The organism is Humibacter antri (assembly GCF_054777235.1).
This window is the reverse complement of sequence record NZ_BAAHAW010000048.1, coordinates 1-56,916: the sequence shown is the minus strand read 5'-3', so window position 1 is coordinate 56,916 and position 56,916 is coordinate 1. Positions and strand designations below refer to the sequence as shown.

Sequence of the window (56,916 nt, the reverse complement as noted above, 5' to 3'; positions counted from 1 at the left end):
CCTCCGACCACGGTTCGCACTTCAAGACACGCAACGCCGAGTACAAGCGTTCCTGCCACGAGGCATCCATTCGCGTGCCGTTCGTGCTGCACGGCGGCCCGTTCACCGCGGGAGGTCGGCACAGCGAACTCGTCAGCACGGTCGACCTGCCCGCGACGCTCTTCGAGATGGCGGGGGTCGACACATCGCAGCTGCATGGCCGCTCGCTACTCCCGTTGGTGGACCGCAGGGAGGGCGCCGAGCCGTGGCGGGACAGCGTGCTGATTCAGGTCAGCGAATCCCAGCTGGGCCGTGCCCTCCGCACGGCACGCTGGAAGTACTCCGTGGTCGTTCCAGGCGACGATGGCATGCACTCCGCTTCCTCGTCCTGGTATGAAGAGGACGCGCTGTACGACCTCGATGCCGACCCCTACGAACTGCACAACCTGATCCATGAGGCGGCGTTCGACGGGGTCGCCGCCGAACTCCGCGCGAAGCTGATCGAGCAGATCAGAACGCTGGAAGGAACCGAGACCGAGATCCGTCTGGTCGTGAGGGTTCAGGGCACGCGCACGCCTGACACCACCGCCCGCACACACCCGATCGAGGCGACCCGTTTCGGGCATCAACCCCGGCGGGCGGCGGGCGGCGCCGGCTAGAACTCCACCGCGTCGCGGGAGATCGGGCACGTCATGCAGTGCCCGCCGCCGCGGCCGCGACCGAGTTCCGCTCCGACGATCGTGATGACCTCGACGCCCGCCTTGCGCAGCAACGTGTTCACGTGAGTGTTGCGGTCGTATGTGAACACGACTCCCGGTTCCACGGCCACCGCGTTGTTGCCGCTGTCCCACTGCTGGCGCTCGCCGGCGTACCAGCCGCCTCCGGGCTCGACGGTGCGCAGCTTGGCGAGGCCGAGCGAGTCGGCCACCACGTCGACGAAGGAGTCCTTCTCCTCGGTGACCTCCACCGAACCATCGTCGGCCGGCCGCAGCGAGAAGGGCTGGATGCCATCGACGATGTCGGGGTAGTAAGTCGCCAAGTCACGGTCGGCGAAGGTGAAAACCGTGTCGAGGTGCATCGCCGCGCGAAGCTTCGGCATGCCGGCGACGACGACACGGGATGCGGCATCCGCCTCGAACAGCTCCGCGGCCAGCTGCGTGATGGCTTGCCGGGACGTGCGCTCGCTCATGCCGACGAGCACCGCGCCATTGCCGATCGGCATCACGTCGCCACCCTCGAGCGTGGCCTGGCCCCAGTTGCGCTCGGGATCACCCCACCACACCGTGCTGCCCGTGAAGTCCGGGTGGAAGTCGTAGATCGCCTTCATCAGTAGCGTCTCGTCGTGCCGGGCCGGCCAGTACAACGGGTTCATCGTGAGGCCGCCGTAGATCCAGCATGTGGTGTCGCGCGTGTACAGCGTGTTCGGCAGCGGAGGCATGAGGTACTCGTTCACGCCGGTGGACTCCCTGGCCAACGAGATGTACGACGGCCGGAAGTCGTCGGGCAGGTCGCGAGTGGAGAGCCCGCCGATGAGGTACTCGGCGAGAGTCGCGTCATCCAGCGAGTCCAGGAACGCCCTCGTGTCGGCCACGAGTCCCAGGCCCACCTCGTTCGCCGTGATCTTGCGGTCGAGCAGCCAGGACTTCGCGCCCGGCACCGCGAGGGTCTGCACGAGCAGGTCGTGCAACTCGACCACCTCGACCCCGCGGGACTCGAGTTTCAGCACGAAGTCGTGGTGGTCGCGCTTGGCGTTGTGCACCCACAGCACATCGTCGAACAGCAGGTCGTCGTTGTTGCTCGGCGTGAGGCGTTCATGCGCGAGCCCGGGCCGACACACCAGCACCTTGTTGAGCTTTCCCACCTCGGAGTGCACGCCATAGGACTGATTGGGCATCAGGAGCTCCTTGCTCTCGTTCTCTTCTGTTGAGTCGGTAAGTCCAGGCATCCGCTCATCCGGTGTGCGAGCGGATGCCCGACATCAGTGGTCGTAGTAGTCGACGGGTGCCGGCGGGGCGACCTGCACGACGCCGGTCGCGAGCAGCACGATGCCCACGATCGCGAACACGACCAGCACGATGAACACCACCCATCCCGGCTTGGTGAACACGGGGACCGTGTCGCCGGGGAGGGCCTTGGCGCGTTGCTCCCGCCTCGCGAAGTAGTACAGCAGCGACGCCGGGGCGAGAAGGATGCCCGCGAGGAACATGAACACCACGCCCGCTGCCCACACGAGGAAGAGCGTGTACACCGTGGAGATGATCGCGATCACCAGCTCGCGGACTCGGCGGCCCTTCTCGGCCACCTGGTATCCGTCGCGTTGGATCGCGATCTTCACGGCGTATCCGCTCGCCAGTGCATAAGGGGCCAGGGACAGCGCCGCCGTGAGGTCGAGCGTGAAGTCGAGCGCGTTGTGCAGGAACTGTACGACGAACAGGATCAGGGTCACCAGGATCGACGTCCACAGCACGGCGTTCGCCGGTGCGCCGTGCTTGTTGAGCCGGCCGAAGTACTTCGGCATGTCCTTGTCGGTGGCCGCCGCGAACACCACGTCGGCGGCCAGCAGCTGCCACGCCAGGTACGCGCCGAGCACCGAGATGATGAGGCCGATCCGGATGACGGCACCGCCCCAGGGGCCGACCGCGGCTTCGAGCACGCTGCCGACCGACGGCTGCGGCAGCTTCGCGATCTCCGCTTTCGGCAGGATGCCGTACGACAGGATCGACACGCTGGCGAACAGCGCCAGCACCGACAGGAATCCGATCACCGTCGCCCTCCCCACATCGGAACGCTTCTTCGCGTGCCGGGAGTAGACGCTGGCGCCCTCGATGCCGAGGAAGACGAAAACGGTCACGAGCATGGTTCCCTGCACCTGGCTGAACAGGGTGTCGCCGCCGGGGAGGTTGTATCCGCCCGTCATGTTCGCGATGAAGACATCCGGCTTGAAGAAGAAGATCACCAGCACCAGGAACAACGCGAGCGGCACCAGCTTCGCGATCGTCACGATGGCGTTGATCGCCGCGGCCTCCTTCACCCCCTGGCGGATCAGCAGGAAGAACGCCCACACGGCGGCCGCCGAGATGATGAACGCCACCCAGGTGTCGCCCTCGCCCAGCACGGGCTTCAGATCGGGGAATAGCTGGCTGATCGTGGTCATGATCAGAATCCAGTAGAAGGCGTTGCCTGCGCAGGCGGAGCCCCAGTATCCGACCGCGGAAAGGAACCCCGGGTACACGCCGAACCCCTCGCGGGCGTACACGTAGACGCCGTTGTCGAGCTTGGGTTTGCGGTTGGCGAGGGCCTGGAACACCAGCGCGAGGGTGAGCATCCCGAGCCCGGCGATGCCCCACGCGATGAGAGCCCCGACGACGCCCGTCTGCGTCGCGAAGCGGGCAGGCAGCTGGAACACGCCGGCGCCCACCATCGACCCGATCACCATGGCGGTGAGCGCCGGAAGGCTGAGCTTGCTGGCCTTGGCCTCTTCTGATGCTGATTCCGTTGCAGTGCCGGATGTCGTCACGTGCGATCCTCGCGATCATCGAATGTGCGCAACCGCATGCTCGCACCGCGCGAGGTGAACCCGTCAGGCCCATACCGGGTGAGATCGTGACGGATGCCTGACCATCGCGCCGCGTGCACCCGCCGGGTCGGCTACACGAGGCTCTTGCGCATGACCCAGCGATCCCGGCCGCCGCTGTGCGCTGTGGTCTTCGTCGCGCGATCGAATCCGGCACGCTCGAACAGCGTCGTGGTGCCGACGTAGCCGGAGATGATGTCGACCCGTCCCTCGCCAGGGGCACCCGACACCTCGATCGGGTATCCCTCGACGACGCGCGCTCCGTGCTCGCGCGCGTGCCGGACAGCGCCGTCCAGAAGCGTGTTCATCAGACCCTGGCCGCGATACGCGGGCTTGACCACGAAGCAGACGGCGGACCAGGCATCCTCGTCGTCGACGAACGGAATGGTGCGCGAGTTCATCAGCCTGCGATAGGTGGAGCGGGGCGCGATGGAGCACCATCCCGCCGGCGCGCCGTCGACGTAGGCCAGCACGCCTGGGCCGGGATCGCGTTCGCATTCCGCCTTCATATAGGCGCCGCGGTCGGCAACGCTCGTGTCGCGGTACGACATGCACCAGCACCCCCGACCGCCGGGTTTCTTCACGCCGATGACGTCGTAGAAGCCGTCCCAGTGCTCGAAGGCCGGGAGCACCTCGATGTCGGCGCCCTCCAGCGGGATGCGTTTGGCCATGCGGTCAGGGTAGTTCCTGTGCCCAGGGGTGTTTGAACTGCAGAAGCGGCTTCAACGCGATGGTCTTGGAGCCACTTCTGCAGTCCGGACTGGGTTCCTATGCAAGTGAGTCGATCTCGGCGAGGCTTTCCGCGTCCGCGAGCGTCTCGGCGTCGCCGAAGACGTCGCCGAGGAACGCAAGACGCCGTTCCGCTGCCAGCTGTCCTCCGCCCTCGTGTCCGTTGAACGCGTACACGTCGATCGCCTTCTGCCCTGCATAACGGTTGTATGCGGCGAACACCGTCGAGGCGGGGGCGACGTCGTCCATGAGTGCGACGGAGAACCGGGCGGGCGAGGTGGATCGGGCCGCGAAGTTCATGCCGTCGAAGTAGCTCAGTGTCGTGAATGCCCTGTCGATCAGTTCCGGTCGTGATCGCCCGAACGCGGTGAGCTCGAGATAGGGTCCGGCGGATGCGACGTCGGCTGCGCGCCTGACGTGGCTGAGGAAGGGGAGATCCGCGAGCACGGCGATCGGAGTGTCGTCGAGAGCCGCCGTGGCCAGCGCCAACGCGGCACCCTGGCTCCCGCCAGCGACCACGACCCGGGTGGCGTCGATCTCCGGATGCTCGGTCGCGGCGTGCACGGCACGAATCGCGTCGACGATGAGCCTGCGGTAGTAGAAGGTCTCCGGGCTCAGCACGCCCTTGGTGAGGAACCCCGATGCCTGCATCGCCTGGGTCCCGTCGCCGTCGGCGGTGTCGCTGCCCGCCTGACCGCGATTGTCGACGATGAGGTTCGCATATCCCGCGGCGCTGTAGAGCAAGTTCTGCAACGTGACGGGTGTTCCCCGCCCGGTTCCGTAGCCCATGTATTGCACGACGCACGGCAACTGGCCGACTCGGTGGCGGGGGAGGTGCAGCCACGCCTTGACCGGCTGTCCGTCGAACCCGGGGAACGTCACGTCGTACGTGTCGATCGTCTCCAACGGAGAGGTGACCGGATTGAATCTCACGGCTGCGCCTGCACACCCGTGCTCGGCGAGCGTGCGTCGCCAGAAGTCGTCGAAGTCGGGCTGGGCGGTGATGGCCGGCAGGTAGTGCCGGAGTTGGTCGATGGGCAGATCGAGCACGGGCATAAGCTCTCCGTCTCTGGTCGCGGTTTCGCGACGGTTGTGGCGCGGTGCCGACAGCACGTCGACACTTGTGCCGTCAACCGGCACGCTGAGCGAGTCGGTCGTTCGACGTCATCGTTGATGAGCATCGTAACGACTATCGATGAACGATAGTATCGATCCGACCGAGGAGGATGCATATGGTGACGGCGCGCGCCGAGGCGGACGAACGACCAGGGCGAGTCGGATCCGCTCGTCCTTTGAGGGATTTCGGGGCCTTGAGCGACTTCGAGGGCAGGGTCGCTGTGGTGATCGGTGGCGCCTCGGGTATGGGGCGAGCCACAGCCGAGCTGTTTGCGGCACGTGGTGCGAAGGTGAGTCTGTCGGATCTCGATGCGGAACGCGGAGTTGGAGCGGCGGCAGAGATCGTGGCCAGGGGATCCGAGGCGATCTTCACGCCGGCGGACATCCGCGTTCCCGCCGACCTGGAGCAACTTGCCGTCCGCACGATAGATGCGTTCGGCCGGATCGACGCGGTGTTCCTCAGCGCCGGGCGGGTCGAGTCCGACCTCGCTCAGATGCTCGAGCTGTATCTGCAGGGCCCGGCCAACTGCGTGGCGGCGCTTACGCCGCAACTGGCGCGCTCCGATGCCGCGAGCATCACCTTCACCGGCTCCACGTCGGGTCTGCGCGCGCACCCTGGGGCTCCCTGGTACGCCACGGCGAAGGCAGGTCTTGTCGGAATGACTCGCACATTGGCGGTGGACCTGCGATCCCAGGGCATCCGCGTGAACGCGGTCTGCCCGAGCGGCGTCGACACGCCGATGCTGCGTGCCACGATGCGCGGCACGCGGGAAGAGATCGACGCGAAGCTCGCCGAGCAGGCGGCCCGGAAGCCGTTCGGGCGATGGGTGACCGTCGAGGATGTGGCGAATGCGGCAGTCTTCCTCGCGTCATCTCAGGCATCCATGATCACGGGCGTCTCGCTGCCGGTCGACGGCGGCGAGAGTCTCTGAGCGGCGCAGATGCACGTTCGACGATGGCACGTCGGCGCCTTTCGCGACATGGATGGCCTTGAGCGCCACATGTTCCAGCCGGCACCCGCTTGACGCGGAGATCGGTTCGTGTAATTCTTTCGACTATCGATAGTCGCTTTGACCACGACGATCGATTCGAGCAACGAGGCTAAGGTCTCATTTCTCGCCCTCACCCCCAAGACATCAGAGTGGAGTCGGAATGAAAGGCAAGGGGATCTGGCGGCGCGTTGGCGCCGTTGCGGTGATCGCCGGCGCAGCGTCCTTGGTGCTGGCAGGTTGTTCAGGAACCGGTTCGTCCGGCTCGGGGAACGGCTCGTCGACGAAGACGGCCGCGCATCTGCGGATCATCGTCAACGTCACGCCCAACCTCACCGTCGCGTACTGGACGAAGCTGTTCGACAAGTACGAGAAGGCGAACCCGGGTGTGACGGTGGCGCTCGAGCGCACGGGCACCATCTCGGCCGGTGACAAGCTGAACCAGGATCTCGCGGCGGGCGACCCGCCCGACATCGTGCAGCAGGTGACGCCCTCGGCCGCCACGGCGAAGCTCTTCACGGACCTGTCGAAGCAGTCGTGGACCAAGAACACCCCTCTCGTCGACAACTACAAGATCGATGGCAAGACGTACCTCGTCGGCGCCGGGCAGCAGGTGCAGTCGCTCGTCTTCTACAACAAGGCGGCGTTCAAGAAGGCCGGTCTCGACGCCACGAAGATCAAGACGGTGGCGCAGTTCACCGACGCGATGGGCAAGCTGAAGGATGCCGGCTACCAGCCGCTGCAGACTGCCGGCCAGTGGGTCACCGGCGGGCAGTTCACCATGTTCAACGACTCGATGACAATGACGAAGACGCCGGACTGGATCAAGCAGCGCCGGGCGGGTGACGTCACCTTCGCGGGCGACAAGGACTTCGTGAACTCTCTCAAGGACTACTCGTCGTGGATCGACAAGGGCTATCTGCAGAAGAGCGATTTGGGGCTCGCCTACGCCGACGGTCAGACCAACTTCCTCCAGGGCAAATCGGCCATGTACATCATGGGATCGTTCTTCGTGCCCGCCGCCGACCAGGCGAAGGAGAGCGACAACATCGGCGTCTTCTCCATGCCCACGGCAGGCAAGTACCCGACGAAGCAGTACAGCAACATCGCTGACCCGTACGTCGTGGTGAAGCAGTCGAAGAATCAGCAAGCGGCGATCAACCTCGTGAAGTGGCTGACCACCGACAAGGCGGCCGTCTCGAGCGAGCTCGCCGCGGACGGCAACTTCCGCAAGGGCTACACCTACACGATGTCCAGCCTTGGCGAGGGTGTGCAGAAGATCATCGATGTCTCGCCCGGTGGATTCGTCGAGGCTGCCGACGAGCAGCCGCTTCCGGGATACTCGACGGAACTCGGCAGCCAGATCCAGTCGCTGTTCTCTGGATCGACCCCGCAGCAGGTGGCGGAGAACTTGGACAAGTGGTGGGACTCGCAGGCGCAGTGATGCCCGACGCACGCTCTCCCCGGACGCAGTCCGGGGAGAGCGCTGCGGCGCGCAAACGCAACAGAAGGCTCAAGGACACGGCGATCTCTCTGGGCATGGCCGGACCGGCCGTGCTCCTCTACTCCGTGCTCATGGTGGTGCCGGTCATCGTCGCGATCTACCTGAGCTTCACCGACTGGGATGGCTTCTCCGAAGCGAACTTCCTCGGCATCCAGAACTACACCCGGCTCTTCCAGGATCCGAACACCACGCATTCGATGTGGGTCACGATGCTCATCGTGATCTTCGGATCGGCCTTCGAGATCGGACTCGGTCTCGCCTACGCACTGGCGCTGCGCCAGAAGTCGCGCACCAACTCCGTGTTCCGGGCCTTGACCTATTATCCGCACGTGATCAGCGCGCTGATCCTCGGGTTCCTGTGGAACGCGATCCTCGGCACCAAGGGTGCACTCAACACGCTGCTCGCGCCGTTCGGAATCGGTCCGGTGGGATTCCTCTTCGAGCAGGATCTCGCCCTCGTCTCGCTCATCGCCGTCATCGTCTGGGCCGGATTCGGATTCAACGTCGTGCTCTTCGTCGCGGCACTGCAGACCGTCCCCCTCGAACTCATCGAGGCGGCGGAGATCGACGGAGCCAGCCGCTGGAAGATCAACAGGCACATCGTCATCCCCATGATCGCGCCAGTAGTCACTGTCGCACTGATACTCAACCTGATAGGTCTTCTGCGTGCCTATGACATCGTCGTGAGCCTCACCGGCGGCGGACCGGCGGGCGCCACTTCGACCTACGCGTACGTGATCCTCGCTCAGTCCTTCAGCAGCACGAAGATCGGCTACGCCAATGCTCAGGCGGTGTTCTTGATGGTGGTTTCCGCCGCGCTCGCGCTTCTGGTGACCGCGCTGCGCAATCGCAGCGACAGAGCTGCAGGAGGTGACGCATGACCGCAGAGACTCTCACCGCCGAGGCGATGGTAGACGAGGCGATGACGGCGAAGCGAGGGCGTCAGCCGCAACGCCGTGGGCGCCAACGCCGGCGCCCTCACGCGGTGCGCATCATCATGCTCGCGATGCTGGTACCACTCATGGGCGGCCCGGCATACATCCTGTTGGTCAACGCGTTCAAGACGCAGCAGGACATCCAGACGCAGCCGTTCGGCATCCCCTTCGACAGGCTCACGTTGCAGCCGCTGATCGCGGCCATCACGAGCCCCGAGTACAACGTGGTCGCCGCGTACGGATTCACCGCTTCGATCGTGATCGTGGTGGACATCATCTGCATCGCCCTCGCCGGGCCGGCCGCGTACGTCATCGCGCGCAGCGCCAACCGCAAGACGCGGCTCCTGCTCCTGTACTTCCTGGCGGGCACGTTCATCCCCGGCGCGGCCTTGGTCATCCCGGCCATCTATGTGCTGCGAACGCTCGGATTGGTCAACAGCTTCGCCGGGCTAGTGCTGTACGACTCCGCGACCACGCTTCCCGTGAGCATCTTCCTGATGGTCGGTTACATCTCGACCGTGCCGAAGGATATCGACCAGGCGGCGTCGATCGACGGTGCCGGGCGGCTCCGCACGTTCTGGACGATCATCTTCCCGCTGCTGAGACCGGCGGTCGTGACCATCCTCATTCTCAACTCGATCGGCCTGTGGAACGACTTCGTGAGTCCCCAGATCCTGCTCGGGCCGTCGTCGAACCAGTACACCGTGACGACGGCGATCTACACCGGTATCAGTCAGTACACGACCGACCTCACGAAGGTGTTCCCGAACCTGCTGCTCGCGGTCGCACCGGTCATCGTCTTCTTCATCTACATGCAGCGGCACATCATCGGCGGCCTCACGGTCGGGGCGACGAAGGGATGACCGTACCCGAGTGGGCCGCGTTGCAGGTGAGTCTGCGTGAGCGGCTCGAAGACGCGTGGCGGGAGTTCGCCGCGAAGTACGTGGATGATGATGGGCGGCTTCGCCCAGCGGGCCGGCCGATCGGGAGGGACGGCGCCGACGACTTTCTCGAGTCCGTCTTCAACTGGCCGACGCTGTACACGATCGGCGGCAACTCCGAGCTGCTGGCCTGCACGTTGCGCGTGTGGCGCGGCGTGAGCGCTCAGCTCGAGGGGGTCGGCATGTTTCGCGACGGCTTCGAACTGGGCTACGACTGGTTCCACATCGGCGAGGGTCTCGAGCTCTTCTACGGGCTCTGCCTCGCCGATCCGGGAAACGAGGAGCTGAAGGATGCCGTCACCCGGTTCGCTGCGCTGTACCTGCCCGACTCGCCCGCAGGGAACTACGATGTCGGGCTGAACATCATCCGCGCTCCGCACAACGGCGCGGGAGGTCCCAGACCGGGTATCGAGGATGTCATGCCGCGGTTCGGTGCCGAGCGCACCGAATTGCGCACCTACGGCCTCCCGGTGCGCGGCCTGCCGGGCATCGAGACGTGGGAGGACCTCGAGAAGTCCGGCAACGCCGAACGCATGGCCGAGGCCATGCAGCACCGTTTCGGCTCGGGCGACGTGGCCGTGAACCTCAACGCGGTCTCGCTTGTGACGCTGGCGTGGCTGCTCACCGGTGAAGAGCGGTGGCGTGATTGGGTTGCGGGTTACGTCGGCGGATGGATTGGGCGCGCGTTCGAGAACGACGGGCTTCTCCCCGACAACGTCGGTGCCGACGGGATAGTCGGCGGTGCCGACGTCGAGGGCGGGGGCCCGGTCGGGTCGTGGTTCGGCGGCCTGTACGGGTGGACCTGGCCGCACGGCATCCACAGCCTGCTGCCGGCCGCGCTCAACGCCGCTGCGGGTCTGCTCACCGTGACCCGCGACGAGGCCGGGCTCGAACTGGTACGCGGGATCCTGAACGCCGTCAGTGCGAAGGCGGAGCACGCAGTGCCCGCAACGCGCACGATGACCTTGAAGCGGCGCTGGAGCACGCACTTCGCCGACGAGTTCGAGCACGAGCTCGAACTCTGGCCCACGCGGCTGGCGCCAGACGGATGGTTCGATTATCAGCCTCCGCAGGTCGCCTTCCCGGTGTGGCTGTGGTGGCTCTCGAGACAGGGCTCGGACCGTGCCTTCCTCGACCGCCTGCGCGAGGACGGGGGCTGGGACTGGAAGCGCGTGCGCCCGTTCCGTGAGAAGGAGGAGGCGGGGCACGAGGACGCCTGGCTCGCCGCCCTCGACGACGGCGACATCGAGTCGTTCGCGGCCTCGCTACTCGCAGTGGCGCATCGGCAGGTGGATGAGCGGCTGGAGGCGCTGCGCGCCGATGATCTCGCCTCCGGCTTCGATCAGGATCGCTGGCAGCACGTGAACCCGGTGGTCACCGAGGCGTTGGTGATGACCGTGCTCGGCGCTCCCCAGGCGCTCTACAACGGCGGACTGCAGCACGCGTTCGTGCGGTACCTGGACCCCGTCTCCGAACGCCCAGGGCTTCCGCCGACGGTCGCAGCGCTCGTGGAGGCCATCGACCCCGAACGGTCGGCGGTGCAACTCGTCAACCTCGGCCAGGCGGCGGTGGAGCTCGTCGTGCAGGCCGGCGGGTTCGGCGAACACGTCATCGAACACGTCGCCGCATGCCTGCTCGACGGTGACGCCGGCCCCGACGTGGAACTCGTTGCGGACGGATCGCGGGTCATGGTGGCGATCCCAGCCGGTGCGCGCCTGCGCTTGACGCTCATGTTGCGGCTGCACGCGGCGCAGGCATCCCTTCGCAGGGCGTAGGCCCGCCCTCGTCTCGACAGGACCGCTGCACAAGACTGCTGCACAGTCACGACGGATACGCTGTCACTCCGGCCCGACGCCGGGTTCGGCTGCGCAGGAGAGCGAGGAATCCCCCATGTCCGTCGTCAAGATCAACGCCATCCATGTTCCGGAGGGTCACGGCGCCGACCTCGAGGCACGTTTCGCCGGCCGCAAACACGCGGTGGACCGCCAGCCCGGCTTCGAGAGTTTTCAGCTGCTGCGTCCCGTCAAAGGCGACGACCGCTACTTCGTGGTCACCACGTGGGACACGGAGGAGTCGTTCCGGGTGTGGCGCGACGGTCAGGCAGGCACGCACGGCGGCCCGAACCCCGTCGCCACAGGGGCCGACCTCCTCGAGTTCGAGACCGTCGAACTCTGACAGCACGGCTGAAGGGCCGCAGCCCTTCAGCATGACAGCTACGGGCTCCGCAGAGAGGAGTGGCGCTCGAACGCGTCGGCCGCGGCGTCCGCCTTATCGGGGCGTAGGAGGCCGAGGAGCATCGCATGTTCGTCGGCGATCTTGGCCCAGTCGCCTTGGAACAGCGGGTCGCCGACCGCACGGGACGATCGCAGCGCCGGCTCGATAACGTCCCAGCACTTGACGATCAGCGGGTTGCCACTCGCAGCGCATACGTGCCGGTGGAACGCGAAGTCGAGCACGCGGAAGGCCGCGACATCTTCGATAGCTGCCGCCTCGCGCATGCGCTCGACGATCTCCTCGAGCTCGGTGCGCATGTCGTCGGACAGCTCGCCGGCAGCGAGCCTGGCCGACGTGCGCTCGAGCATGGTGCGGGCGGCGACGGCATGCTCTAGATCGTGTTCCTCTGCGACGGTCACGAAGTGACCGCGACGCGGAATATGCGTGAGCACGCCCTCGTAGGCGAGGCGTTTGACAGCGTCGCGCACCGGAGCCTGGCTGATGCCGAGCCGCTGGGAGAGCTCCAGCTCGACGACGCGGTCGCCGGGTTTCAGCGCTTGTTCCATGACGAGCCGTCGGACCAGGTCGTACACCTGGTCCGATAGGAGATCGCGGCCGAAGTTGTTGCGCTCCGCCTCCAGGCTTCGGCGCAGTGCATCGCGCGAGCCCGTCCCGGAGTTCATGGCGGCGGCATCTGGTGCGCCGGAGAAGGCGTTGGTCTCGGACTGAGAAGCCGAAGTGTTCGACACGGGCATGAGTCTATCTATCGATAATCCAGTAGTTCGCGGTTGACCGGCATCCATTGCCGCGCTAGTTTCATCGATTATACCTTATCGATAGGAGCAAGGATGCTGTCTATTCGTCGTCACCGATTTCGGCGCAGTCCACTGGGATCGCGTCCGCTGCGGCGGCTCGCGACGCTCGGGATCGCTGCGGCCGCCGCTACGGTCCTCGCCCTGCCGGCCGCTGCTGCCGCAACACCGGCGACCGGCACCACGTACTACGTCTCCACGCACGGGAACGACGCCAAGAACGGCCGCACGCCGAACCACGCGTTCGCGAGCATTCAGCGCTGTGCAGACGTGATGGTCGCCGGCGACACCTGTGAGATCGCAGGTGGCACGTATCACGAGACCGTCACACCGAAGGCATCGGGCACAGCAGGCGCCCCGATCACGTATCGTGCGGCACCCGGCGCGACGGTGACCGTGTCCGGCGCGGATCCGGTGACCCACTGGCGGCACGTCAAGCCGACGGACGTGAGTGCGCTGGCGACGTCCGATCCCTACGTCGTCGGCTCCGCCTTCAGCGACGCGGTGAACGCGGGCGAGGTGTACAAGGTGCCGATCGACCTGGGCGACGACGTCAGCCCGGTGCAGGTCTTCACCGACGGATCGATGGACGTCGAGGCGCAGTGGCCGTATCCGGGCACTGACCCGATCCATCCGCTCACGATCGAGCGCGCGCAGGCGGGCAGCAGCGGGGCGACCATCGTCGATCCGGCGCTGACACAGCCGGCCGGCTACTGGAACGGCGCCCGGGTGCTCACCAGCTACTGGTATGCGACTGAGACCGGAACGGTCGTCGATTCGGTGACCGGTTCCCTGACGCTGAACGTGGCACCGGCGTGCGTGCACACCATCGCCCCCGGCCAGACGCGCTACACGCTCGCCGGCCAGATCGCGGAACTGTCGCACAACGGCGAGTGGTACTACGACACGACGGCGAAGCAGCTGTACCTGGTGAGCCAGCGGCCGCCATCGACCCAGCTCATCGAGGCGAAGCGGCGCCAGCTCGGCTTCGATCTCACCGGGGCCAGCGACACGACGGTGCAGGGCATCCACCTGTTCGGCACCTCGATCGCCACGGGTGCCAGCAGCACCGGCGTCGTCCTCGACGGCATCGTCGGACAGTACCTGTCGCAGTACACCGACATCACGCAGGGCGCCACGAACTGCGGCGTGACGGTCAACAGGGGCATCCTCGACAGCGGAATCGTGATCAAGGGCACGGGCAACATCGTGCGCAACAGCACGCTCTCCTTCAGTGCCGGCAATGGCATCGCGCTGCTCGGCAGCGGCAACACGGCGACCGGGAACGTGATCACCGACGTCGACTACGCGGGGACCTACGCGGCGGGCATCGCCGTGCAGGGATCGGGCGAGACCGTGATGCACAACACCATCGCACGGGTGGGTCGCAGCGGTATCAACCTGCAGTGGATCCAACCGACAGGCGGCATCGAGGCGCCCGATCACATCGCGTACAACGACATCTCGGGATATGGCAATCTCAACCTCGACACCGCCGCGATCTACGCGTGCTGTGGGTCGTCGATGCAGGGGACGTCCATCGATCACAACCTGTTGCACGATGCCACTCCCGCCATCGGCACCACCGAGAAGTTCGCGATGGCCGGCGTCTACGCCGACAACGGGCAGAGCGACCTGAACATCGTGGACAACGTGGGTTGGAACAACCCGACGCAGACTGTGATGCTGAACGGGCTCGGCAGCGGGTCGCGCGACAACCTCGTCGCCAACAACACCGGCGGGGTCTACATGATGTACGTGAAGGGTGCGAACCAGTCGACCGGAACCGTGGTGGAGAACAACATCGGCCCGATGGTCGGCACGACGGATGCCACGAACGGCGGCATGATACTGAGGAACAACGTGGGATCGGACGTGGACCCGCTGTTCACCGATCCGGCGCACAACGACTACACGCTGCAGGCGGCCTCGCCCGCCCGGAACGCGGCCATCCCGCTGCCGGGCGTCAACGACGGCTCGACCGATCCGATTCCCAGCCTCGGCGCCTACCAGTACGGCGCTCCACGTTGGACCGCCGGCGCCGGGCGAGACTCCGTGCGATGAGGATCGACGCGCACGTCCACGTGTGGGCTGAAGGGCCCACGGCGCACGACGTGCGCGCAGGAGCGGGGGTGCTCGACCGTCAGGACACGGTCGAGCGCCTCCGGCCTCTCACGGCGACGGCCGGCGTCGACGGGGTCGTTGCCGTGCAGACGATCGGCAGCGAGGCGGAGACCGAGCGGTTGCTCGCGCTCGCCGACGCCGATCCGTTGATTGCCGGCGTGGTGGGGTGGGTCGATCTCGAAGCAGCGGATGTAGCGGCCCGGCTCGACCGCCTGCTTGCGGGAGCGGGAGGTGGATGGCTGGTGGGCATCCGCACGATGCTGTCGGCCGGGGATGACGTCGTGCCGGGGCCGCGCCTGGTCGACGGGATGCGTGCGCTCGCCAACCGAGGGCTCGCTCTCGACCTGCTGCTGAACCCGAGCGGACTGCCGGCTGCGCTCGCCGTCGCGGCCGCGGCGCCGCAGCTGCGTATCGTGGTGGATCACCTTGCCAAGCCGCGCATCGAGACGGACGCGCTGCACGACTGGGCGAGCGGAATGCGGACACTGTCCGAATGCGGGAACGTCGCGGTCAAGCTGTCCGGGCTCCTGACCCAGCTGAGCCACGGGGAGGGGAGCGACGCATTGCTGCCCTGTGTCGGAGTCGCGCTGGATGCATTCGGTGCCCGGCGGGCGATGATCGGCTCGGACTGGCCGCTCTGCGAGCCCGTCGGCGGATACCAGCGGGCGATCGGCTCGATGGAACGCCTCGCCGCCGAATGCACCCGCGACGTCGACCCGCTGCGCGCAGGCACGGCCGTGGAGTGGTATCGGCTCGCGGCTCCTGCGGGAAGGGCCTCATGACCGCGGGGATGATGCGGACGGGTGCGGTGGCCGCGCCGCCCATGCGCGAACAGTTCGGCTTCGATCCGACCCACGGGATGGGTCTGAAGGCGCTGCTGGCCGTGCGAGCGCCCGAGCACGAGCCCCTCGACCTCGACACATTCTGGGCGGGTGTCGCAGGGGAGGCAGCCGACCTCGCCCTCGACCTCCGGCTGGGTCGATGGCGCGCGCTCGAGAGCGGTGCAGACGTGCAGGTGGCCGATGTCGGCTACCGCAGCCTCGACGGCATCCGGATCGGAGGCTGGCTGACACGGCCGCGCGGCACGGTCACTCGCGGCGTGGTCGTCGGGCACGGCTACGGCGGTCGCGACGCTGCCGACCTCGCCGACATCCCGAAGGATGCCGTCGCCTTGTTTCCCGTCGCCCGAGGACTTCCGGCCAGAAGCGAGGTGGACGGCGTCGGGGGCGAGACCGGAATGCACCACGTGCTGTGGGGCATCCGGTCCCCGCGCGGGTACAGCCATGTGGGATCCGCCGTGGACATGTGGCTCGCCGCGCGAGTGCTGCGCGAGCTCTTCCCGCTCATCGGCCGGGTCGATTATCTCGGATCGAGCTTCGGCGGAGGCATCGGCGCGCTCGCCCTGGGGTTCGGCGACTGCTTCGACGCCGGCGTGCTCGAGGTGCCGAGCTTCGGCCACCACGCCTGGCGTGTCGCGGTGCCCAGCACCGGCTCGGCGCAAATCGTCGGCCGGTACGTGCTCGAGCATCCGGAGGCGATGCGCACCCTCGGCTACGTGGATGCCGCCTCGGCGGCCCGCCGCGTTCGCGTGCCCGTGCTCGTGCTGACCGCGCTCGCCGACCCCTCCGTTCCCCCTCCCGGGCAGTTCGCGGTCGCCAACGCCCTCGGTGGTCCGACCCGGGTGCACGTGCCCGCGCACGGCCACTGCGCAGGCGGCGACGGATGCGACGACCCGCTGCGCAGCGCGACCATCGGTGCATTCCTCCAGAGCCTTCCGGTTCGCCCGCAACACACGCCTGCCGGGCCGGCGGACCAGACCTCGCTGACCGCCGCGGAGGGTGCGAACCATGCGTGAACAGACCCTCGAGACCGATCTCACCGTGATCGGAGGCGGCCTCGCCGGAGTGTGCGCGGCCGTCGCTGCAGCACGCCTTGGCAAACGGGTCGCCCTCGTCACCAACCGTCCTGTGCTCGGCGGCAATTCCTCGAGCGAGATCCGGGTGTGGGTCTGCGGCGCGACTGCTCACGGCATGCAGCGCTTCGCGCGAGAGACCGGCATCATGGGTGAGCTGTATCTGGAGAACCAGTACCGCAATCCCGACGGCAACCCCGTGCACTGGGACGAGGTCGTGCTCGACGCGGTGCGGGCCGAGCCGAACATCCTGCTGTTCCTGAACACCGACGTGCACCTGGCGCACGCCATGGGTCCGGATGCTGACCGAACGATCGATCACGTGCGCGGCTGGACCATGGGCTCCGAGCTGTGGACCACGTTCCGCAGCGCGTACTACGTCGACGCGACCGGCGATGGTCTGATCGGCGCTCTCGTCGGCGCACGCTACCGGATCGGGCGTGAGGGGAGGGACGAGTTCGGAGAGAGCTGGGCCCCGCCGCTCGCGGACGGGCAGTTCCTGGGGTCGACCGTCCTCTTCTACACGAGGGATGCCGGGCATCCCGTCGAGTTCGTGGCTCCGGCGTCGGCCAAGGACATCGCCACCACGCCGATCCCCACGACGCGGATCATTCGAAGTGGCGACCGAGGCGCCTACTACTGGTGGATCGAATGGGGTGGCGAGCTCGACATCGTCGCCGATAATGAGCGCATCCGCGACGAGCTCCGCTCGGTCATCTTCGGCATCTGGGAGTACATCAAGAACTCCGGAGAGTTCGACGCGGCGAACCTCGATCTGGAGTGGGTCGGCGCACTGCCGGGCAAGCGGGAATACCGGCGATTCGTGGGCGACTACACGCTCACGCAGAACGATGTCCTCGAGCAGACCGAGTTCGCGGATGCCGTCGCCTTCGGCGGCTGGTCGATCGACCTCCACCCCGTCGAGGGGATGTACGCCACAGCGGCCGGTGCCCACCAGCGATTCTCGCGCGGTGTATACGGTATCCCGCTGCGCAGCTACTACTCGGCGAACGTGAGCAATCTGTTCTTGGCCGGACGGGACATCTCCGCCACTCACATCGCGTTCGGGTCGTCGAGCGTGATGGCTACGTGTGCTGTGGGCGGGGAGGCGGCAGGCACTGCTGCATCGCTCGCGATCGATCTCGAGATGACCCCGCGTGAGCTGGCGGCAGAAGGCGCCGAGCGACTGCGGCAACTGCTGCTGGCGCAGGATGCCTCGGTGATGGGAGTGCGCAACGACGATCCGCTGGACCTGGCCCGTTGCGCCCAAGTGAGCGCATCGAGCCGGCTCCGGTCGCTTGACCCCGGGGGCCCGGGCTCGGACGGCCACGGCCAGCCGGACCGGTTCGAGCAAGCCAGGCTCGAGGACGGCAGGTTCGGGATTGCCGGTGAACTGTTCCCGCTGGAGCACGACCTGGGCATCCTCATTCCGGTCGATCCGGAACTGAGTGGACTCCGCGTGCTGCTGGCCGCCGGACGTGACACGACGCTTCACGCCTCGCTGTACACCACCGGTATGCGGCAGAACGCCGTCCCGGTGGATCGTGTCGGCACCATCTCGGTGATGGTGAGGGCATCGACGACTGCGAGCTGGGTCGACCTCCCCCTCGAATGGAGGCCAGGTGAGGCCGAGAACGTCGTCGTCGTGATGCGCGAGAACCCCGACATCCATGTCGTGCTCACGGATCGACCGGCTCCCGGGGTGCTGCTTCTCTCACATCGCCCCGAGAACGATGGCGATGCGAACGTCGCCTTCGACGAGGCGGACGTGCTCGTGCAGTGGCCGGCGCACATCCTGCGTGGTCGCGGGCTCCGACTGGAGGCGAACCCGCCGACCGACGCGTTCTCGGCGAACAAGGCGGCGGGCGGATACCACCGACCTTATGGGGGTCCGCAGATGTGGATCTCCCGGCCCATCAGTGCCGGTCGGCCGGAGTGGCTCGAGGTGCGGTTCGAGGAGCCGACGACGGTGCGCGAGGTGCGGTTGGTGTTCGACGATGACGTGGATGTCGAACTCAACACGCTGCACCACCACCGCACGCCGCATCGCGTATTCCCCACACTCGTGCGCGACTACCGGCTGGAACTGTTCGTCGCCGGTGAGTGGCGTCTCGCCGAGGAGGTCACTGCCAATCGTCGACGGCACCGCGTCCACACTCTTCCGGTGCATCCGGAGACGGAGGCGCTGCGCGTGCTGGTGACGGCCACGAACGGCGATCCATCCGCGCGGATCGTGAGTCTACGGATCTACTGACGGTCGTCGCGATCGCGAGCCGACCGGCAACCCCCGTGCGCTCATGGTCGTGCTCGCCAGTGGTGTTTGAACTGCAGAAGCGGCTCCAAAGCGACTGTCTTGGAGCCGCTTCTGCAGTCCAAACTCCTTTCGACGTAGCTAGGAGTTCAGCACCGACTCGATGAGCCCGGGGAACCGTTCGTCGAGCTCTGCCCTGCGCAGCAGGATGTCGTGCTGCCGCCCGTTCACGATCGTACGGGTGAGCCCGGCCTCACGCAGGGTCTTGAAGTGGTGCGACAGCGTGGACTTCTGCACATCGAAGTCCCACAACTGGACGGTCTTCGGTCGGGGTTCTCCATCGGCGAGACGCCGAACGACCTCCAGGCGGATCGGGTCGGCGAGAGCTCGAAGCACGTCGACGAGTTGCACTTCGGCCAGATCGGGAACGGGGTAGGCGACGGGGTCGGATGGATCGGCTGCGACGGGATCGGACGGATCGGCCGCGCCGGGGTCTTCGCTCACGACTCCTCCGGAAAATAGTTTGACGAACATCGAACTAACGATTACCTTGACCGTATGACCGTTATCGAACAATCGTACCGCGGTTCCACGATCAAGCTCCTTCTGCTCGCCCTCGGCCTGTTCGCGGTGGGCACGAACGCGTTCGTGATCGCTGGACTGCTGCCGCGCATCGCGCGAGACCTCGACGCGAGCCAGGCATCCGTCAGCTACACGATCACGCTCTACGCACTGGTTGTCGCAGTGGCGTCACCGGCCGTTTCGATCGGGTTGTCTCGCGTGCCGCGGTGGGCGTTGATGGCATCCGGTGCCCTTCTCTTCGCGGTCGGCACAGTCATCGCGGCCCTGAGCACCTCGCTGGCCGAGTTCGGTGTCGGCCGCGTGATCGCGGCGCTCGGGGGCGCTGCACTCGTGCCGACCGCGACGGCCGTTGCGGCGACGATCGTGCCCGTGGACCGACGCGGCCGCGCGCTGGCCATCGTCGGTGCCGGCTTCATCGTCTCCGTCGCCGTCGGATCGCCGCTCGGCACCGAGCTCGGCACGCTCTACGGCTGGCGCATGCCCATGTGGTGCCTCGTGGTCATCGGCGTGCTGGTCGCCGTGGCGATCGTGCCGATGTTCCGCGGCGTGCCGCACTCCGCAGCGGTGTCGCTTCGGCAGAGGCTGCGCCCGCTGGCGGATGCCCGTGTGCTCGCCACACTCGGAACCGCCCTCTTCGTGACCGCCGGCTTCAATGTGGTGTATATCTTCTCGGCCGAGGTGACATCGGCCGCGACGGGCGGATCCGGCGAGTCGCTGGCTGTGCTGCTGGCCGCGTACGGTGTGGCGGGCATCGTCGGCAACGCGTTCGCCGGTCGGATGACGGACCGGTTCGGCAGTCGCTCGAGTGCGGCGGTGGCGATCACCGTGCAGATCGTCGCACTTCTGGCACTCGCCGTGCTCGCGTGGTCGTTCGCCGCATCCATCGTCGTATTCGTTCTGTGGGGCGCCGTCGTGTCGGCGATGATCATCCCCGTGCAGCATCGACTCGTGAGCATCGAACCGGCACACGCGCAGCAGACGATGGCCTGGTACTCCACGGCGATGTATCTCGGCATCTCCATTGCGCCGCCGCTCGGCAACGGGTCGCTCGCGCTCGGCGGACCATGGCTGGTGCCGGTGACCGGTGCGGTCGTGAGCGCGATCGCACTCACGCTGTTCCTGGTGGGGTTCCATTCCCGCCGCGTGGCCACGCGCAACGACGTCGTACCGGTCGCGACCGCCGGCGTCGAGACCGTGTGACCGCCGGTAAGGGTGCACAGGGCGGATTCTCCGGACGCGACGCGCTCGCCGGTGTCGGCGGCGTGCACGGCGACCGATCGCGACCATGTGCTCGGTCGACTGCGCGCCTGGCGAGGACCGGCACGCAAGTGAACTCAGTGCAGGCTGAACTCGCTGCAGGCTGGACTCAGTGCAGACTGAACTCAGTGCAGGCTGACCTTCTTCGGCAGCGCGAAAACCAGCAGGAACGCCGCGACGGCGAACACCGCGCTCGTCAGCATGGCGAGCGCGGCGCCGTTGCCGAAAGCGACCGCGAGTCCGTGGTCGACGTACTGCTGGATCGCGTGCGTGATGGCATCCGCTCCGCCCGCCGCATGCTGCTGGGCGATCTCGGCAGCCTTCGCGGTGCTCGGCGCGAACGATCCGGGCAGCTGACCGAACAGGATGCTGCCGATCACCGCGATGCCGATGGCCGAGCCGACGCGCTGCATGGTCTGGATGACCCCGGCGGCCGCCCCGGCTTCAGTGTTGTCGACGGTCGCGACGATGAACCGTGCGTTCGGCGCCACGAACAGGCCACTGCCGAAGCCGGCGACGAACAGGGGCGGCAGCAGATCCCAGTTGACAAGGTCTTCGGTCGGCTCAAGCCAGATTATGAGCCACAGCGTGATGAGTCCGAGCGCGACGAGCCCGGTGCCGAGACTGAGCACGTTGCGTCCCAGGCGCCGTGCGAACCGGTCGCTGAGGGGTGCGCCGATGATGCTCCCGATCGAGAACGGCAGTGAGACGAGACCCGACTCGAGCGCGGTGTGCTGCAGTCCGGCCTGCCAGAGCAGCGAGATCGTGAAGAAGATGCTCGTGAACGCCGCGAAGTAGACGAACGCGAGCAGCACACCGCCGGTGAACTGCGGATGCGAGAACAGGTGCGGCGGCACCAACGGCTCCGTCTTCGTGGTGGCGACGTGCCGTTCCCAGAACGCGAACAGCACGAGCAGCACGACGCCGCCGGCCAGACTGAGCCAGGTCCAGAGCGGCCATCCCTGGTCCTCGCCCTCGATCAGCGGAACGAGCAGAGCGACGAGGCCGGCGATCGCGAGAAGCAGGCCGATGGCATCCGTCGACAGCCGCCTGCCCTCTGCGCCTCGTGGCACGAAGAGCACTGCGGCGATGACGGTGAGCACGCCGATCGGGGCGTTCACGAAGAAGATCGAGCGCCATCCTTCCTTCTCGCCGAACGCTTGGATGAGCAGCCCGCCGGTCAGCGGTCCGAGCGCCGTGGAGATGCCGATCACCGCACCCATCACGCCGAACGCCTTGCCGCGCACGAGCGGCGGGAACATGAGCTGGATGAGGGATGCCACCGCCGGCACATAGATGCCGCCGCCGACGCCCTGCACCACCCTGGCGATGACGAGCTCCGTGCTCGACTGCGCGAGTCCGCACCACACGCTCGCGAGCGTGAAGACGCTGACGCCGACGACGAAGATCCACTTGTGGCCGAACCGGTCGCCGAACCGTCCGGCGGGGATGAGCAGCAGACCGAACGCCAGAGCGTAGCCGGAGATCACCCACGAGAGCGTCGCCTCGTTCGCGTTCAGGCTCGTTCGGATGGTCTGCAGCGCGACGTTCACGATGCTCGTGTCGAGCAGTGCCATGAACATCCCGGCGAGCAGCACGATGAGCGCCCACCACGCCCGCCGGCTCACGGTCGTGGCTGCGGGGTCGGGGGAGAGGGAGAACGATGGTGCGGCGCTGCCGGATGCCCGATGCCGCGCCGTTCTATCGCTCACGGGACAAGTGGACCACGCCGGCCCGCCCACCGCACCGACCTCCCGCGCCCGACAAATGGTTCATGTCGCGAAGTCGGCCCATATCGGGCACCACAAGGGGCCGACTTCGCGACGTGTACGGCGATGGCGCTGGCGGGAATACCGTCTAACGATATATCGTTGATAGTCGCGACCACGAGGAGTAGGCGGACAACGAGGAGCAGGCGTATGAGTGGAATGAGACCTGGCGGCGGTCCGCCCGGCGGCCATGGTGGCGGCCACGGTGGTGGCGGTCATGGCGGCGGTGCGCGCGGCGACATCGCTGCGCAGAAGGTGAGGAACGCACAGGCCCCGCGGATCCCGCACCTGATGCGACGCATCGCGGCGCTGTTCGCGCCCCATAAGGTCGCGCTGTCGGTGACTGTGGTGCTCGTTCTGGTCGGTGCGGCGCTTTCGGTGGTGCCACCGCTTCTCACGCAGCGGGTGTTCGACGACGGCTTGTTCCCCAAGGCGGGGCATCCGGATGTCGGCGTGACGACCGTACTGGTCGTCACGATCATCGTCGTCTACCTGGCCTCGAGCGGGCTCGGCGTGTGGCAGACCTTTCTCACAGCCACCGTCGGAAACAAGGTGATGGGCGCGCTGCGCGTGAAGCTGTTCCGGCACCTGCAGTCCGTGGAGCTGAACTTCTTCACGCGCACCAAGACGGGCGTCATCCAGTCACGACTGCAGAACGACGTAGGCGGTGTCGCCGGTGTTCTCTCCAACACCGTCTCGAGCGTGCTCGGCAACATCGTGACAGTGATCGCGGCGTTCGTGGCGATGCTGCTGCTCAACTGGCAGCTCACATTGATCGCCGTGGTGCTGATGCCGTTCCTGGTGGTCGCCCAGCGGCGGGTGGGGCAGGTGCGTGCCCGCATCGCGACGGCGACCCAGGAGTCGCTTTCGGATATGACGGCCATCACGCAGGAGACGCTGAGCGTCTCGGGCATCCTGCTCTCGAAGAGCTTCAACCGTCAGCGGTTCGAGACCGCGCGGTACTCGGCCGAGAACGCGACGCAGGTCGGGCTCCAGGTCAAGGAGACGATGAGCGGACAGTGGTTCTTCGCGATGGTGCACATCTTTCTGTCGTCGATCCCCGCGATCGTCTACCTCGTCTCGGCCTGGTTGCTGGTCGGCGGATCCACCGACATCAGCCCGGGCACCATCGTCGCGTTCACGACGGTGCAGGCCAGGCTGCTGTTCCCGCTGATGGCCATCATGCAGACGGCGCTGAACCTGCAGACATCCAGTGCGCTCTTCGCCCGCATCTTCGAGTACCTCGACCTGAAACCGGCCATCCAGGACCGTTCAGATGCGGTGGCGATCCCGGCAGGCGACGCGGTCGGTGAGATCGAGTTCCGCGACGTCACCTTCCGTTATCCGGATGCCCGACCCGGCGAGCACCCGACGCTCGACGACGTGTCGTTCACGATTCTGCCCGGCCAGTTCGCGGCCTTCGTCGGGGCGAGCGGGGCGGGGAAGACGACGGTCTCCTATCTCGTTCCGAGGCTCTATGAGGCGTCGGGCGGCGCCGTGCTGTTCGCCGGAAAGGATGTTCGCGACCTGCAGCACGACTCTCTGATCGATCACATCGGGATCGTGAGCCAGGAGACCTATCTCTTTCATGCCACGATCGGGGAGAACCTCCGGTACGCGGCACCGGATGCCACGCAGGGGCAGGTGGAGGCGGCGGCCCGCGCTGCGAACATCCATGACACGATCGCCGGGTTCCCCGACGGCTACGACACGGTCGTGGGCGAGCGCGGCTACCGGCTCTCCGGCGGCGAGAAGCAGCGCATCGCGATCGCTCGCGTGCTGCTGAAGAACCCGGAGGTGCTCATCCTCGATGAGGCCACCAGCGCCCTCGACACCATCTCCGAGCGCATCGTGCAGCAGGCACTCGACTCCGCCTCGCACGGCCGCACCACGATCGCCATCGCCCACAGGCTCTCCACGATCGTCGGCGCCGATGTCATCTTCGTCATCGACAAGGGGCGAGTCGTGGAGAGCGGCAGCCACGCAGACCTCCTGGCGCTCGACGGCGAGTACGCACGGCTGTACGACGAGCAGGCACGGGTGACGACGCCGGTGTAGCCGCCTCGCGCGACTGCCCTACGGGTGCGCTCGTCGCTGAGCGTGCGCCTGGGTGGGCGTGCTCGCGCGGCTGTCAGCGGTTATGCCTAGCGTGATGCGCATGATCGGAACATTCGACGTGTTGGCCATCGACTGCCCCGACCCTCGCGCGCCCGCACCGTTCTATGCGGAACTGCTGGGCATGCAGGTGGTCTCCGACGACCCGGATTGGGTCGAGCTCGCCTCGGAGTCGAGGCCGCGTCCACTCATCGCCTTCCAGAGGGTGGACCAGGAGTACCGACCGCCGCAGTGGCCAGGGCAGAACGTGCCGCAGCAGCTGCACATCGACGTGAAGGTCGACGATCTGGATGCCGCCGAGCAACAGGTGCTCGCCCTCGGCGCCCGGAAGGCAGGCTACGACAAGGAGACGTTCCGGGTGTATCTCGATCCGGTGGGGCATCCGTTCTGCCTGATCAAGCCGAACGACTGACCTGATTGTCGCTGGTTGAGCCCGTCGAAACCAGCCGTCGTGCCGTGAGGGCAGGTTTCGACGGGCTCAACCAGCGGTAGGCGGTTTCGACCCTTCGACCCTTCGACAGGCTCAGGGCAGGCCAAGCTCAACCCGCGGTCACGCCTCACACCTGCGTCTCGATCGCGATACGCACGGTGTCGCCTACGTCGACGCCCTCGCGCATGCGAACCGCCTTCTTGATCGCGAGTACAAACGTGCCGTCGCCCTCGGGGAAGATCGACGTCGACCACCTGGACGACCCGAGCGTCGCCTCCACCTTCACCGAGTTGAACCCAGCCGGCGGGTGCGGCGCGTCGTGGATCTCCTCCGAGACATCCAGCGGCAGCCGCGCGAACACCCACAGCTCGCGGCGGGCCTCCCACGGGAACAGCGTCGAGGTGAACTCGTACCTGATGCCCGCCATGGGTTACAGCGTAGGACCCGCCGCCACCGCTGCTTCCCGACGCGTCACTGCCGTGCTGATTGCGCCAGGTCTCGCTGATTGCGCCAGGTCTGATTGCGCCATGTCTCGCTGATTGCGCCACCTTTTCCGGCGCAATCACCGGGAACTGGCGCAATTGCGTAGAGGGGACGCCGCCGGGGCGGTAGGTGTCAGCGCACGTAGCGGTCCGCGACCGTGAGCGCCGCGTCGTAGGCATCCAGTCCGCGGCGCAGCTCGTCCTCCGTGATGACCAGCGGCGGCGCGATGTGCATGCGGTTGAAGTGCGTGAACGGCCACACGCCGGCCGCCTTGCACGCTGCGGCGACCTCGCCCATCGGTGCCGCGTCTGCACCCGAAGCGTTGAACGGCACCAGCGGCTCCCGCGTCTCCCGATCCCGCACCAGTTCGAGCGCCCAGAACAGCCCGCGCCCGCGCACCTCGCCGAGCGAGGGATGCGTGTCGAGCCACGCCGTTATCGTCGGCTCGATCACCCGCGATCCGAGGTCGCGCACGTGCTGCAGGATGCCGTCCCGCGCGAACACCTCGAACGTCGCGACTCCCGCGGCGCACGCCAGCGGATGCCCCGAGTACGTCAGTCCGCCCGGGAACGAGACGTCGTCGAAGAAGTGCGCAATGGCATCCGAGATCACGACACCGCCGAGCGGCACGTAACCGGAATTGACGCCCTTCGCGAAAGTGATCAGGTCGGGGACGACGCCGTAGGCATCCACCGCGAACCACTCGCCGACGCGGCCGAAGCCCACCATCACCTCGTCGGCGATGAACACGATGCCGTACCGGTCGCACAGCTCACGCACGCCCTGCAGGTAGCCCGGCGGCGGCACGAGCACGCCGTTGGTGCCCACGATCGTCTCGATCAGGATCGCGGCGATGGTCTGCGGACCCTCGAGAGCGATCACCTGCTCGAGGTGTTCGAGCGCGCGGGTGCCCTCCTCCTCGATGGATGCCGCGTGGAACGCCGATCGGTACGCGTACGGGCCGAAGAAGTGAGCCACCGATCCGTCGGCCGGCTCGTTCGCCCAGCGCCGCGGGTCTCCGGTCAGCGCGATCGCGGTCGACGTGTTGCCGTGGTACGAGCGGTACATCGACAGCACCTTGCGGCGACCTGTGTAGCGACGCGCCATGCGCACGGCGTTCTCGTTGGCATCCGCCCCGCCGTTGGTGAAGAACACGTGATTCAGGTCGCCTGGCGTCACCTCGGCGATGCGTCGGGCGAGCTCGCCGCGCACATCGTTGGCCATCGCAGGCTGGATGGTCGCCATGCGGCCGGCCTGCTCCTGGATGGCGCGCACGAGATCCGGATGCTGGTGCCCGAGATTCAGGTTGATCAACTGCGAGCTGAAGTCGAGGTACGCGTTGCCGTCGTAGTCCCAGAACGTGGAACCCGCGCCGACCGCGATCGGCAGCGGGTTGATCTGGGCCTGTGCGCTCCAGGAGTGGAACACGTGCGCGCGGTCGTCGGCGCGCACCCGCTGCTCCTCCGCCTGGTCGCCGAACGAATGGAGCGCGCCTGTGCGGTCGGTGTACGCTGTGCGGTCGCTGTACCCGGTGCGGGTGTCGATCTCAGTGGTGGTCATGGTGAGCTTCTTCCGGATCTCGTACCGAGGGTTGAGCCTGTCGAAACCCGCGCTGTCCTGGTTTCGACAAGCTCGACCAGCGGTGTGGCGGATGTCTAGTGGTTGCCGGGGAATGCCAGCTCGACGCGCGACTGCAACGCTTCAGGCCATCGTGACGTGACCACCTTGGAGCGCGTGTAGAAGTGGAACGACTCCGGCCCGTAGATGTGCGAGTCGCCGAACAACGAATCCTTCCAGCCGCCGAACGAGAACGATCCGACCGGAACCGGGATCGGCACGTTCACGCCGATCATCCCGACCTCGATGCGGAACTCGAATTCACGTGCCGTCCCGCCGTCGCGGGTGAAGATCGCCACGCCGTTGCCGTACGGGTTCGCGTTGATGACGTCGATCGCGTCGTCGAGGGTGTCGACGCGCACCACGGAGAGCACCGGCCCGAAGATCTCGTCACGATACGTGCTCGACCCCAGCTCCACGTTGTCGAGCAGGGTGGCTCCGATGAAGAAGCCATCGCCGTCGAACTGCTTCTGTGAGCCGTCGACGACGACCGTCGCACCCTCGGCGGCCGCACCGGTCACGTACGACAGCACCTTCTCGCGGTGCTGCGCGGTGACGAGCGGTCCCATGCCGGTGGCGGCATCCGTTCCGTCGCCGATCACGAGATCGTCGATGCGCTTCTGGATGGCGGGGATCAGCTTGTCGCCGGCGTCGCCCACCGCCACGAGCACACTGACGGCCATGCATCGTTCGCCGGCAGAACCGTAGGCGGCGGACACGGCGGCATCCGCGGCGGCGTTGAGATCGGCATCCGGCATCACGACCATGTGGTTCTTCGCGCCGCCGAGTGCCTGCACCCGCTTGCCGTTCGCGGATGCCCGCTGGTAGATCGACTTCGCGATCGGCGTGGACCCGACGAAGCTGATCGCGGCGACATCGGGCGAGTCGAGCAGGGCATCCACGGCCGTCTTATCGCCGTGCAGCACGTTCAGCACGCCCGCCGGCAGCCCCGCCTGGAGGAACAGCTTCGCCAGCAGAACGGCGACGGACGGGTCCTTCTCGCTCGGCTTGAGCACCACGGTGTTGCCGCACGCGATCGCGCTGGCGACCATCCAGAGCGGCACCATCAGGGGAAAGTTGAACGGTGTGATGCAACCGACCACCCCGACCGGCTGCTTGACGCTGTGCACGTCGACGCCGGTGGAGATCTGCTCGCTGTAGTCGCCCTTGAGATGCTGGATGAGACCGGATGCGAACTCCACGTTCTCGAGCCCGCGCGCGATCTCGCCCGCGGCATCCGACAGCACTTTGCCGTGCTCGCTCGTGATGGCTGCGGCGAGCTCGTCACGATGCTCGGAGAGCAGGTGGCGCAGGCGGAACAGCACGTCGGCGCGTTTCGTCAGGCTCGTCGCACGCCACCGGGGCAGTGCGGCCTTGGCGGCGGCGATAGCGGCAGCAGCATCCGCTTCGCTCGCCATCAGCACCTGATGCTGCACCGCACCGGTGGCGGGATTGAAGACGTCTCCGGTGCGCTCGGGCTCGCCGTATTCGGCGCCGTCGACGAGATGGCGGATCAGGGCCATGGCGGGTCCTTTCATTTCTTGCGGGGGATTTCTCTCAAGGCTCAGCTTCGCGCTCCGGCGATCGCGTGACGGTGATCCGGACGAATTGACGCCCGAGCACGTTATCCTTAGTGCTCCCATGTTCACAGAGAAGTGGATTCGATAGCGGTGCCAGAACGTCACAGCTTCGTAGACGGTCGCACAGATCGTCCGAGTGTTGAAGAACGCGGTGTCAGAGAACACAGTGTTGAAGAACCCGGTGCTGAAGAACACGGTGTAGAAGAGCACGCTGTCGAAGGACGCAGTGCGGAAAAGCACGGTGCGGAGGCGCGCGGGGGAGATGGCCACGCGGCGCCGCCTCCGATAGATCTGGAGCGCACTGCCAGGCGCCAGGCCGTGTCGCGGCAGGCGGTGCTGCCGAGCATCCGGGAGGTGCTCCGCCTGGAGGAGGTCGTGACGGCCGTGCCCGAGGTGCTCATCGGCGAAGACGCCCTCGACCGTGCGGTGCGCTGGGTGCACGTGAGTGAGACGGCCGATGTGACGCATCTCGTCAAGGGCGGTGAGCTCATCCTCTCCACGGGCGTGGGATGGCCGACGGATGCCGCAGCGCAGCGCGTCTTCGCGTCGCGGCTCGTCGACGCCGCCATCGTCGGCGTGGTGCTCGAGCTCGGCCACCGCTTCGCGGAGCCGCCGAAGGCGTTCACCGAGGCTGCAGCACGTCTCGAGCTGCCGTTCATCGTCTTGCATCGCGAGGCGCGCTTCGTGGCGATCACGGAAGCGGTGCACTCACGGGTGATCGCCGACCAGATGGCCGCCCTGAAGGCGCGGGACGAGATCCACGCACTGTTCACCCAGCTCAGCCTTCGCGGCAGCCCGGCCGATTACATCGTCGCCCAGGTCGCCCGCGTGCTGAGCGCACCGACGGTGCTGGAAGACCTCACGCACCGGGTGATCGCGGTGGAGGCGATGGGCGATGACACGCGCGTGCTCCGTGACTGGGAACAGCGGTCGCGGGATGCCCACGACCGGGCCTCGGACGCCGCCGCGGGTGGAGCGCTCCTCGGCGCGGACGACTGGACCATCGTGCCCGTCGAGGCGCGCGGCATCCGCTGGGGGTACCTTGTGGCGCTGCCCGGGCGCCCGCATCTGGCCGGCCGCACGAACGTGCTCGAGCAGGCCGCGATCGCGCTCGCCCTCGGACGCCTCGCCGACCGCGGAGCCGACGAGTGGACCCGTACCAGCCACGAACGCATCGTCGCCGCCCTGCTGGGCCGTCGATTCGCCGGCGAGGCGTCGTTCGCCGACCGGCTCGAGGCGAGCGGCGTGCCGGTCACCGGTCGAACGCTGGTCGGCATCGCCGTCAGGGTGCGGGGGACCGGGCAGGGTGCAGCAGCGGCCGCCTCTGCGGTGCGCGAACTCGGTGTGCCGGCAATCACGGCGGCGCATCCGTCGATGGATGCCGGCACCAGCGTCATCATCGCGTCCCTGCCGTCGCAGGGCAGGTTGTCCGACCAGGTGCTCTCGTCGTTCGCCGGTGCGGTTGCGAAGGCGGCTGACGCCCAGCCCGCCGACGTGACCGTGGCGATCGGAGCGGATGCCGACGGCGTGCCCGGGCTGCTGGCATCCGTCGAGCAGGCGACCGAGTTGCTGACCCCGCGCGACGACCACAAGCGCCGTGGACCCCTCATCGTGCGGGTCGAGGACCGGCCGCTGCTGCGCCTGCTGAACTCGTTCGGCAGCGATCCGCGGCTGCAGGCGCACAGCGAACGGATGCTCGCCCCGCTGATCGAGCACGACCTGCGTCGCGGAGGCGACCTGCTCGACGTGTTGACGGCGTATCTGGCGTACCCGGGCAACCGCACGCGTGCAGCGACCGCGAGCCACCTGTCGCGGTCGGTGTTCTACCAGCGCATCGCCCTGATCGAGGATCTACTGGGCGTCTCGCTCGACGACGGCGAGGTCGTCAGCGCGTTGCACGCCGCTGTGCTCGCTCGGCGCACCGGGCACTGAGGTTCGCCCGGCACTGAGGCTCGCCGGGCACTGAGGTTCACCTGGCACTGAGGCTCACCTGGCAGCAGCTTCGAGGTTGACCGGCCACTCAGGTTCACCGGGCAGCAGCTTCGAGGTGCACCGGGCAACACCTTCGCGCGCTCGGCCGGAAAACGTACGGTGCGCCGGACGGAACCGGCCAAAGCATCCGGCCGATCGTGCGTTTTCCGGCGGACCGTGCCGGCCCGGGCCGTGTCCGGCCCGTCCACGGTTCGCGCTGCTGCACCGATCGGCGTCTGCCGGACCGATCGGTATCCGCCAGGCCGAGCGGCAACCGCTAGGCCGGGCGGCAACCGATGCACCGATCCGCCTCAGTGCCGCGTGTGGGGGTGCATCCGCCTCAGCGGCGCGCCCGGCGCGTCACGACGCCGTTGAGCAGCGCGACCGCGAGGGCCACCATGAAGATGATCGTGCCGAAGCACAGCACCTGCGGCGGGAGCCCGACCTTTGCGGCGCCGTACACGAACAGCGGGAACGTCACGGTCGGACCGGCGACGAAGCTCGTGATCACGTAGTCGTCGATCGACATGGCCAGGGCGAGGGCAGCACCGGCCAGCATGCCGGGCAGCAGCAGTGGGAACGTCACCTTCCAGAACGCCGTGAACGGGTTCGCGCCGAGGTCGCCTGCGGCCTCCTCGAGCACCTTGCCCATGCCCGACAGCCTGGCCCGGATGACGACCACCACGTAGGCGATGCAGAACGTGACGTGCACGAGAAGGATGGTCAGGTATCCCAGCGGCACCCCCGACGACAGGAAGAACGACAGCGAGGCCGCGCCGACCACGATCGACGGCGCTGCGATGTCGGCGAACACGACGGCGCTCAGCGGTCCGCGCAGCAGGAACCGGTGCCGCTCCAGGGCCATCGCGAGCGGCACGCCGATGGCGATCGAGATGATCGCCGACAGCACGGCGATCTCGATCGACACCAGGAACGAGTCGCCCAGACCGTTCACTTGCGTGAGGTTCTGGTACCAGTACGTCGTGAAGCCGTGCCACTGGAACGTGATGCGGTTCGTCGGCGTGTTGTTGAAGCTGTAGAGGATCATCACGACGATGGGCACGAGCGTGATGCCGATGATCACCCAGTAGATGATCGGCAGCAACGGACGCTTGCGGTCGCGGCGCTCGCCGATCGGCTCGTGCACCGGCTGCGCGGTGGTGACCGGCTGGGTGGCCAGTGGGTTCGCGATCGTCATACGAGGTCCTCGATGTTGTCGGTTCCGGCGATGCGGGCGTACGCGAACAGGATGAGGCCCAGCACGATCATGAGCGCGGTCGAGAGTGCCGCGGCCACGTTGTACTGCTGGTTGGTGAGGTAGGCATCCTGAATCGCCTGCCCGATCACGTAGGTGTGCGTCCCCCCGAGCAGTGAGGGCGTGACCGGGTCCCCTGCGCAGTCGATGAAGACGAGCAGCACGCCGGCGAAGATGCCCGAGCGGGTCAAGGGCAGCACCGTGCGGGTGAAGGTCGCCGTCTTGTTGCCGTAGAGGTCGGCGGATGCCTCGATCAGCCGCGGGTCGATGCGCTCAAGAGCCACATAGATCGGGAGCACCATGAACGCCAGGTCGTTGTACGCGAGGCCACCGATCACCGCGGCATTCGTGCCGAGAATGTGGAAGCCCTTGCCTGCCAGGTGCAGATCGCGCAGCACCGTGAGCACCGGTCCCTGGTCGGAGAGCACGAATGCCCACATGTCGGTGCGGATGACGAAGGAGACGAAGAAGCTCAGCATCACCATGAGCAGCAGCGCGTTCTTCCACCGCCGCGAGACCCGGAAGGCGATGAAATACGCCAGCGGGAAGCCGACGACGATCGTGACCAGCGTTGCTGTCAGCGCGTACAGCAGGCCGCGGATGAGGAACGTGAGGTACGGCACATCCGAGTTCACGAAGAGGTCTGCGTAGACGCTCCAGTTCCAGGTGAACGCGTAACCGTCTTGCGGGTTGCCCGTCATCAGTGAAACGGCCAGGCCCGAGACGAGCGGAATGACGAACAGGATGAGCAGCCAGGCCGTGCCGACGATGCCGAGCAGGTACGGCGTGGAGTGGCGCATCAGGCTGCGACGGAGGCGGCCCTCCTTGCGCTCCAGCGGTGCCTGGTCGAGCGGCGAGCCGGCACGCGGAAGCGTGGACGTGACCGCGGTCATGACTGGATCACCGGGTTGAACACCTTGTTCCATTCGTCGTAGTCGTCGTAGTTCTTGAAGACGTAGAAGTCGTGGAACTTGTCGCGGGTGGCCTGGGAGGGGAAGACGAGCTCGCTGTCGGCGACCTTCGGGTCGTCCAGCTCGTGCAGGATGTAGTCCTTCGCGGCGGGCACCGGCGACACGTATGCCACCCAGTCTGCGATCATCCCTGCGATCTCCGGCGTGTAGTAGAAGTTCATCCACTCGAGCGCCGAGAGCGGATTCTGCGCCTGCATCGGGATCATCATGTTGTCGGTGGAGGCCATGAGACCCTCCTTCGGCACGACGAACTTGAGGTGCTTGTTGCCGCCCTCGATCGCCTGGAAGATGTCGCCGGCCCACGCCTGCGATATCCAGGTGTCGCCGTTGGACAGCCGGTCGATATAGCTCTGGTCGTAGTAGCCGGCCGCGTTCGGTTGCTGCTTCTTGAGCCACTTCGCAGCCTCGCGCCACTCGGCGGGCGTCGACTTCGACGGATCGATTCCGAGCGCGAGCAGGCCGGCGCTGCCCAGCTCGGTGTTGTCGCTCATCATGCCGACATGCCCCTTGAACGCCGGATCGAGCAGGTCCTGAAAGCTGGTGATCTCGCGATTGATCAGCTTCGTGTTGTAGGCGATGCCGGTGAGGGTGCTCTGATATGCGACGGAGTGCTTGTTGCCGGGGTCGTACGGCGGGTTGCGCACGTTCTGTGCCGCGTACTTCGCGAAGTTCGGCAGCCGGGAGTGGTCGAGTTCCATGACGAAGCCGTTGTCCACCATCTCGGTGAACTCCCATCCGTTCGTCATCACGACGATGTCGTAACCGGTGTCTTCGTGCGCCCGCAGCTGGGGCGCCACCGCCGCGTAGAACGGTGCGTTGTTCTGGATGACCTGCTGGTAGTTCACCTGAATGCCGGTGGCCTTCGTGAACTTCTGCAGCGAAGGGAACTTGCCCTTGTCCTGGTCGATGTAGAGCGGCCAGTTCGCGAAGTCGAGCTTCGTCGTCGGCTTCTGCTTCGACCAGAACGCCGGCCAGTCCACCTTCTCCTGCGCCTGGCTGGAGACGGAGCCCTGGATGCTGCATCCGGCGAGCGCCGACCCGAGGGCCGCGACGCCGACCCCGCCCAGCACGCCCTTCAGCATCGCCCGCCGCGACAGCGGCGCACCGGTCGGGCTCCACCCCGGGCGACGAGGGGTCACGATCCCGCTCCGGATGCCCGGCTCGGCTCGTCACCAGGCGACTCGGCGACCTCCTCGGCCTTCTCCTGCGCCAGCGTTGTCGCCTCGGGGGACGGGGCGAGCACGAACGCGTTCCGGGGATCCCAGGTGAGCACGACCTGCTCGCCGGGCCGTGCGCGCGAGGCGTCGGCCAGGTTCTGGGCGAAGGCCTTGAGCACGCCGCCCCACGGCGTGGAGACCTCGTACTCGGTGCTCGCGCCGAGATAGGTGGCCGTCACGACGGTTCCGACCACCGTGTTGGCCTGCGTGCCAGACGAGGCCGAGCCCGGGTCGGTCAGCGAGCCCGTGGCATCGGCCCGGGCCACGACGAGCTTCTCGGGGCGGATGCCGATGCGTGCGCCGGCTGGCAGGTATCCGTCCGCGCCGCTCACCTCCAACGGCGTTCCGTCCGGCAGCCGAAGGTCTCCCGCCCCCACCGCTGTGCGGCTCGTTTCGGGAGCGATCACGTTGCAGGTGCCGAGGAACTCTGCGACGAACTGTGTAGCGGGCCGGTCGTACACGCGATCGGGTGCCCCGATGTCTTCGGTGCGCCCGGAGTTCATGACGGCGAGTCGGTCGGCCATCGACATGGCCTCGTTCTGGTCGTGCGTGACGTAGAGGAACGTGATGCCCACCTCGCGCTGGATGCGTTTCAGCTCCAGCTGCATCGTCTTGCGTATCTTCGCGTCCAGGGCACCCATCGGTTCGTCGAGAAGCAGCACCTTCGGCTCGTTCACGAGCGCGCGGGCCAGCGCCACGCGCTGCTGCTGGCCGCCGGAGAGCTGCAGCGGCCGGCGCTTGCCGTACCCGGCCAGGCCGACCATCTCCAGGTTGCGTTCGACCTTCTCGCGGATCTCCGCGCCGGCCACCCTGCGCCGGCGCAGCCCGAACGCGACGTTGTCGAACACCGTGAGGTGCGGGAACAGGGCGTACGACTGGAAGACCGTGTTCACATCCCGCTTGTACGGCGGAAGCATCGTCACGTCGCGGCCGTCCAGATAGATGTGTCCGAGGCTGGGGAGCTCGAAACCGCCGACCATGCGCAGGGTCGTGGTCTTTCCGCAGCCGCTCGGCCCGAGGAGTGCGAAGAACTCTCCCTGCGCGAGCTGCAGGTCGATGTCGTCCACCGCGATCGCGTCGCCGAACCGTTTCGTGACGTGCCGGATCGAGATGGCCGGCTTGCCTGCCCCTCCGGATGAATCGAAGAGGGCGGATGCCGCGCCCTCGCTCGCCAGAGTCGTCATTGTTCTCCTTCGAAACGACCGCCCGGCGTACTCGGCGTCGTCGCTGCTCCGCCTCACTGTGAGCTTGGATGCGACGGCTCTCGTTACTGCCGGACGATTTGTGTCATTCTGCCAAGCCCCAGCATGGCGCACCGAGCGTTTTCGGTCGCGAATCGGCGTCGTCTCCGGCCATTTCGTCCGGCACGCTGCTCCGGCCCGGAATCGGGGTCCCGAGTTGTCGTTCGAGCGGGATCCAAGCGACAACTCGGGACCCCGATTTCAGCGATCGGAGCTGATCAGTCGATGACGCCGAGCTCGATCGCCTTGCGCACTGCTGAGGTGCGGTCCGGCACGCCGAGCTTGTCGTAGGCGCGGCTCAGATAGGTCTTCACGGTCGTCTCGCTGAGGAAGAGCTGCGCTCCGATCGCCGCATTCGTGCGGCCCTCCGCGGCCAGCCTGAGCACGTTCGTCTCCTGCGGCGAGAGCGACGGCTCGGCATCCGAGCGGTTCTGCATGCGTCCGATCAGCGCGGTCTGCGCCGACGGCGTCAGCACCGTCTCGCCGCGTGCGGCGGCGCGCACGGCGCGGGCGAGGGCATCCGGTTCGATGTCCTTGAGCAGGTATCCGGATGCCCCTGCCTCGATCGCCCGCAGAATGTCGCGGTCGGTCTCGTACGTGGTGAGCACGACGACTCGTGCGGTGCCGGCAGCGGTGATGGCGCGGGTGGCGTCGACACCGTCGCCGCCGGGCATCCTCAGGTCCATCAGTACGAGGTCGGGGCGCAGTCGCGCCGCCAGGTCGACGGCTTCAGGCCCGGCAGAGGCCTGGCCTATGATCTCGACGTCGTCGAACGCTGCGAGCATCGCACGGATGCCCTCGCGCACGATCGGATGATCGTCGACGAGCACGATGCGGATCACGACGGCTCCCTCTCATTCCCGGCACTCGCCGCTGGGCCATTTCCGGCCCTCGCCTGCAGCCCCTTCCGGGCCGTGGCCGGTAACCCATTCGTTGCCCTGGCCCGAAGGGGAACCGTGGCGCGGATGCTCGTGCCGCCGCCGGCATGAGAGCTCACCTCGAGCGCGCCGCCTGCTTCTTCGACCCGGTCCCGCATGCCGCGGAGACCGTACCCGCTCCCCGCGGCCGGACGTATGGCATCCGGATCGAATCCCGTCCCGTCGTCGACGACCGAGAGCGCGACCATGTCGTCGGTATAGCGCAGCACCATGTCGACGTGTCGGGCGGATGCGTGCTTTCGCACGTTGGCGAGGCATTCCTGCGCCACGCGGAGCAGCACCACCTCTGTGCCGGCCGGCGTCGGCACCGCAGCACCGTCGACCACGAGATCGGTCTGGATGCCGCTCTCCTCGTGCAAACGCGCGACCAGGCGCTCGAGCGCTTCGCCGAGTGAGGAATCCTCGAGCCGCGCGGGCGACAGCGCCGCGATGATCCGGCGCGACTCGTCGAGGTTCTCCTGCGCGGTCTCGGTGATGAGGGCGACGTGCCGGCGCACCGCGTCGGGATTCGAGTGCAGTTCGTTCTCGACGGCGTGGCCGAGCGTGATGATCGACGTGAACCCCTGGGCGAGCGTGTCGTGCATCTCACGGGCGATGCGGGCCCGTTCGGCGCCGGCGCCACGTTCGGCCGACAGCGCGGCGACTTCGTCTTCGCGATCGTGCAGTTGCTCGATGAGCTGTCTGCGCTCCTCGTTCTGAGTGGACACGGCGTACATGCGCCCGGAGAAGAAGATGGCGAACGCGACGATGAACACGGTCGTCCCGATCAGCTGCACAGTGTCGGGCCCTGAGACCGATCCGCCGGCCAGCCGGAAGGCGAGCGGCACCGCGTTGATCAGCGTGACGGCGATCGCGGCCGGAACCTGGCGCAACAGCAGGAAGAACTCCGGGCAGAGCGCGAACAGGGCGAGCGACGCCCAGGGGTTGAGTACGACGGCGACGGTGAACACCACGAGCACGATCGAGGCGTAGGTCCATGCACGCCACGAGTCCTCTCGTATGCCCGCCAGACTCGGCCGTGCGAGGAACCAGTAGACGACTTGCAGCACGATGACGAGCGACGCTGCGACCACGGCGCCCGTCATCGTGTCTATCGGATTCGCCAGCACCACCACCGCTGTGCCCACGGTTGCGAGCCCGGCGAAGATCAGCCAGTCGCGGAACTCGGCGTCGCGGGGCAGCGAGGCTCGGGTCGCGGGCACCGAGGGTTGAGCTTGTCCCGTGGGTTGAGCCGCTCCTGTGGGTTGAGCCGGTCCCGTGGGTTGAGCCGGTCCCGTGGGTTGAGCCGGTCCCGTGGGTTGAGCCTGTCGAAACCCGTAACCCTCCGGTCCGGGTTTCGACAAGCTCAACCCTCGGCGAGGGTGCTCCTGCGGCGTGTGCATCGTTCAGACTGTAGCGTCGGCGGTCGACTCGGACGCCTCGGCGTCGAACTTCGCCGACACCTGACCCCTCGGGTAGAGCACGCCGAGCACCGCGACCACGAGCATCGCGACGGCCATGCCCGCGAATGCCCATGCGACGCTGTCCGGGTACCCCTGATGCACCGCGTGGATGAACTGCTCGCGCACCGGTTCCGGCAGCCGCGAGAGGTGCCCTTCTGTGGAAGCCGATGCCGCGCCACCGATGCGCGACACGGCGTCGGCGGCATCCTGCGCACTCGCCCCGAGCTTCGTGAACGAGGCGGTCAGCTTGTCTGAAAGCACGCCGGTGACGATGGTGCCGAACACGGCGATGCCCAGTGCGCCGCCGAAGTTGCGCATGGTCTGCGAGACGGCCGTGACCTCCCCGTACGATGCCCCGATCGCGCGGTTGACGGCATCCGTGCTGGCGGCGCTGAACATGTAACCGATGCCTGCGCCGGCCAGGATGATCGGCCAGGTCTGCGCGTTGAAGAAGTCGTCGGGGTTCGACGGGATGTTCGTGACCGTGTAGGCCAGCCAGGCGAACCCGGCCGCTCCGGCCAGGCCGCCGAGCACGAGAACACCCTTCGCGCCGCTCTTGTCGAATCGCACGGATCCGAGCCGGGAGGCCACGACGAAGCCGATGAAGAATTTGAGGAACAGCAGCCCCGTCGACAGTGCGGAGAGCTCGAGCGAGACCTGCCCGTAGACGCTGAGAAAGAAGAAGGTGCTGAGGAACGCGATCGAGGCGAACATGGTCGACAGCGTCGCGAGCGTGAAGCCGCGATCGCGGAACACCTGAAGCTTCACGAGCGGCTGCCTGCTGCGCGTCTCGACCACCACGAAGAGGGCGACGAGCAGGATGCCCGCGACGATCGCCCCGATCACCGCCGCGTTGCCCCAGCCCCACGGTGCCGCCTGCTGCAGGCCGAACACGACGAGCCCGAGACCCGCAGCGGCGATCAGGGCGCCGAGCACGTCGACGCGCTCGCGGCGTCGAGCCGATGACTCAGCGGCGAGAGCGACGATCACGAACGACGTGATGGCCAGCGGCACGTTCACCCAGAAGATGGCGCGCCACGTCCACTCGCTGAGGTATCCGCCGGCGATCGGACCGATCGCGGTCATGGCGCCCGTGATGGCGAAGAAGATCGCCATCGCCCGGCCGCGGCCCTCGCGGGGGAATCCCTGCACCACAAGACCGATCGCCGCCGGGAACATCAGCGCACCCGCGATGCCCTGCAGCACGCGCGCGCCGATCAGCCACGGCGCCGCGAGGTCGCCCTCGGGGGCGAGCCCGCAGAGCAACGAGGTCGCGCCGAACGCCGCGATGCCGATGAGCGCCATGCGCTTGTGGCCGAAGACGTCGGAGAGGCGGCCCCCGAGCAGGAAGAACGCGGCCGTCGCGACCAGGTACGCGTTGACGGCCCACTGCATGCCGTCGTGTGTGAGGTGCAGGTCGCGCTCGATCGTCGGCGCCGACAGGGCAACGATCGTCTGGTCGATGGTGGTCATCGACACCGCGATGATCAGGCCGACCAACGCTGTGACGTTCCCTCGTGCCGTGTTTCCGCCGGCGGATGCTCCGCTCCCGGATGCCCCGCTGCTCGATGCCCCGCTGCTCGTCGACGCGAGTGACATGACGTTCCCTTCCGCTGTCGTGTACTGGTGCCGATCACAGACTCGCGGGCGCAAGCGCGTGGCGGCACCGACGACCGGGCGCATCCGGTGTCGTCCGATCGGAGGACATCGCCGGCACGCTCGAGCAGGCGACTCGTCGGATGCAGGGCTCTTCGACCCGACACGGCCTCGGACCCTCGCCGGGTGGGTATGGTTCTCGGGTGTCGCAGCGCGCCCTTCTTCCTCGATCCGCTCCCGCCGGGGAGGGTGTCTCCTCGCGCGCGGTAGGCGCGTTGTTGGACCGTTTGAGCGAGAAGTCGATCGAGTGCCACTCGGTGATGATCGTGCGTCATGGGCATGTCGTCGCCGAGGGATGGTGGCATCCGTATTCCGCTTGACGGCTCGGCCTTACCCGACGGCGTTCCCGTGATGCTGGAACCCGTCGAAGGAGGATGGATCATCCGATTCGGGTCGCTCCTGGAGGTCAGGATCGGACACCGCCAGTGGTGGGAAAGCTCCCCCTACGGCAGGCCCATCTGCGCGAACGGAGCCTGGCAGAGCGCGCTTTTCGTGGCCGACATCTGCGTCATCAAGAGCCCACACCAGGTGCGGGTCACGATCGACTCGGACGGATCCGCGACCGCCGTTTGGGTCACGATTCCTCTGACCAGCCCGAACCTTCTGCTTCATCTGCGGTCACCGCTGATGACACGACCCGACGTCGCCTGACCTCGCACGCGACGAATCGGGACCAGGCCACGCAGTTCCCTCGACGTCAGCGGAGTTCCGAGAAGTCCGTCGGGTTGAGGAAGACCGATTCGAGATGTTCGATGATCGGCCCGTTCTCTTCGGACCGGGCCTTCACCGCTATCCACTCCGGGTCGCGAACGAACGCGTCCCATGATGCTGTTGCGGCCTCTCGGCTGGCATGGGCGAGCAGGTACACGAGGGTGTTCGGAGTCGCCTTGCCGTCGGCCGGCACGAAGTATCCGACATTCTCCATGTCGTGCTTCTCGAAGAGTGCCCTCGTGTGGTCCCGGAATCGGGTCTGAAGATCGTCGAGTTTCCCCGGATGCGTGTAGTACGTGCGGAGTTCGAAGACGCGAGAGTGGCCCATCCGCCCATTCTGGCCTCGCAGTCCGTCGATGATGACGTTCGCGATTCGCGCGGCGCTGTCCTGTGTGCGGGTGGTCGTTCGACCGGCCGACAGGAGTCCGAGCAGGTCATCGAGCTGGATGTCGAGCCGGACATTGCCGGAGAGCTGAGCATCCGCCAGCAAGTGACCCAGCCGTTTGCGAAGCCGGCTGGAGGCCGCCATGACCTCCTCGCCGAACCCGGACGAGTGCTCCTCAAGCGCTGCGGTCAACTCCGCCTTGAACTGGGAGCCCCGGAATGCGGCTCTGACGAAGTCCGCAAGTGTGGCCGCCGAGTCGGTGGTGCTGTTCGTGGTGCCGCTGTCCATGGTGCCGCTGTCCGGAGCGCCGCTCGCCGTGACTGCGCTGTCCATGACTGCGCTGTCGGTGACGCCGCCGTCCACGACTGCGCTGTCGGTGACGCCGCCGTCCATGACTGCGCTGAGGGCGTCGAGCTGCTCGACGATGAGTGCTTCCAGCAGGTCTCGCTTGGTCGGAAAGTTGCGGTAGAACGTGCCCACTCCCACGTCGGCACGTTGCGCCACCTCTTCGACCGAGATCCCTACTCCGTGATCGTGGAACAGTTCGGAGGCGGCCGCGAGCAGCTTGGCGCGGTTCCTTGCAGCGTCTGAGCGCGGCGCCCGGGGTTTCGGCGATGAAGACAAAACGGAATACTTCCTCCGTATAATTCAAGCGGAACACTTGTTCCGTTTGAATTCTAGGAGACGACAATGTCAGAGGCCACAGACGCAGCTCGCCGGTTCCTTCAGCTGACGATCGACGACATAGGGCGCCTTGCCGAGGTCTACGCCGACGAGGTGGTGATCGAGATGCCCTTCGCGGCCGGGATCGCCCCGACGTCACGCCGCACCACTCGCGCCGAGCTCGAAGCGCAGTTCACACGGGGAGACATCCCGCGATTCACCTCGTTGACCGAGGTGAACATTCTGGAGTGCGCGGATCCGAGCACCGCGGTTCTCGAGTACCGGCTGAACGGAACGCGGCACGACGGTCAGCCATTCGCCAATGACTACGTCATGGTGATCACCACCCGCGATGGGCGCATCGTGCACTCACGCGACTACAGCAACCCTGTGCAGGCTGCGCAGAACAGCGGCCGCGTCGACCAGCTGATCCAGGCTCTGCGAGGCTCCGGGAACCCCGCAGAGCAGAGTGGCGAGCGTGCCTGACGCGGTTCACTGTCATCGCGCCGTTCTCGCACGCCCACCGCGCGGCAGGCCACTGTCTGCCGGGCGGTGGGCCGGGAAGGGCAGTCAGGCGCCCGTCAGCTGATGCTCGAGGGGCGCAGCTTCTCCGGGTTGCGAATCACCCAGATCCGAGTGATTCGACCACCGCTGACATTGAATGCGAACACCGTGATCGTGTGTTGGGGGCTTGCGTCCACCTCTGGGTCCAGTGGGCTCGTCCTTTCCCGGTGGGGTCGAGTGCCATCACGGCGCGGTAGACGCACCGGAGCTCGCAAAGATACCCGGGGCTGCGCACAAGGTCGTCGGCCAGCGGTCGCCTGGTCACCCTCCGTGCGGCGACGCGGAGCACGGATGTCGCATCGTAAGCACGGCGCGGTCAGGGCCTTGGCCAGACGCGGCCGGTACGCATCTCTGTGCCGATGTTGAACAGTCCGAGCAATTTCGCGAATGCGGCACGGTCGCCCTCGCTCCACGCCGCCGTGATCTGTGCGACCGCCGTCCGGCTGGCTTCACGCTCCTCATTCAGCGCATGCTCACCGGCGCCACTCACCCGAAACTTACGCGCCGTGCCGCCATCCGGGTTCGGGATGCGCTCGGCGAAACCGTCGCGAAGCAGCGCGGCGGTCTGCCGGTTCAGTGTCGAGGCATCCAGACCGGTGATCGCTCCCAGTTCACCGATGCTCGCAGGCCCACCCGCCTGCAACAGGCTCAGCAGCGTGTAGGCGCTCTGGTCGAGCACGCCGCTCTTCCGGCGCGCGCGGCCGCTCAGAGCGGCGAGATGGCGGCTGAAGACCATCGACTCGTACTCAATGCTCGCCACGTCATCCACGCTCATGCCGCCATTGTGTCACACGAATTGTGCATAGTACACATTATATGTATGATGCATATCGTGACATTGACCGAAACCGCTCCGCCCGAAGAGGCTCTGACCGACACTCTCGACCCGCGCGTGAAGACGGGCCCTGTGATTGCGGTGCTCGCCGCCGCCGGGATCGTGGTGTCGCTTGCGCAAACCCTGGTGGTGCCGATCATCGGGTCGCTGCCGAAGATCTTCGACACGGCTCCGTCGAATACGGCATGGATCATCACGGTGACTCTGCTCGCGGGCGCCATCGCGACTCCGGTGGCGGGGCGGCTGGGCGACATGTACGGCAAGAAGCGGATGCTTCTGCTCTCCACCATTCCGTTCATCCTCGGGTCGGTCATCTGCGCGATTTCGACCAGCGTCGTGCCGATGATCGTCGGCCGCGGGCTGCAGGGCCTCGCCAGCGGCATGATCCCGTTGGGCATCTCGTTGCTGCACGATGTGCTTCCGAAGCACAAGGTCGGCGGTGCGATCGCGTTGATGAGCTCATCGCTGGGCATCGGCGGCGCATTGGGCCTGCCGATTGCGGCTGGGGTCACGGAGTTCGCGGACTGGCGGGTGCTGTTCTGGGCAACCGGCATCGCCGCCGCGCTCGTCGCCGTGGCGATCTGGAAGATCGTGCCGGTGCGCGAGCCGGCAAGCCACGCGCGCGGGTTCGACTACGTCGGCGTCGCCGGGCTCGCGATCGGCCTGGTCGCGCTGCTGCTCGGAGTCTCGAAGGGCTCCGAGTGGGGATGGGACAGCGCCGGAACGATCGGATGCCTTGTTGCAGGCGTCGTCGTCTTCCTCCTGTGGGGCTGGTACGAATTGCGCCGCCGCAATCCCTTGATCGACCTGCGCACCACGGCGAAGCCGGTCGTCCTGCTCACCAACGTCGCCTCGATCCTGGTCGGATTCGCGATGTACGCGATGAATCTCATCATCCCTCAGGTCATGGAACTCCCCGTCGACCTCGGCTACGGGCTGGGACAGACGATGTTCCAGATGGGCCTCTGGGTCGCTCCGATGGGCATCGGGATGATGGCGGTCTCGAGCCTCGGCGCGTGGATCAGCCGCGTGCGCGGGCCGAAGACCACCCTGACGATCTCCGGCATCGTCATCGCCATCGGATACGGGTCGACGGCGCTCATCCTCGCCACGATCGGCAGCCGCGCCGCCGGTCCGGCTGGCGACGGAACGATCGTGTGGACCCTCATCCTGCTCCTGCTCGGCACGACTGTGACCGGCTGCGGTATCGGTCTCGCCTACGGTTCGATGCCCGCACTCATCCTGGGTGCGGTCCCGGCGAACGCGAAGGGTGCCGCGAACGGGATCAACTCACTGATGCGCTCGATCGGCACCACGGCATCCGCTGCGGTGATCGGCGCCGTGCTCGGCTCAATGGCCACGACGCTGGGCGGGCATCCCATCCCGACCCTCACCGGTTTCCTTGTGACGCTTCTCATCGGCTGCGGCGCAGCACTCGTCGCGGCGGGCGTCGCCGCGACGATCCCGGTGCGCACCAAGACGACATCGGAAAGCCGGCACTGAAGTCCAACGCCTCCGCAGCCGAAGACCGATGAGTGACAGTCGATCGTGCGAGCGGATGCGCACGAGACTTTCGCCCGCGCCGATGGCACTCCCGCCGGACGCGTCGCCATCGACCGGCTCATCGCCGCCCGCTACGCACCGCTGCAGTCACCGCCCGGCGACTGGCCCGGCGAACAGAACAAGCGGCCTCGCAGCCAGGCTGGACGGTCTCTCCCGTGACCTGCTGCGCGACCCCGAGCAACGCCAGCACCTGCCGAACCGCTGCAGCGCAGTGACCCTTCTCCGTACTACCGATCCAGATTCCAAGAAAAGATGACCGAGAGCTGATGGCCAATCTGAACGATCCGCAAATCCTCGGAATCGCTTCATAGCGAAGGACCTGCTCGCATTCAGCTTGATAACAGACTCGATGCGCGTTTAGCGTACCTACGCGGGCATTTTCATCGGGCGGGTCTTACGGGCATCCCGCTCAACGACTGGAGCCTCTCGACAGGCTGGAGGTTCTACTGCCCGCACGAGGACCGTCGAGCGGACATAGGAGCAGGCCGTCTCTGGCTCCGGCGGAGCCAGAGACCGGACGCCACTCCAAGCATGTGTCACTAGGTATCCCTAGACTCGGCGTCGTCTCCGCCCGAAGGCGGCTCGAGCTTCAAGGCATGGAGGGCTGATGCCTCAATACACGGTCACCGAGGTGCGCAACGCCGGTAGGAGTGCCGCGATGTATCAGCCAGGTGGCGCTCGGGAGGTTCTTCGCAAGGCAGCCGGCGGAGTGTCGGGTTCTTATGACATCTTCCTCAGCCACAGCTATCTGGACGCAGAGCTCGTCCTCGGCGTACGAGCGGTACTGCAGAAGACGGGCAAGACGGTGTATGTCGACTGGATTGATGATCCGCAGCTCGATCGCTCACGAGTTTCTCCGGCGACCGCGATGATCCTTCGTAGGCGGATGGTGCAGTGCCGTTCCCTGGTCTACGCGCTGACCCCGGCGGCTTCATCGTCGAAGTGGATGCCCTGGGAACTCGGGTTCTTTGATGGCTATCGGGGACGAGAGTCTGTCGCGATCATGCCGTTGGCGGACCAGTCCGGTCGAAGTCTCGGACAGGAGTATCTGCAGCTCTACCCCAGCATCGATCGGGATCGGGATGGGGTACCGGTAGTCACGAAGGTCGAGAGCGGGCGCACGCTGCGGAAGCCCGTTGACGCTCTGGTGAATTCGATGGGCGGGACAGCCTGGAGGAACACCTTCTGATGTGGTGGAAGCGTGCCGACTCGGTTCCTGCTGGACCTTCGCTAGAAGATCGCAGGAAGCACCTGGACTTCATCCAATCGGTTATCGCGCGAATGGCTTCGGCGTCGGCGATCACAAAAGGGTGGGCGCTAACTATCGCGGTCGCGACCTACGGCTACGCAGGGACCAAGCACTCCATTCCGGTCGCCGTCCTCGGTCTCGGCGCAGTCTTGGTATTCGCCGCGCTCGATTCCCGCTATCTGCTGGAAGAGCGCAAGTATCGAAAGCTCTTCCAGGCCGCCGCCGCTGGCCAAGTCGAGGTCTTCGACATGAATGCGGACGGCTACTGCAAGTTGCTCTCTGAGGAGGCACGAAAGACGCTCGCAATACCGCGAGTCATGTGGTCCTGGTCGATTCGGAATTACTATGGTGTGATCTTCCTGGCAGGTCTCGCGCTCTTGGCCTGGATCATCTGGATCGCTAGCCGCTGAAATTCCTCACGGCCGTCCGCAACGCCTCCCAGGCGTCGTCCTTCTCAGCCTCGCTGTAGTGGCTCTCTGGCGGCCAGATCCGGCCAACCCGGTCGTTCTCCCATCTCGGAACCAAATGCACATGGACATGCATGACGGTCTGGCCAGCTGCGCGTCCGTTGGACTGGATGATGTTCAATCCGTGCGGGTGGAGCGCACTCTTGATTGCGTCGGCGATCTTGAGGGTCGTGACTGCGATTCGTTCGCCGCTGTGCTCGTCGAGGGCCCATATGTCAGCGACGTGACGTAGCGGGATCACCATGGTGTGACCGAGCACCGCAGGCTCGGTTGGGAAAAACGCAACGGTATTCGCATCCCGATAGATTTCGCGCGCGTCGGGGTCTGCCCGTGCGACGATCTCGCAGAACGCACAGTTGGGATCCCCGCCGGTCATGACCGCTGATATGCCTTGTCTACCCACGCTGTGAGATTGGCTTTGATGCTTGCGTGCACCTGCTGGCTAGTCGTTCCAAACGGAGTGAATAGAGGCACGTAGCCTGCCACGGTGCCCCCGCCTTGCAGCGTCACCTTCTCGAACGGGTTCGCGCCTGCACTGTCTGTCTTGCCAGAGTTGTCTGCCAGCCCATTGATGCGCACTCCGAGGATCGGCTTCTTGGCGTTCCACGCCTTCTTGATCTCGTACTGCACCCAAGGTCGCGATGCTGTCTGGGCGCCTACGAGAACTACCACTGCCCTCTTGTACGACATCTGCTCGTCGATCCAGTTCTGGATGCCGGTGGTGCCCTTGCGCTGGACCTCTTCCCACTTCTGTGGGTTGAGCAGAGGCTGCCCGTCCAAAGCGCCCATGTTGATGATCTGCTGCACGCGCCATGCATCGCGGTCGTAGTGGAAGCTGTAGAAAACGGACTTCGCCATTGTCATCCCTTCGGCCTACCATCTGCGCGAGCTCAGCGTTAGCGTATCGGGCACGACCGACACACAATGCTCAAGTTGTCCTGAGCCAGGCGGGTCCGGCACAGGTTCGCCGATAGCTCGGGCGCGGCGTTGACGGTAGCGGATCCGCTTACGGGCATGTGCAACCCGCGGGCGCAGCCAGAGCGCTGTTCATGATCTTCCGCTATCCGCGGCGGCAGTAACGTTCCAAGCATCTCGAACCTTGGAGGCTGAGAATGCTTTGGGAACTCGCGGCGGTTGTCTGGGGCACCGCCGTGGTCGGTCTCGGCGCGGCCGTCATCGTGGCCACCTTAGTTTTTGTGATCGTCGCCGTAGTCCAAGAGTCTCGGCTCGACGCGCTCCGCAATCGCTCAGCCGACGGCGCGGCAATGACTGCTGGGCGGCCTTTACCTTTGGACGTCGCAAGGGTGCTGGCTATTGCGTCGATCGCACTCGGATCGCTTGGGTTGTCCGCCTTGCCCATTGCGACGGTCAGCCCGATACCTCACATCCTCAGCGCAATCGGCGTTGTGTTTGGTGTAGCGTCCTTTCGCCGATACGCGCTGCGGCGCCCCCTCCCGTACTTGGGTGCCGGCATTTCGGTTGCCGCATTGGGATGGTCGCTAATCCTGAGTGGTATGGCCGCGACGTGCACGGGCCCCGGATGCGGGATCAACTAAGACCTCTGCGCACGAAGCGGGATCCCCTTGCGCGCGAATCGTGTTCAGTACACAGTTGGCGAGGTTGTCACTTTGAGAGCCGAGCGGCGAGGAGTTGTTGGGCATCCGCGGGGACCAACTCGACTGGCAGCACGATCGGCGAGCGGGATGTCCTGCGTTGAAGAATCACGACCCCATCGCGCACCGTCATGCGAGTGAAAACGCTGTACACGGTCTGGCTCGTTCTCCTCGCAATCTCCTCACGCATCTTCTCGGCGCCGAAGCCGGTGCCCCACTCCTCACCGATGGGGAGCTGATTCCGGACGCTCCACGCGACGAATGCATAGAGGGACGCGTTGTAACCCACCACGAGGACGGCGCCGGCGAGCACGTAACAAAGAAGCGTGACGGGCGTGCCCGTGTTCGCTGATGCGCCCATCCCGGCGAACACAAAGCCTGCCTCGATCATCACCGCCAGGACGACTCTCCGCGGACGGAAGAGCGCGTAACGGCTCACCGCACGTGAATATCTCACCGCGACCTCCACAGTGATCAGGAGGCGGTGCTGGATGGGGACGGCCGTGTCTGTCATGGTGCCTCTTGCTCGGGTCAGCGCGGAACTGAATCGAATTGTGTCATCCCGATCCACGCGACGAACTGCCCGCTGCGGGATCCGCCTACGGGCGGGTGACTATGGGTGTGGTCGGGGTGATTGGTAGCTTTCGATCGTGGCTGAAGAACATGTCTCGGCGGATTCGGCGTCGGACGAAAGGTCGAGCAGGGGCCGCATCCGACTTCCGTGGCGGTCAGGAACGCTCGGCGTGGTCACGCTTGCTGCAGTGGTGCGGCTGATCGCGCAGATCGGACAGAATCCGAGCCGTGCGGATCGCGACCTGGACATCTTCCTCCAAGTTTTCGTCGCTGCCGTCATCGTGCTGGCCGCTGTCATGGTCGCGGCGTCCTCGATCGTGTGGTCAGCGTGCCGCAAGGTTCGCAGGCTGCGGCCCGATGATGTGGTCTTCGCGGCAATGGTCGGTATGCCGTTCATCCAGGCGGTGTCTCAGCTCGCCTCGTCGGCTGGCGGTGCGGCGATGCCGAAGTACCTGTGGCGGCCGATCGTCTCTGTCAACGCCACCGGAATCACGGTGTGGTACCGGTGGTTACGACCTCGGCCGGGGCTGGTTCTCCCTGTCCACGAGGTGGCCTCCGTGCGTGAGGTGATAATCAGGAATCCGGGGATCGGTGGTGCACGCGTTAGCGGCGTCCGGCTCACCCTGACGAATCCGAGTCACGGGACACTCGACTTCACCGTTTCGCGGGCAACCCCGCTGGCGTCAGCGGTGGAAACCGAATCCAGTCTCCACGACCTCGTTGGCCGCGTCGCCACAAGACTTCACCCCCTCGGCTGACTACCACACCCATAGTCACCCGCCCGTAGGCGGATCCGCTATCGGTCGCCGATCAGGGTCTCCGGCAGGATGGTTTCTGTGATCGCCGTTGTGCTGTTCGACCTCGACGGTGTGGTGCGCCATTTCGATCCTCGCCATGTCGAGGAGCTCGAGACGAGGTACGGGATCGAGGCAGGCGCGATCGAACGCTTCGCATTCAGCAGCCCGCTGATCGAGCAGCTCACCACGGGACGCCTTTCCCGGCGGGAGTGGATAACCAGCATTGCCGAGCATCTTGGAAACGCGGATGCCGCGGCAGAGTGGGGGCGGCAACCGTTCCGCGCCGACTCGGCGATACTCGGCCTCGCCGACAAACTCCGAGCTCTCGGACTCAGGACGGCGATCCTCACCAACGGGACTGACACCATCCCAGCAGAACTTGCATCGCTCGGGCTCGATGCCCACTTCGACGAGATCTTCAACTCTGCGACCATCGGTTTCGCCAAACCTGACCGGCGGGCTTTTCAGTACGTGCTCGACAGCATGAGCGTCATCCCGAGCAGCGTCTTCTTCACCGACGACTCGCCCGCGAAACTGGCCGGCGCCGCAGCACTCGGGATGATCACACACCACTACACAGGTGTGGCCGAACTCAAGTGCGTGCTCCACGAAAACGGCATCCCGCTCGGCACGTAGACGGATCCTCCTGCGGGCTGCTACCAGGGGTGAGGTGAGCCATCGGGCTGGAGGAATTGGCCGGATTGCTCGGGAGAGAGGTTTTCAATCAGGTGACAGAGCTGCCCTGCCGCCTCCTCGGGAGCAGTTGCTGCCTCGGGTCCGCCCATGTTGGTGCGAACCCATCCGGGATGCACGGCGACGACAATCACGCCATAGCTGCGGAGCAGAGTTGCCGTGCGGACGGTGACCGCGTTGAGAGCGGCTTTGGAAGCGTTGTAACCGATGTCCCAGCACAGATCGGCGCCCACCACCATGGAACCAGTGCGAGACGATAGGTTCACGATCCTGCCCCGCCCGGATGCAATGAGTTGCTCGCGGAAGGCTCGAATGGTCAGCATTGGTCCGACGGCGTTGACCTCGACTTCGGCAAGGAAGTGCGTGGCGGAGAGGTCGAACGGTCCCCGCTGATCGGACGCCGCACCGAACGCGCGGGCGTCGACACCGGCAGCGTTGATCAGAACGTCGACGCCCCCAGCTTCGGCCGTCCCGGCCGCGAAGTCTTGAATCGATGCCTCGTCTGTCACGTCGAGGTATCGGACGTGCCCCTCCAGCCCAATATCCTCGGGATGACGACAGCCGGCCCAGACCTCCGCACCTCGATCAGAGAACGAGCGAGCCAGGGCAAGGCCCAACCCACGCGACGCACCGGCGATAGCAACTCGAAATGCCATACCGCCATCCTCACGGCGTTCCTCACCAACCCGAAAGCCGAAACGCCTCCGACCGATAGCCGATCCTTCGGCGGACGTCAAAAGCGGTGCTCCCTGCAGGCGAGGATCTCGAACCACGTGGCGACGCTATCGAGCCGCCTCAACCGAATGATCGCCGTCTGCCCGGTCCATGCCGGAAGCGACTCGCTCGGGGACGCCGCTCCGGGATAGCGTGTCCGGCGTGCAGCACTTGATTCGCCTGGGCTCATGGACGCTGGCCGACGCGCGGGCAGTCTTCGCGTTGGCCGACCGCTACGCAACACAAACGGGGCCTCGCAGAGATGGTGTCGCGGTGATGTTCTTCCCGGCCTCGAGCCTTCGAACTCGGGTGTCGTTCGAGCGCGGCGCGCACGCGATGGGCCTACAGCCGATCGTGTTCCCTCCGGAGACGCTTGATAAGCCGGAGTCTTTCGACGACGTCGCCGGCTACCTGGCGCAGTGGTCCGATGCCATCGTGGTCCGTCACCCGGACATCGACGTGCTCGACCGGTTGGCGGCATCCAATTCGATCCCGGTTGTGAACGCGATGACCGACGCGAATCATCCCTGTGAGGTGCTGTCGGACGTGTACGCCCTTGCGCAGCGTGGCGACCCAGGTCGACTGCGTTACCTCTTCGTCGGCGCCGACGGGAACATCGCCCGGGCTTGGCAGGAAGCCGCTCTGCTCTTCGAGCTTGACCTGATGCAGTGCTGCCCGGCGGGCCTCGCCGTTGATGGGGCGGTGTGGACCGACGACCTGGAGGCGGCGGTGAGTCGGGCTGATGTGATCCTCACCGACGGGCCGGGACGGCACATCGAAGCCCTCGCCGCCTACACGATCACCGAAGAGCTACTGGCGCTCGCACCCACCGGTGTCTTGCTTGCTCCGTGTCCACCGTTCCAACGCGGCCGCGAATTCACTGCAGGTGCTATCGCGAGTGACGCCTTCGTGGGATACGACTTCAAGCGTTCACTGCTCCCGATCCAACAAGCAGTCCTCGCACACTGCCTCGAACTGGGTTGACCTGGCCATGCACGCAGAGGGATCGGTCATCGTGCACGGCACGGGCTCTGAACATACAGTCCCCTTCGGCGTGGTGAGAGATCGGCTTACGGGCGCATGGATGGCGAGCTACTCGAGCCGCTGTTCGAGCGTCTCGGCGATGAGTTCAGGGACGGCATCCAGTGCGGAGTCCAAGAGGTGTTCGATCTTGGAGGCTACGGGACTGGTCGACACCGACATCAGTGCGGTCCATGCCTCGGGTGAGTAGCGGGCGCCCATGGAGAGCCGTACAGCACGATCCACCAGCTCGCGAGGGGATGCAGGTCGGCGGTGCTGTCGGCGATTCGAGGGAAGAAGAGCTGGTGGCCGCGGTAAAAACGCCATCCCTGCGGCAGCAGTGTGAGCCCATCTCGCGAAAATTCGAACTCGGCGGGGTTCACCTCAAGGTAGACATGCTGCCCGAACTGCATGTCATTGTTGGCACCGGGTGTCCCCATGTTCCCCGTCCGCAGCCCAAAGCCTTCCAGCGCGGGGTAGCGTCGTACGACCGCCATGACTTCCTCAGGCGTGTACGCCGTTATCGCCCCGAATTGCGGGAAGGTGAAGTCCATTGCCGTGCGGTCCGAGTATGGGACCGCCCTCGTGAGCCCAAGGATGTGTAGCTCGGGGAGGCCGTCACCTTCCACGCCGAACTGGAGTTGGTATTCCGGGATCTGCGATACGAGAGCACCGAGACTCACCTTCTCCATGTTGACCGGAGATCCCAGCGCGATGGACACCCGAGAGAACAGGTCCCGGCGGCCCGTGGCGACTTTGACAACCGACTCGAAGAAGCTCGGTGCGATGGGCTCGTCGTCCATGTGGAGTCCATGTCCGCTGGCCCTCCAACTCACCGCGCCCGGCTCAGCGCCGACCGCACCGAGCCGCGTGCTTGCGGCCGCGATTGCCCGGCCAGCCTGGGAGAGACCGTAGAAGAGGTTGAGGGGCCGACTCTCATAGCCGATCGCCGCAGCCGCTGTGAACTGCTGCTGAGCCTGCTCAAGGGCGGCCTGAAAGACGCGCCCACGGTCCTTCTGGAGCCCCCGGCGAGGTACCGAATCGGGATCGGCCCGCAGAGACCGGATGCGTCGCCACGATTCAGGAGCGGGACTTCCATCATGTTCGAAAAGCGAGCGCGTCACGGTCGGACTCTACTGGGCTGCCCCGGTGTCAGATCAGCAAGGTTCCCCCATCCGTGTTGCCCGGCGATGTACCGCCCGATAGCCGATCGGCATTCGCAACGGCGGTCCAGCATCGAGTCGCCGCACGACTCGAACGATGAACGTCGCGAGCTTGTCCTCGATGAGCTGCGCGGCCTCCAGGTCGACGTCGCGGATACCGAACCGCTTGCGTGACACCCGAAGGGATGAGTTGCTAACCTACTTCAGATTAGTTAGCTTTGTCAGAAAGCTGAGCAATCCAACGCGCTGAGAAGGGTGCTGCAACCATGAACACAGAGGACACTTACAAACTGGTCGACGACCTTCGACGACGCCATGCCGAGCTGGGTGCACTAATCATGCGCGTTGCAGAGACCCTCGGAGTCGATGACGACGAGGTGTTCGCGTGGCGGTTCGGGAACGTCACATCGAAACAGCGCGCGCTCCTGAAGGCCGTGGTCGACGAAAGTGGCCACGCAGCCTATTCAGGCTTGATGAAGCGGTTCGACTGGAGCGCTTCGGCACTCGGCCAGGTACGCGGCCGCTCACCATTCGTCAAAGCCATCCTCAACGAGGAACAGCACGACGACGATTGGTACTACGTCTTGTCCGATCAATCTCTCGAACGGCTCAGAGCACTTCTCTAATCGACGCCCGAAGACCCCTCGGAGCGTGCGCCCGCAAGCCGATCCACCAACGTGCCGCGGCTGGTGGCACTGCGCTCGAAGTGGATATCGACCTGTGCAGTGCACAGTGGGTAGGCGAAGCCGGACACCGATGCGCACGTCCTCCCCGATGTAGTACAGGGCGCGGCCGGCCCCGGTTGTGCTCCCGGAGCCTGACTGAGGCACCGCGACCGGCCGGCGACGTTAGCCGTTCACCGGCCACACCCATCGGCGTTGCGCGTCCAGCAACGAGTCACGGACGTCGTCCACTGTGGCAGCTCCGGTGTCGATGTCCCGGACGGCGCGGAACAGGTTCCGCGTCTCGATCAGGACACCGTCCGCATCCGCGAAATGGTCGAGGTCGTTGTCGTTGTCGATCGCCCGCCGGCGGACGCTGGGATCCTCGCCGCGCTCCGGGTTCACGACCTGCCACAACGCATCCGGGTTCCTCGCATTCTCGCCGACGAAGACCCGGGTCGGTCGGCCCATCAGTTGCTGAAGGTCGTTGACTCTCGCTCCTCGGGTGTATCCCTTCACTTCCACGAGCGCGGTCCAACCTGGCCGGACGGGTGTGGTCACTCGGAGGTCTTCGAGCTTGGACCCGTGGTTCGCGGCGTGCTGCTCGTCCATGTCCTGAACGTCGAACCCGCAGCGGGTAAGAGCGTCGGCGACAGCGGCTACGAGGTCGTCGCCGTCTTCGGTGAGAAGTCGTTGCACGCCCTCCCTGTCGTCAGCCTGTTCGCGCTCGAGCGTGTCGACCAGTTCGCGTTCGGCACGTTTGAACTCGGTGACCAGGGCTTCATGTTTGTTGCGCAACGCGGCAAGGCTTTCGGCAGCAGCCAGCGCGGCGGCGGATGACCACTCAGCTGCCTCCTGCCAGTCTGGCTGGCCCGGGAAACGTTCCGGGTCGGCCTCTCGGAGGAAACGGATGAATTCTGCGAGCCACCGCTCCCGCTCTGTCGTTTCCGACGGCAGCAGGAGCCAGCGTCCAGACGTGCTCTCGGCGCCCTTATCCTCGGGAGGCGCAGCCACGAGCCCCGCTGTGACGAAAGCGATGCCGACGGTGACCAGCGCCGTCATGCGCCGCGGCAGCACCGCGCGCCGGATTTGGGACCCGCCGAGGATGGGGGCACCCGATGACGCCGGGATGCTGCGCCACCCGTGCTTGGGTTCGTTGAGAGGCAGGAACGGTGCGATCGTCTCCTCGGCGAGGGTCGTGAAGTTCGTGGAAGGCACGACGATGACCTCGTTCGCGTGCGTCTCCTGGTCGCACCGGAACTGTCCGATATGACTCGCTCCGAAGCTCAAGACGTTGAGTGTTGGAGTGGCACGGACGACGGATCTCTCCCCGGTGACGAGGAGGTCAAACTCATCAATGTCAACGGGCTCGTCCGCTGTAACCCGTCGTGCGTGCCCGGCGTATGGTCCCATCCTCGCGAATACGTCGTCCGGGATGTTCTCGAACAGGATCCGGGGATGCGGAAAGTCGTTGAAGCGGGTCACGCGCACAGCTTAGGTGCGCCCTGAGGCGGAGGAGCGCCTCACCCGTTCTCCTTCCCGGCGACGCGGAGCGGTTGACGATCTCGTTGCGGGCACGCGGGTGCGCTGTCAGCGATCGGGTATGGTCCACCTCGGCTCATCGGGCGCGATTGGCCTGCCGTCCTTGTCGACCCAGCCGTGCCCATTCGGGGCCAAATAGCGCCATCTAGTCCATCGCTGAATTGAATCGGCCATGTTGTGCCGCGCGCGTGCAGGCTCGTGCGGCCAGATTCGGATCCATATCTGCGCTTCGCTGAGGACCATCGATGACGGTGACAGGTGTCCCTCATCAGGGTCGTACTCTCGGAGAAGCCGCACGCAATCAAGCGCGTCGGTTACAAATTCCTCCACAGCGGGAGCATCAGGATCACCGCAAGCACGCGCGGCATCTCGCAGTTCATCGTTGGTCGCCTTCTCCGCAAGGTATCGAGCCGCGACCGCAGCGAACGGGCCGCGTTGACGCTGGCCTTCACGCTCCTCCGTCCTCCTACCTAGACGAAAGGACACAACCACCGCCACGATCCCGACGAACAGCGTCGCGACCACGCCCGCCGAAGGAAGAACGATGTCCTTCCAGACGTCATAGGCGTCATGCACAACTTGTGGCGATGGCGTCATGGTCATACTCAAATCTATGATCGCGGGCGGACCTCACGTAGCTTCCGCGATCTATTCGCATCTGCATGCGCAGCACGCCGGGGGATCGGCTTGTGCGACGCTGATTCAGCGCACCGCTGGTCAAGTCGAAGCGACGCCTTCGCTCGTCCTGATCAATTGCGCAACGTCAGGGAGCACCCGGTCTAGCAGCGTCGCGCACTCCCGGTACCCGTGCGTCCCCAGCTCGTAGGGATCTGGAATCCCGCCGTGCTCCGCATTGGCGACGACGACCGAGGCTGGGCGGTTCCCGAGGTGCGCGCGCACCCGGCGGGCCTCATCGGGGCCGACGGTAACGACCCAACCGACGTCGTCGAGGTCCACGCTCCCGATCCAGCGACTGACGTGCCCGCTCAGATCCAGGCCGCGTTCCTGCAAGCAGTCCACGGACCGGTGGTTGGCGGGGCGGCCGGCCAAGTCCTTGTCCAGGCCTGCACTCTGGACGACGAATCCGTCGCCCAGCTCACGCTGCAGCAGCGCGCTCATCATCGGACTCCGGCTGATGTTGCCAACGCAGACGCAGAGCACCAGCTGCGCCGCGCCCGGACTACTCACTCAGACACCGTAATCCGTTCTACCGTCGGTCCATCCCCTCGCCGAGTCAGCCAAACTCGCGGGCCCGGAAACGGATCCGCTTGCGCGCGTCAGCGCGCTGGAGTTCGATTGCGCCTGGCCGGTAGTGTCCAAGTCGTGCAGCCTCTCGCAAGTGCCGTCATCCGTCGACCATTCCAATGGGGAATCGTCGTCATGTGCGACAGCGCACCCGGCGGCCCCTTACCGGACATCGACCCCGGACAGATGGTGTCAGCCAACGAACACGGCATCGTCGCCTCGATTCGGCACGCCCAAGACATCGACTCGTTGGACGACGAGACCGCCTGGGCGCAAGGACAAGTGAAGATACGACTGCTCACTCAGGAAGACGATCGAACCACCGACCGCCGCGAAGTTTTTCGAGGACAGCTGGCGATAGCGAGCGGTCGCATCTCGATCGGCGATGCGGAGAGCGAAGTTATCCACCCCGCGCACCACGGGTGGAACGAAGTCGTCGTAACGGTCGGACCTGATGTGGCCGTCAATGACCTATCGCCCAACGAACTCCAGATCGACCTGATCCCGCTGAAGTAGCCCATCCTCCATGCGACAAGCGCCCGCAGCGGGATCGGCTTGCGCACACATCTCGCCGTGGCCTGATCGATTTCCGTCTACTTTCGATCGCTCGGCTCCGCCTCTGGAGTGCCTTTTGGTTAGTGGCGATTTCGTCGGGTGCGCAGGGCGAGATCCATAATCAGACCGCCGGCCACAAACATTAGAACACTGATCGCCACGTGCGGAATCCAGGTTCCGACACGGATAGTGAGGAGCACGCCCGCGCCGAAAACAAAGAAGCCGCACGGGGAGTGTCCGAGATTCGGTGTAACCGGCCTGACACGCCGACGTTGGTCGGCAGGGAAGGGTCGTCATG

52 protein-coding genes and 2 pseudogenes (1 of these 54 only partly in view) are annotated in these 56,916 nt (G+C 66.1%); 26 read left to right on the top strand and 28 right to left on the bottom strand.

Annotated elements, in window-relative coordinates:
* Positions 1–638: the final stretch of an alkaline phosphatase family protein gene (locus ACYVDK_RS17245; protein ID WP_460524041.1), read on the top strand. It extends 763 nt beyond the left edge of the window; only the last 638 of its 1,401 coding nucleotides appear in the window; its start codon lies beyond the left edge, outside the window; it ends in the stop codon at positions 636–638.
* Here ACYVDK_RS17245 and ACYVDK_RS17240 read toward each other — a convergent pair.
* From ACYVDK_RS17240 to ACYVDK_RS17225, 4 genes are all read right to left on the bottom strand, one after another.
* Complete coding sequence (locus ACYVDK_RS17240; protein ID WP_460524039.1) at positions 635–1,873, bottom strand: arginine deiminase; 1,239 nt, start codon at positions 1,871–1,873, stop codon at positions 635–637. The two genes, ACYVDK_RS17245 and ACYVDK_RS17240, sit on opposite strands and share 4 nt — an antisense overlap.
* A gap of 84 nt (positions 1,874–1,957) precedes the next feature.
* Entirely contained in the window at positions 1,958–3,496 is a 1,539-nt protein-coding gene (locus ACYVDK_RS17235) for a basic amino acid/polyamine antiporter (RefSeq protein WP_460524037.1), read from the bottom strand.
* 131 nt (positions 3,497–3,627) lie between these two features.
* Positions 3,628–4,224 (bottom strand): GNAT family N-acetyltransferase, encoded by a 597-nt coding sequence (locus ACYVDK_RS17230; protein WP_460524035.1) that lies wholly within the window; start codon positions 4,222–4,224, stop codon positions 3,628–3,630.
* Positions 4,225–4,321: 97 nt separating this feature from the next.
* Positions 4,322–5,338 (bottom strand): acetylxylan esterase, encoded by a 1,017-nt coding sequence (locus tag ACYVDK_RS17225; RefSeq protein WP_460524033.1) that lies wholly within the window; start codon positions 5,336–5,338, stop codon positions 4,322–4,324.
* A gap of 254 nt (positions 5,339–5,592) precedes the next feature.
* On the opposite strand from ACYVDK_RS17225, the gene ACYVDK_RS17220 reads away from it, so the two are divergent.
* The 6 genes from ACYVDK_RS17220 (at position 5,593) to ACYVDK_RS17195 (ending at position 11,942) form a co-directional block, all read left to right on the top strand.
* A complete protein-coding gene (locus tag ACYVDK_RS17220) occupies positions 5,593–6,330 on the top strand; it encodes an SDR family NAD(P)-dependent oxidoreductase (RefSeq protein WP_460524031.1) in 738 nt (245 codons plus the stop codon).
* Positions 6,331–6,550: 220 nt separating this feature from the next.
* Positions 6,551–7,831 carry an ABC transporter substrate-binding protein gene (locus ACYVDK_RS17215; RefSeq protein ID WP_460524029.1) on the top strand — a complete coding sequence of 427 codons (1,281 nt, stop codon included), beginning with the start codon at positions 6,551–6,553 and terminating at the stop codon, positions 7,829–7,831.
* A complete protein-coding gene (locus tag ACYVDK_RS17210; protein WP_460524027.1) occupies positions 7,831–8,772 on the top strand; it encodes a carbohydrate ABC transporter permease in 942 nt (313 codons plus the stop codon). Before ACYVDK_RS17215 ends, ACYVDK_RS17210 begins: the two co-directional genes overlap by 1 nt.
* Positions 8,769–9,689, top strand: a complete 921-nt coding sequence (locus ACYVDK_RS17205) for a carbohydrate ABC transporter permease (protein WP_460524025.1) — start codon at positions 8,769–8,771, stop codon at positions 9,687–9,689. Before ACYVDK_RS17210 ends, ACYVDK_RS17205 begins: the two co-directional genes overlap by 4 nt.
* Entirely contained in the window at positions 9,686–11,542 is a 1,857-nt protein-coding gene (locus ACYVDK_RS17200; protein ID WP_460524023.1) for a hypothetical protein, read from the top strand. The genes ACYVDK_RS17205 and ACYVDK_RS17200 overlap by 4 nt, the downstream gene beginning before the upstream one ends.
* Positions 11,543–11,657: 115 nt before the next feature.
* Positions 11,658–11,942, top strand: a complete 285-nt coding sequence (locus ACYVDK_RS17195) for an antibiotic biosynthesis monooxygenase family protein (protein ID WP_460524021.1) — start codon at positions 11,658–11,660, stop codon at positions 11,940–11,942.
* Positions 11,943–11,980: 38 nt separating this feature from the next.
* On the opposite strand, the gene ACYVDK_RS17190 is transcribed toward ACYVDK_RS17195, so the two are convergent.
* Positions 11,981–12,730: a GntR family transcriptional regulator gene (locus tag ACYVDK_RS17190; protein ID WP_460524019.1), complete on the bottom strand. Its 750-nt coding sequence runs from the start codon at positions 12,728–12,730 to the stop codon at positions 11,981–11,983.
* Between the two features lie 99 nt (positions 12,731–12,829).
* Between ACYVDK_RS17190 and ACYVDK_RS17185 the strand changes: the two genes are divergently transcribed.
* From ACYVDK_RS17185 to ACYVDK_RS17170, 4 genes are read left to right on the top strand one after another with little or no spacing between them, the layout of a single operon-like run.
* Entirely contained in the window at positions 12,830–14,857 is a 2,028-nt protein-coding gene (locus ACYVDK_RS17185) for a right-handed parallel beta-helix repeat-containing protein (protein WP_460524017.1), read from the top strand.
* Positions 14,854–15,699, top strand: a complete 846-nt coding sequence (locus ACYVDK_RS17180) for an amidohydrolase family protein (RefSeq protein WP_460524015.1) — start codon at positions 14,854–14,856, stop codon at positions 15,697–15,699. The genes ACYVDK_RS17185 and ACYVDK_RS17180 overlap by 4 nt, the downstream gene beginning before the upstream one ends.
* Entirely contained in the window at positions 15,696–16,772 is a 1,077-nt protein-coding gene (locus ACYVDK_RS17175; RefSeq protein ID WP_460524013.1) for an acetylxylan esterase, read from the top strand. Before ACYVDK_RS17180 ends, ACYVDK_RS17175 begins: the two co-directional genes overlap by 4 nt.
* Positions 16,765–19,083 (top strand): FAD-dependent oxidoreductase, encoded by a 2,319-nt coding sequence (locus ACYVDK_RS17170; protein WP_460524011.1) that lies wholly within the window; start codon positions 16,765–16,767, stop codon positions 19,081–19,083. Before ACYVDK_RS17175 ends, ACYVDK_RS17170 begins: the two co-directional genes overlap by 8 nt.
* Before the next feature lie 138 nt (positions 19,084–19,221).
* Here ACYVDK_RS17170 and ACYVDK_RS17165 read toward each other — a convergent pair whose 3' ends face one another.
* Positions 19,222–19,584: an ArsR/SmtB family transcription factor gene (locus ACYVDK_RS17165; protein WP_460524009.1), complete on the bottom strand. Its 363-nt coding sequence runs from the start codon at positions 19,582–19,584 to the stop codon at positions 19,222–19,224.
* 54 nt (positions 19,585–19,638) lie between these two features.
* On the opposite strand from ACYVDK_RS17165, the gene ACYVDK_RS17160 reads away from it, so the two are divergent.
* A complete protein-coding gene (locus tag ACYVDK_RS17160; protein ID WP_460524007.1) occupies positions 19,639–20,862 on the top strand; it encodes an MFS transporter in 1,224 nt (407 codons plus the stop codon).
* Between the two features lie 182 nt (positions 20,863–21,044).
* On the opposite strand, the gene ACYVDK_RS17155 is transcribed toward ACYVDK_RS17160, so the two are convergent.
* Positions 21,045–22,631, bottom strand: a complete 1,587-nt coding sequence (locus ACYVDK_RS17155; protein ID WP_460524005.1) for an MFS transporter — start codon at positions 22,629–22,631, stop codon at positions 21,045–21,047.
* A gap of 207 nt (positions 22,632–22,838) precedes the next feature.
* On the opposite strand from ACYVDK_RS17155, the gene ACYVDK_RS17150 reads away from it, so the two are divergent.
* Together ACYVDK_RS17150 and ACYVDK_RS17145 are read left to right on the top strand one after the other, a co-directional pair.
* Positions 22,839–24,746 carry an ABC transporter ATP-binding protein gene (locus tag ACYVDK_RS17150; RefSeq protein ID WP_460524003.1) on the top strand — a complete coding sequence of 636 codons (1,908 nt, stop codon included), beginning with the start codon at positions 22,839–22,841 and terminating at the stop codon, positions 24,744–24,746.
* A 100-nt stretch (positions 24,747–24,846) separates the two neighbouring features.
* Positions 24,847–25,215: a VOC family protein gene (locus ACYVDK_RS17145; protein ID WP_460524001.1), complete on the top strand. Its 369-nt coding sequence runs from the start codon at positions 24,847–24,849 to the stop codon at positions 25,213–25,215.
* A gap of 145 nt (positions 25,216–25,360) precedes the next feature.
* Here the strand turns inward: ACYVDK_RS17145 and ACYVDK_RS17140 are convergent, their stop codons facing one another.
* The 3 genes from ACYVDK_RS17140 to ACYVDK_RS17130 form a co-directional block, all read right to left on the bottom strand.
* Positions 25,361–25,660, bottom strand: coding sequence for a DUF1905 domain-containing protein (locus ACYVDK_RS17140; protein WP_460523999.1), 300 nt, complete (start codon positions 25,658–25,660; stop codon positions 25,361–25,363).
* 188 nt (positions 25,661–25,848) lie between these two features.
* Positions 25,849–27,276 carry an aspartate aminotransferase family protein gene (locus ACYVDK_RS17135; protein WP_460523997.1) on the bottom strand — a complete coding sequence of 476 codons (1,428 nt, stop codon included), beginning with the start codon at positions 27,274–27,276 and terminating at the stop codon, positions 25,849–25,851.
* Positions 27,277–27,371: 95 nt separating this feature from the next.
* A complete protein-coding gene (locus ACYVDK_RS17130) occupies positions 27,372–28,856 on the bottom strand; it encodes a CoA-acylating methylmalonate-semialdehyde dehydrogenase (protein WP_460523995.1) in 1,485 nt (494 codons plus the stop codon).
* Between the two features lie 375 nt (positions 28,857–29,231).
* On the opposite strand from ACYVDK_RS17130, the gene ACYVDK_RS17125 reads away from it, so the two are divergent.
* A complete protein-coding gene (locus ACYVDK_RS17125) occupies positions 29,232–30,845 on the top strand; it encodes a PucR family transcriptional regulator (RefSeq protein WP_460523993.1) in 1,614 nt (537 codons plus the stop codon).
* Between the two features lie 379 nt (positions 30,846–31,224).
* Here the strand turns inward: ACYVDK_RS17125 and ACYVDK_RS17120 are convergent, their stop codons facing one another.
* The 7 genes from ACYVDK_RS17120 to ACYVDK_RS17090 form a co-directional block, all read right to left on the bottom strand.
* Positions 31,225–32,082, bottom strand: coding sequence for an ABC transporter permease (locus ACYVDK_RS17120; protein ID WP_460523991.1), 858 nt, complete (start codon positions 32,080–32,082; stop codon positions 31,225–31,227).
* Positions 32,079–33,032, bottom strand: coding sequence for an ABC transporter permease (locus ACYVDK_RS17115; protein WP_460523989.1), 954 nt, complete (start codon positions 33,030–33,032; stop codon positions 32,079–32,081). Before ACYVDK_RS17115 ends, ACYVDK_RS17120 begins: the two co-directional genes overlap by 4 nt.
* Positions 33,029–34,249 (bottom strand): polyamine ABC transporter substrate-binding protein, encoded by a 1,221-nt coding sequence (locus ACYVDK_RS17110; protein WP_460523987.1) that lies wholly within the window; start codon positions 34,247–34,249, stop codon positions 33,029–33,031. Before ACYVDK_RS17110 ends, ACYVDK_RS17115 begins: the two co-directional genes overlap by 4 nt.
* Entirely contained in the window at positions 34,246–35,511 is a 1,266-nt protein-coding gene (locus ACYVDK_RS17105; protein ID WP_460523985.1) for an ABC transporter ATP-binding protein, read from the bottom strand. Before ACYVDK_RS17105 ends, ACYVDK_RS17110 begins: the two co-directional genes overlap by 4 nt.
* A 275-nt stretch (positions 35,512–35,786) precedes the next feature.
* A complete protein-coding gene (locus ACYVDK_RS17100; protein ID WP_460523983.1) occupies positions 35,787–36,410 on the bottom strand; it encodes a transcriptional regulator in 624 nt (207 codons plus the stop codon).
* Positions 36,407–37,708 (bottom strand): sensor histidine kinase, encoded by a 1,302-nt coding sequence (locus ACYVDK_RS17095; protein ID WP_460523981.1) that lies wholly within the window; start codon positions 37,706–37,708, stop codon positions 36,407–36,409. The genes ACYVDK_RS17100 and ACYVDK_RS17095 overlap by 4 nt, the downstream gene beginning before the upstream one ends.
* Positions 37,709–37,891: 183 nt before the next feature.
* The gene (locus ACYVDK_RS17090) at positions 37,892–39,547 is read right to left on the bottom strand and encodes an MFS transporter (protein ID WP_460523979.1); all 1,656 of its coding nucleotides are present in this window, start codon (positions 39,545–39,547) and stop codon (positions 37,892–37,894) included.
* A gap of 200 nt (positions 39,548–39,747) precedes the next feature.
* Between ACYVDK_RS17090 and ACYVDK_RS17085 the strand changes: the two genes are divergently transcribed.
* Positions 39,748–39,924, top strand: coding sequence for a hypothetical protein (locus ACYVDK_RS17085; RefSeq protein ID WP_460523977.1), 177 nt, complete (start codon positions 39,748–39,750; stop codon positions 39,922–39,924).
* 28 nt (positions 39,925–39,952) lie between these two features.
* Positions 39,953–40,255: a hypothetical protein gene (locus ACYVDK_RS17080; protein WP_460523975.1), complete on the top strand. Its 303-nt coding sequence runs from the start codon at positions 39,953–39,955 to the stop codon at positions 40,253–40,255.
* Between the two features lie 46 nt (positions 40,256–40,301).
* Here the strand turns inward: ACYVDK_RS17080 and ACYVDK_RS17075 are convergent, their stop codons facing one another.
* On the bottom strand, positions 40,302–41,324 hold the full coding sequence (locus ACYVDK_RS17075) for an NIPSNAP family protein (RefSeq protein WP_460523973.1): 1,023 nt from the start codon (positions 41,322–41,324) through the stop codon (positions 40,302–40,304).
* Between the two features lie 66 nt (positions 41,325–41,390).
* Between ACYVDK_RS17075 and ACYVDK_RS17070 the strand changes: the two genes are divergently transcribed.
* On the top strand, positions 41,391–41,849 hold the full coding sequence (locus tag ACYVDK_RS17070; RefSeq protein WP_460523971.1) for a nuclear transport factor 2 family protein: 459 nt from the start codon (positions 41,391–41,393) through the stop codon (positions 41,847–41,849).
* A gap of 136 nt (positions 41,850–41,985) precedes the next feature.
* Here the strand turns inward: ACYVDK_RS17070 and ACYVDK_RS17065 are convergent.
* Together ACYVDK_RS17065 and ACYVDK_RS17060 are read right to left on the bottom strand one after the other, a co-directional pair.
* Positions 41,986–42,135, bottom strand: a pseudogene (locus tag ACYVDK_RS17065) (IS256 family transposase); the annotation flags it as partial.
* A 108-nt stretch (positions 42,136–42,243) separates the two neighbouring features.
* Positions 42,244–42,702: a MarR family winged helix-turn-helix transcriptional regulator gene (locus tag ACYVDK_RS17060; RefSeq protein WP_460523969.1), complete on the bottom strand. Its 459-nt coding sequence runs from the start codon at positions 42,700–42,702 to the stop codon at positions 42,244–42,246.
* Positions 42,703–42,759: 57 nt separating this feature from the next.
* Here ACYVDK_RS17060 and ACYVDK_RS17055 point away from each other — a divergent pair, with 57 nt between their 5' ends.
* The 3 genes from ACYVDK_RS17055 (at position 42,760) to ACYVDK_RS17045 (ending at position 45,984) form a co-directional block, all read left to right on the top strand.
* Entirely contained in the window at positions 42,760–44,265 is a 1,506-nt protein-coding gene (locus ACYVDK_RS17055; protein ID WP_460523967.1) for an MFS transporter, read from the top strand.
* A 667-nt stretch (positions 44,266–44,932) separates the two neighbouring features.
* The gene (locus tag ACYVDK_RS17050) at positions 44,933–45,514 is read left to right on the top strand and encodes a hypothetical protein (RefSeq protein WP_460523965.1); all 582 of its coding nucleotides are present in this window, start codon (positions 44,933–44,935) and stop codon (positions 45,512–45,514) included.
* Complete coding sequence (locus ACYVDK_RS17045; RefSeq protein ID WP_460523963.1) at positions 45,514–45,984, top strand: hypothetical protein; 471 nt, start codon at positions 45,514–45,516, stop codon at positions 45,982–45,984. The genes ACYVDK_RS17050 and ACYVDK_RS17045 overlap by 1 nt, the downstream gene beginning before the upstream one ends.
* On the opposite strand, the gene ACYVDK_RS17040 is transcribed toward ACYVDK_RS17045, so the two are convergent.
* From ACYVDK_RS17040 to ACYVDK_RS17030, 3 genes are all read right to left on the bottom strand, one after another.
* Positions 45,974–46,417 (bottom strand): HIT family protein, encoded by a 444-nt coding sequence (locus ACYVDK_RS17040; protein WP_460523961.1) that lies wholly within the window; start codon positions 46,415–46,417, stop codon positions 45,974–45,976. The two genes, ACYVDK_RS17045 and ACYVDK_RS17040, sit on opposite strands and share 11 nt — an antisense overlap.
* Positions 46,414–46,899: a TIR domain-containing protein gene (locus ACYVDK_RS17035; protein WP_460523959.1), complete on the bottom strand. Its 486-nt coding sequence runs from the start codon at positions 46,897–46,899 to the stop codon at positions 46,414–46,416. Before ACYVDK_RS17035 ends, ACYVDK_RS17040 begins: the two co-directional genes overlap by 4 nt.
* A gap of 765 nt (positions 46,900–47,664) precedes the next feature.
* Positions 47,665–48,168 carry a hypothetical protein gene (locus ACYVDK_RS17030; protein WP_460523957.1) on the bottom strand — a complete coding sequence of 168 codons (504 nt, stop codon included), beginning with the start codon at positions 48,166–48,168 and terminating at the stop codon, positions 47,665–47,667.
* 136 nt (positions 48,169–48,304) lie between these two features.
* Between ACYVDK_RS17030 and ACYVDK_RS17025 the strand changes: the two genes are divergently transcribed.
* On the top strand, positions 48,305–48,985 hold the full coding sequence (locus ACYVDK_RS17025) for a hypothetical protein (protein ID WP_460523955.1): 681 nt from the start codon (positions 48,305–48,307) through the stop codon (positions 48,983–48,985).
* Between the two features lie 69 nt (positions 48,986–49,054).
* Positions 49,055–49,660 carry an HAD family hydrolase gene (locus ACYVDK_RS17020; protein WP_460523953.1) on the top strand — a complete coding sequence of 202 codons (606 nt, stop codon included), beginning with the start codon at positions 49,055–49,057 and terminating at the stop codon, positions 49,658–49,660.
* Between the two features lie 20 nt (positions 49,661–49,680).
* Here the strand turns inward: ACYVDK_RS17020 and ACYVDK_RS17015 are convergent, their stop codons facing one another.
* Positions 49,681–50,373 carry a Rossmann-fold NAD(P)-binding domain-containing protein gene (locus tag ACYVDK_RS17015; RefSeq protein WP_460523950.1) on the bottom strand — a complete coding sequence of 231 codons (693 nt, stop codon included), beginning with the start codon at positions 50,371–50,373 and terminating at the stop codon, positions 49,681–49,683.
* A 211-nt stretch (positions 50,374–50,584) separates the two neighbouring features.
* Here ACYVDK_RS17015 and ACYVDK_RS17010 point away from each other — a divergent pair, with 211 nt between their 5' ends.
* Complete coding sequence (locus ACYVDK_RS17010; protein WP_460523948.1) at positions 50,585–51,415, top strand: ornithine carbamoyltransferase; 831 nt, start codon at positions 50,585–50,587, stop codon at positions 51,413–51,415.
* Between the two features lie 108 nt (positions 51,416–51,523).
* On the opposite strand, the pseudogene ACYVDK_RS17005 reads toward ACYVDK_RS17010, so the two are convergent.
* Positions 51,524–52,575: pseudogene (locus tag ACYVDK_RS17005) on the bottom strand (YaaC family protein).
* A gap of 305 nt (positions 52,576–52,880) precedes the next feature.
* Here ACYVDK_RS17005 and ACYVDK_RS17000 point away from each other — a divergent pair.
* Positions 52,881–53,240 carry a hypothetical protein gene (locus tag ACYVDK_RS17000; RefSeq protein ID WP_460523945.1) on the top strand — a complete coding sequence of 120 codons (360 nt, stop codon included), beginning with the start codon at positions 52,881–52,883 and terminating at the stop codon, positions 53,238–53,240.
* 222 nt (positions 53,241–53,462) lie between these two features.
* On the opposite strand, the gene ACYVDK_RS16995 is transcribed toward ACYVDK_RS17000, so the two are convergent.
* From ACYVDK_RS16995 to ACYVDK_RS16985, 3 genes are all read right to left on the bottom strand, one after another.
* Positions 53,463–54,566 (bottom strand): hypothetical protein, encoded by a 1,104-nt coding sequence (locus ACYVDK_RS16995; protein ID WP_460523943.1) that lies wholly within the window; start codon positions 54,564–54,566, stop codon positions 53,463–53,465.
* Between the two features lie 300 nt (positions 54,567–54,866).
* A complete protein-coding gene (locus ACYVDK_RS16990; RefSeq protein WP_460523941.1) occupies positions 54,867–55,415 on the bottom strand; it encodes a hypothetical protein in 549 nt (182 codons plus the stop codon).
* A 120-nt stretch (positions 55,416–55,535) separates the two neighbouring features.
* The gene (locus ACYVDK_RS16985; RefSeq protein ID WP_460523939.1) at positions 55,536–56,006 is read right to left on the bottom strand and encodes an arsenate-mycothiol transferase ArsC; all 471 of its coding nucleotides are present in this window, start codon (positions 56,004–56,006) and stop codon (positions 55,536–55,538) included.
* A gap of 192 nt (positions 56,007–56,198) precedes the next feature.
* Here ACYVDK_RS16985 and ACYVDK_RS16980 point away from each other — a divergent pair, with 192 nt between their 5' ends.
* Entirely contained in the window at positions 56,199–56,579 is a 381-nt protein-coding gene (locus ACYVDK_RS16980) for a hypothetical protein (protein WP_460523937.1), read from the top strand.
* Positions 56,580–56,916: the final 337 nt, after the last annotated feature.

What these genes read in the sequence shown, in the direction of transcription:
- ACYVDK_RS17225 (WP_460524033.1), bottom strand. Translation starts at nt 5,338, where the DNA reads ATGCCCGTGCTCGATCTGCCCATCGACCAACTCCGGCACTACCTGCCG.
- ACYVDK_RS17045 (WP_460523963.1), top strand. Translation starts at nt 45,514, where the DNA reads ATGTGGTGGAAGCGTGCCGACTCGGTTCCTGCTGGACCTTCGCTAGAA.
- ACYVDK_RS17140 (WP_460523999.1), bottom strand. Translation starts at nt 25,660, where the DNA reads ATGGCGGGCATCAGGTACGAGTTCACCTCGACGCTGTTCCCGTGGGAG.
- ACYVDK_RS17180 (WP_460524015.1), top strand. Translation starts at nt 14,854, where the DNA reads ATGAGGATCGACGCGCACGTCCACGTGTGGGCTGAAGGGCCCACGGCG.
- ACYVDK_RS17020 (WP_460523953.1), top strand. Translation starts at nt 49,055, where the DNA reads ATGGTTTCTGTGATCGCCGTTGTGCTGTTCGACCTCGACGGTGTGGTG.
- ACYVDK_RS17130 (WP_460523995.1), bottom strand. Translation starts at nt 28,856, where the DNA reads ATGGCCCTGATCCGCCATCTCGTCGACGGCGCCGAATACGGCGAGCCC.
- ACYVDK_RS17205 (WP_460524025.1), top strand. Translation starts at nt 8,769, where the DNA reads ATGACCGCAGAGACTCTCACCGCCGAGGCGATGGTAGACGAGGCGATG.
- ACYVDK_RS17035 (WP_460523959.1), bottom strand. Translation starts at nt 46,899, where the DNA reads ATGGCGAAGTCCGTTTTCTACAGCTTCCACTACGACCGCGATGCATGG.
- ACYVDK_RS17000 (WP_460523945.1), top strand. Translation starts at nt 52,881, where the DNA reads ATGAACACAGAGGACACTTACAAACTGGTCGACGACCTTCGACGACGC.
- ACYVDK_RS17150 (WP_460524003.1), top strand. Translation starts at nt 22,839, where the DNA reads ATGAGTGGAATGAGACCTGGCGGCGGTCCGCCCGGCGGCCATGGTGGC.
- ACYVDK_RS17215 (WP_460524029.1), top strand. Translation starts at nt 6,551, where the DNA reads ATGAAAGGCAAGGGGATCTGGCGGCGCGTTGGCGCCGTTGCGGTGATC.
- ACYVDK_RS17210 (WP_460524027.1), top strand. Translation starts at nt 7,831, where the DNA reads ATGCCCGACGCACGCTCTCCCCGGACGCAGTCCGGGGAGAGCGCTGCG.
- ACYVDK_RS17015 (WP_460523950.1), bottom strand. Translation starts at nt 50,373, where the DNA reads ATGGCATTTCGAGTTGCTATCGCCGGTGCGTCGCGTGGGTTGGGCCTT.
- ACYVDK_RS17175 (WP_460524013.1), top strand. Translation starts at nt 15,696, where the DNA reads ATGACCGCGGGGATGATGCGGACGGGTGCGGTGGCCGCGCCGCCCATG.
- ACYVDK_RS17090 (WP_460523979.1), bottom strand. Translation starts at nt 39,547, where the DNA reads ATGTCACTCGCGTCGACGAGCAGCGGGGCATCGAGCAGCGGGGCATCC.
- ACYVDK_RS17195 (WP_460524021.1), top strand. Translation starts at nt 11,658, where the DNA reads ATGTCCGTCGTCAAGATCAACGCCATCCATGTTCCGGAGGGTCACGGC.
- ACYVDK_RS17070 (WP_460523971.1), top strand. Translation starts at nt 41,391, where the DNA reads ATGTCAGAGGCCACAGACGCAGCTCGCCGGTTCCTTCAGCTGACGATC.
- ACYVDK_RS17200 (WP_460524023.1), top strand. Translation starts at nt 9,686, where the DNA reads ATGACCGTACCCGAGTGGGCCGCGTTGCAGGTGAGTCTGCGTGAGCGG.
- ACYVDK_RS17105 (WP_460523985.1), bottom strand. Translation starts at nt 35,511, where the DNA reads ATGACGACTCTGGCGAGCGAGGGCGCGGCATCCGCCCTCTTCGATTCA.
- ACYVDK_RS17135 (WP_460523997.1), bottom strand. Translation starts at nt 27,276, where the DNA reads ATGACCACCACTGAGATCGACACCCGCACCGGGTACAGCGACCGCACA.
- ACYVDK_RS17050 (WP_460523965.1), top strand. Translation starts at nt 44,933, where the DNA reads ATGCCTCAATACACGGTCACCGAGGTGCGCAACGCCGGTAGGAGTGCC.
- ACYVDK_RS17030 (WP_460523957.1), bottom strand. Translation starts at nt 48,168, where the DNA reads ATGACAGACACGGCCGTCCCCATCCAGCACCGCCTCCTGATCACTGTG.
- ACYVDK_RS17170 (WP_460524011.1), top strand. Translation starts at nt 16,765, where the DNA reads ATGCGTGAACAGACCCTCGAGACCGATCTCACCGTGATCGGAGGCGGC.
- ACYVDK_RS17120 (WP_460523991.1), bottom strand. Translation starts at nt 32,082, where the DNA reads ATGACGATCGCGAACCCACTGGCCACCCAGCCGGTCACCACCGCGCAG.
- ACYVDK_RS17145 (WP_460524001.1), top strand. Translation starts at nt 24,847, where the DNA reads ATGATCGGAACATTCGACGTGTTGGCCATCGACTGCCCCGACCCTCGC.
- ACYVDK_RS16980 (WP_460523937.1), top strand. Translation starts at nt 56,199, where the DNA reads ATGTGCGACAGCGCACCCGGCGGCCCCTTACCGGACATCGACCCCGGA.
- ACYVDK_RS17115 (WP_460523989.1), bottom strand. Translation starts at nt 33,032, where the DNA reads ATGACCGCGGTCACGTCCACGCTTCCGCGTGCCGGCTCGCCGCTCGAC.
- ACYVDK_RS17240 (WP_460524039.1), bottom strand. Translation starts at nt 1,873, where the DNA reads ATGCCCAATCAGTCCTATGGCGTGCACTCCGAGGTGGGAAAGCTCAAC.
- ACYVDK_RS17060 (WP_460523969.1), bottom strand. Translation starts at nt 42,702, where the DNA reads ATGAGCGTGGATGACGTGGCGAGCATTGAGTACGAGTCGATGGTCTTC.
- ACYVDK_RS17230 (WP_460524035.1), bottom strand. Translation starts at nt 4,224, where the DNA reads ATGGCCAAACGCATCCCGCTGGAGGGCGCCGACATCGAGGTGCTCCCG.
- ACYVDK_RS16990 (WP_460523941.1), bottom strand. Translation starts at nt 55,415, where the DNA reads ATGACGCCATCGCCACAAGTTGTGCATGACGCCTATGACGTCTGGAAG.
- ACYVDK_RS17040 (WP_460523961.1), bottom strand. Translation starts at nt 46,417, where the DNA reads ATGACCGGCGGGGATCCCAACTGTGCGTTCTGCGAGATCGTCGCACGG.
- ACYVDK_RS17185 (WP_460524017.1), top strand. Translation starts at nt 12,830, where the DNA reads ATGCTGTCTATTCGTCGTCACCGATTTCGGCGCAGTCCACTGGGATCG.
- ACYVDK_RS17160 (WP_460524007.1), top strand. Translation starts at nt 19,639, where the DNA reads ATGACCGTTATCGAACAATCGTACCGCGGTTCCACGATCAAGCTCCTT.